This window comes from Halomonas sp. IOP_14 (assembly GCF_021021315.1).
Classification (GTDB): Bacteria; Pseudomonadota; Gammaproteobacteria; order Pseudomonadales; family Halomonadaceae; genus Vreelandella; species Vreelandella titanicae.
In genome coordinates, this window is record NZ_JAINWD010000007.1 from 172843 (window position 1) to 230513 (window position 57671).

Annotated in this window: 57 protein-coding genes (2 of these 57 only partly in view); 19 read left to right on the forward strand and 38 right to left on the reverse strand. The window is 52.5% G+C overall.

Going from position 1 to position 57671, the window contains the following annotated elements:
- The 16 genes from atpG to argC all read right to left on the reverse strand — a co-directional run.
- Positions 1–415, reverse strand: the start of a protein-coding gene (atpG, locus tag K7H09_RS07855; RefSeq protein ID WP_141440222.1) for a F0F1 ATP synthase subunit gamma. 473 nt of this gene lie to the left of the window's left edge; 415 of the gene's 888 nt are visible here — the first part of the coding sequence; the start codon lies at positions 413–415; its stop codon lies off the left edge, out of view.
- Between the two features lie 65 nt (positions 416–480).
- The gene (gene atpA, locus K7H09_RS07860; protein WP_041157451.1) at positions 481–2025 is read right to left on the reverse strand and encodes a F0F1 ATP synthase subunit alpha; all 1545 of its coding nucleotides are present in this window, start codon (positions 2023–2025) and stop codon (positions 481–483) included.
- 16 nt (positions 2026–2041) lie between these two features.
- Positions 2042–2578: a F0F1 ATP synthase subunit delta gene (locus K7H09_RS07865; protein ID WP_022521053.1), complete on the reverse strand. Its 537-nt coding sequence runs from the start codon at positions 2576–2578 to the stop codon at positions 2042–2044.
- Positions 2579–2589: 11 nt separating this feature from the next.
- Positions 2590–3060 (reverse strand): F0F1 ATP synthase subunit B, encoded by a 471-nt coding sequence (locus K7H09_RS07870; protein WP_022521052.1) that lies wholly within the window; start codon positions 3058–3060, stop codon positions 2590–2592.
- Between the two features lie 76 nt (positions 3061–3136).
- Positions 3137–3364, reverse strand: coding sequence for a F0F1 ATP synthase subunit C (gene atpE, locus K7H09_RS07875; protein ID WP_022521051.1), 228 nt, complete (start codon positions 3362–3364; stop codon positions 3137–3139).
- Positions 3365–3440: 76 nt separating this feature from the next.
- On the reverse strand, positions 3441–4268 hold the full coding sequence (gene atpB, locus K7H09_RS07880; protein ID WP_009286341.1) for a F0F1 ATP synthase subunit A: 828 nt from the start codon (positions 4266–4268) through the stop codon (positions 3441–3443).
- A gap of 32 nt (positions 4269–4300) precedes the next feature.
- On the reverse strand, positions 4301–4693 hold the full coding sequence (locus K7H09_RS07885; RefSeq protein WP_022521050.1) for an ATP synthase subunit I: 393 nt from the start codon (positions 4691–4693) through the stop codon (positions 4301–4303).
- Between the two features lie 205 nt (positions 4694–4898).
- Positions 4899–5828 carry a ParB/RepB/Spo0J family partition protein gene (locus K7H09_RS07890; RefSeq protein ID WP_141440221.1) on the reverse strand — a complete coding sequence of 310 codons (930 nt, stop codon included), beginning with the start codon at positions 5826–5828 and terminating at the stop codon, positions 4899–4901.
- Between the two features lie 15 nt (positions 5829–5843).
- On the reverse strand, positions 5844–6611 hold the full coding sequence (locus K7H09_RS07895) for a ParA family protein (RefSeq protein WP_009286343.1): 768 nt from the start codon (positions 6609–6611) through the stop codon (positions 5844–5846).
- A gap of 41 nt (positions 6612–6652) precedes the next feature.
- On the reverse strand, positions 6653–7318 hold the full coding sequence (gene rsmG, locus K7H09_RS07900; protein WP_141440220.1) for a 16S rRNA (guanine(527)-N(7))-methyltransferase RsmG: 666 nt from the start codon (positions 7316–7318) through the stop codon (positions 6653–6655).
- Positions 7315–9219, reverse strand: a complete 1905-nt coding sequence (mnmG, locus tag K7H09_RS07905) for a tRNA uridine-5-carboxymethylaminomethyl(34) synthesis enzyme MnmG (RefSeq protein WP_230804355.1) — start codon at positions 9217–9219, stop codon at positions 7315–7317. Before mnmG ends, rsmG begins: the two co-directional genes overlap by 4 nt.
- Before the next feature lie 617 nt (positions 9220–9836).
- Positions 9837–10607 (reverse strand): amino acid ABC transporter ATP-binding protein, encoded by a 771-nt coding sequence (locus K7H09_RS07910; protein WP_022521047.1) that lies wholly within the window; start codon positions 10605–10607, stop codon positions 9837–9839.
- Between the two features lie 11 nt (positions 10608–10618).
- Positions 10619–11290: an amino acid ABC transporter permease gene (locus K7H09_RS07915; RefSeq protein WP_009286346.1), complete on the reverse strand. Its 672-nt coding sequence runs from the start codon at positions 11288–11290 to the stop codon at positions 10619–10621.
- 118 nt (positions 11291–11408) lie between these two features.
- A complete protein-coding gene (locus K7H09_RS07920; RefSeq protein ID WP_009286347.1) occupies positions 11409–12185 on the reverse strand; it encodes a transporter substrate-binding domain-containing protein in 777 nt (258 codons plus the stop codon).
- A gap of 161 nt (positions 12186–12346) precedes the next feature.
- The gene (gene erpA, locus K7H09_RS07925) at positions 12347–12700 is read right to left on the reverse strand and encodes an iron-sulfur cluster insertion protein ErpA (RefSeq protein WP_007112206.1); all 354 of its coding nucleotides are present in this window, start codon (positions 12698–12700) and stop codon (positions 12347–12349) included.
- A gap of 103 nt (positions 12701–12803) precedes the next feature.
- Complete coding sequence (gene argC / locus K7H09_RS07930; protein WP_141440218.1) at positions 12804–13838, reverse strand: N-acetyl-gamma-glutamyl-phosphate reductase; 1035 nt, start codon at positions 13836–13838, stop codon at positions 12804–12806.
- A gap of 134 nt (positions 13839–13972) precedes the next feature.
- On the opposite strand from argC, the gene K7H09_RS07935 reads away from it, so the two are divergent.
- The 5 genes from K7H09_RS07935 to K7H09_RS07955 all read left to right on the forward strand — a co-directional run bounded on the left by K7H09_RS07935 (position 13973) and on the right by K7H09_RS07955 (position 18818).
- Positions 13973–15808, forward strand: coding sequence for a chloride channel protein (locus tag K7H09_RS07935; protein ID WP_141440217.1), 1836 nt, complete (start codon positions 13973–13975; stop codon positions 15806–15808).
- Between the two features lie 9 nt (positions 15809–15817).
- Positions 15818–16249: a protoporphyrinogen oxidase HemJ gene (gene hemJ, locus K7H09_RS07940; RefSeq protein ID WP_022521043.1), complete on the forward strand. Its 432-nt coding sequence runs from the start codon at positions 15818–15820 to the stop codon at positions 16247–16249.
- On the forward strand, positions 16249–17058 hold the full coding sequence (thiD, locus tag K7H09_RS07945) for a bifunctional hydroxymethylpyrimidine kinase/phosphomethylpyrimidine kinase (protein WP_022521042.1): 810 nt from the start codon (positions 16249–16251) through the stop codon (positions 17056–17058). Before hemJ ends, thiD begins: the two co-directional genes overlap by 1 nt.
- A gap of 36 nt (positions 17059–17094) precedes the next feature.
- Positions 17095–18375 carry a glutamate-1-semialdehyde 2,1-aminomutase gene (gene hemL / locus K7H09_RS07950; RefSeq protein WP_009286351.1) on the forward strand — a complete coding sequence of 427 codons (1281 nt, stop codon included), beginning with the start codon at positions 17095–17097 and terminating at the stop codon, positions 18373–18375.
- Between the two features lie 80 nt (positions 18376–18455).
- Positions 18456–18818 carry a hypothetical protein gene (locus K7H09_RS07955; protein ID WP_223828047.1) on the forward strand — a complete coding sequence of 121 codons (363 nt, stop codon included), beginning with the start codon at positions 18456–18458 and terminating at the stop codon, positions 18816–18818.
- A gap of 68 nt (positions 18819–18886) precedes the next feature.
- Here K7H09_RS07955 and K7H09_RS07960 read toward each other — a convergent pair whose 3' ends face one another.
- The 6 genes from K7H09_RS07960 to K7H09_RS07985 form a co-directional block, all read right to left on the reverse strand.
- Positions 18887–19693: a hypothetical protein gene (locus tag K7H09_RS07960; protein ID WP_041157456.1), complete on the reverse strand. Its 807-nt coding sequence runs from the start codon at positions 19691–19693 to the stop codon at positions 18887–18889.
- A gap of 60 nt (positions 19694–19753) precedes the next feature.
- Positions 19754–20293 (reverse strand): hypothetical protein, encoded by a 540-nt coding sequence (locus K7H09_RS07965; protein ID WP_052475483.1) that lies wholly within the window; start codon positions 20291–20293, stop codon positions 19754–19756.
- A gap of 239 nt (positions 20294–20532) precedes the next feature.
- Positions 20533–21363, reverse strand: a complete 831-nt coding sequence (locus K7H09_RS07970) for a CsgG/HfaB family protein (protein WP_041157457.1) — start codon at positions 21361–21363, stop codon at positions 20533–20535.
- 49 nt (positions 21364–21412) lie between these two features.
- Positions 21413–21829: a curli assembly protein CsgF gene (locus K7H09_RS07975; RefSeq protein WP_022521037.1), complete on the reverse strand. Its 417-nt coding sequence runs from the start codon at positions 21827–21829 to the stop codon at positions 21413–21415.
- Positions 21829–22350 (reverse strand): CsgE family curli-type amyloid fiber assembly protein, encoded by a 522-nt coding sequence (locus K7H09_RS07980; RefSeq protein WP_141440216.1) that lies wholly within the window; start codon positions 22348–22350, stop codon positions 21829–21831. Before K7H09_RS07980 ends, K7H09_RS07975 begins: the two co-directional genes overlap by 1 nt.
- Positions 22351–22374: 24 nt before the next feature.
- Complete coding sequence (locus tag K7H09_RS07985) at positions 22375–23067, reverse strand: response regulator transcription factor (protein ID WP_027958498.1); 693 nt, start codon at positions 23065–23067, stop codon at positions 22375–22377.
- 281 nt (positions 23068–23348) lie between these two features.
- Between K7H09_RS07985 and rdgB the strand changes: the two genes are divergently transcribed.
- The 4 genes from rdgB to K7H09_RS08005 all read left to right on the forward strand — a co-directional run bounded on the left by rdgB (position 23349) and on the right by K7H09_RS08005 (position 26814).
- Entirely contained in the window at positions 23349–23957 is a 609-nt protein-coding gene (gene rdgB / locus K7H09_RS07990) for an RdgB/HAM1 family non-canonical purine NTP pyrophosphatase (protein ID WP_141440215.1), read from the forward strand.
- Positions 23950–25134, forward strand: a complete 1185-nt coding sequence (gene hemW / locus K7H09_RS07995; protein WP_141440214.1) for a radical SAM family heme chaperone HemW — start codon at positions 23950–23952, stop codon at positions 25132–25134. Before rdgB ends, hemW begins: the two co-directional genes overlap by 8 nt.
- Positions 25135–25210: 76 nt before the next feature.
- The gene (locus tag K7H09_RS08000) at positions 25211–25885 is read left to right on the forward strand and encodes an OmpA family protein (RefSeq protein ID WP_141440213.1); all 675 of its coding nucleotides are present in this window, start codon (positions 25211–25213) and stop codon (positions 25883–25885) included.
- 83 nt (positions 25886–25968) lie between these two features.
- Complete coding sequence (locus K7H09_RS08005; RefSeq protein WP_009286356.1) at positions 25969–26814, forward strand: 23S rRNA (adenine(2030)-N(6))-methyltransferase RlmJ; 846 nt, start codon at positions 25969–25971, stop codon at positions 26812–26814.
- 18 nt (positions 26815–26832) lie between these two features.
- Here K7H09_RS08005 and mnmE read toward each other — a convergent pair whose 3' ends face one another.
- From mnmE to rpmH, 4 genes are all read right to left on the reverse strand, one after another.
- Positions 26833–28203: a tRNA uridine-5-carboxymethylaminomethyl(34) synthesis GTPase MnmE gene (gene mnmE / locus K7H09_RS08010; RefSeq protein ID WP_230804357.1), complete on the reverse strand. Its 1371-nt coding sequence runs from the start codon at positions 28201–28203 to the stop codon at positions 26833–26835.
- 135 nt (positions 28204–28338) lie between these two features.
- On the reverse strand, positions 28339–30027 hold the full coding sequence (yidC, locus tag K7H09_RS08015) for a membrane protein insertase YidC (protein ID WP_009286358.1): 1689 nt from the start codon (positions 30025–30027) through the stop codon (positions 28339–28341).
- 121 nt (positions 30028–30148) lie between these two features.
- Complete coding sequence (gene rnpA, locus K7H09_RS08020) at positions 30149–30547, reverse strand: ribonuclease P protein component (RefSeq protein WP_027958493.1); 399 nt, start codon at positions 30545–30547, stop codon at positions 30149–30151.
- A 7-nt stretch (positions 30548–30554) separates the two neighbouring features.
- Complete coding sequence (rpmH, locus tag K7H09_RS08025; protein WP_008959105.1) at positions 30555–30689, reverse strand: 50S ribosomal protein L34; 135 nt, start codon at positions 30687–30689, stop codon at positions 30555–30557.
- Between the two features lie 533 nt (positions 30690–31222).
- On the opposite strand from rpmH, the gene dnaA reads away from it, so the two are divergent.
- The 4 genes from dnaA (at position 31223) to gyrB (ending at position 37560) form a co-directional block, all read left to right on the forward strand.
- Complete coding sequence (gene dnaA, locus K7H09_RS08030; RefSeq protein ID WP_022521029.1) at positions 31223–32689, forward strand: chromosomal replication initiator protein DnaA; 1467 nt, start codon at positions 31223–31225, stop codon at positions 32687–32689.
- Positions 32690–32749: 60 nt separating this feature from the next.
- Positions 32750–33853: a DNA polymerase III subunit beta gene (gene dnaN / locus K7H09_RS08035; protein WP_022521028.1), complete on the forward strand. Its 1104-nt coding sequence runs from the start codon at positions 32750–32752 to the stop codon at positions 33851–33853.
- Between the two features lie 125 nt (positions 33854–33978).
- Positions 33979–35082, forward strand: coding sequence for a DNA replication/repair protein RecF (recF, locus tag K7H09_RS08040; RefSeq protein ID WP_022521027.1), 1104 nt, complete (start codon positions 33979–33981; stop codon positions 35080–35082).
- 57 nt (positions 35083–35139) lie between these two features.
- Positions 35140–37560, forward strand: coding sequence for a DNA topoisomerase (ATP-hydrolyzing) subunit B (gene gyrB / locus K7H09_RS08045; protein ID WP_009286362.1), 2421 nt, complete (start codon positions 35140–35142; stop codon positions 37558–37560).
- A 241-nt stretch (positions 37561–37801) separates the two neighbouring features.
- On the opposite strand, the gene gmhB is transcribed toward gyrB, so the two are convergent.
- The 3 genes from gmhB to glyQ all read right to left on the reverse strand — a co-directional run bounded on the left by gmhB (position 37802) and on the right by glyQ (position 41554).
- Positions 37802–38350, reverse strand: coding sequence for a D-glycero-beta-D-manno-heptose 1,7-bisphosphate 7-phosphatase (gene gmhB, locus K7H09_RS08050; protein ID WP_022521026.1), 549 nt, complete (start codon positions 38348–38350; stop codon positions 37802–37804).
- A gap of 166 nt (positions 38351–38516) precedes the next feature.
- On the reverse strand, positions 38517–40583 hold the full coding sequence (glyS, locus tag K7H09_RS08055; RefSeq protein ID WP_230804359.1) for a glycine--tRNA ligase subunit beta: 2067 nt from the start codon (positions 40581–40583) through the stop codon (positions 38517–38519).
- Positions 40583–41554 (reverse strand): glycine--tRNA ligase subunit alpha, encoded by a 972-nt coding sequence (glyQ, locus tag K7H09_RS08060; RefSeq protein ID WP_041157463.1) that lies wholly within the window; start codon positions 41552–41554, stop codon positions 40583–40585. Before glyQ ends, glyS begins: the two co-directional genes overlap by 1 nt.
- Before the next feature lie 109 nt (positions 41555–41663).
- Here glyQ and rfaD point away from each other — a divergent pair, with 109 nt between their 5' ends.
- Entirely contained in the window at positions 41664–42620 is a 957-nt protein-coding gene (rfaD, locus tag K7H09_RS08065) for an ADP-glyceromanno-heptose 6-epimerase (protein ID WP_039857862.1), read from the forward strand.
- Positions 42613–43656, forward strand: a complete 1044-nt coding sequence (gene waaF / locus K7H09_RS08070) for a lipopolysaccharide heptosyltransferase II (protein ID WP_009286366.1) — start codon at positions 42613–42615, stop codon at positions 43654–43656. The genes rfaD and waaF overlap by 8 nt, the downstream gene beginning before the upstream one ends.
- Here the strand turns inward: waaF and K7H09_RS08075 are convergent.
- The 8 genes from K7H09_RS08075 to K7H09_RS08110 all read right to left on the reverse strand — a co-directional run bounded on the left by K7H09_RS08075 (position 43646) and on the right by K7H09_RS08110 (position 52496).
- Entirely contained in the window at positions 43646–45226 is a 1581-nt protein-coding gene (locus tag K7H09_RS08075) for a sulfatase-like hydrolase/transferase (protein WP_101148389.1), read from the reverse strand. The two genes, waaF and K7H09_RS08075, sit on opposite strands and share 11 nt — an antisense overlap.
- A 170-nt stretch (positions 45227–45396) precedes the next feature.
- Positions 45397–46374 carry a glycosyl transferase family 90 gene (locus K7H09_RS08080; RefSeq protein ID WP_141440208.1) on the reverse strand — a complete coding sequence of 326 codons (978 nt, stop codon included), beginning with the start codon at positions 46372–46374 and terminating at the stop codon, positions 45397–45399.
- Complete coding sequence (locus tag K7H09_RS08085; protein ID WP_167522507.1) at positions 46374–47426, reverse strand: glycosyltransferase family 4 protein; 1053 nt, start codon at positions 47424–47426, stop codon at positions 46374–46376. The genes K7H09_RS08080 and K7H09_RS08085 overlap by 1 nt, the downstream gene beginning before the upstream one ends.
- A gap of 3 nt (positions 47427–47429) precedes the next feature.
- Complete coding sequence (locus K7H09_RS08090; protein WP_141440206.1) at positions 47430–48212, reverse strand: glycosyltransferase family 2 protein; 783 nt, start codon at positions 48210–48212, stop codon at positions 47430–47432.
- The gene (locus K7H09_RS08095) at positions 48209–49363 is read right to left on the reverse strand and encodes a glycosyltransferase (protein ID WP_159177860.1); all 1155 of its coding nucleotides are present in this window, start codon (positions 49361–49363) and stop codon (positions 48209–48211) included. The genes K7H09_RS08090 and K7H09_RS08095 overlap by 4 nt, the downstream gene beginning before the upstream one ends.
- Entirely contained in the window at positions 49360–50304 is a 945-nt protein-coding gene (locus tag K7H09_RS08100; protein WP_141440204.1) for a glycosyltransferase family 8 protein, read from the reverse strand. The genes K7H09_RS08095 and K7H09_RS08100 overlap by 4 nt, the downstream gene beginning before the upstream one ends.
- A complete protein-coding gene (locus K7H09_RS08105; RefSeq protein ID WP_141440203.1) occupies positions 50301–51674 on the reverse strand; it encodes an O-antigen ligase family protein in 1374 nt (457 codons plus the stop codon). The genes K7H09_RS08100 and K7H09_RS08105 overlap by 4 nt, the downstream gene beginning before the upstream one ends.
- Positions 51675–51776: 102 nt before the next feature.
- Complete coding sequence (locus K7H09_RS08110) at positions 51777–52496, reverse strand: 3-deoxy-D-manno-octulosonic acid kinase (RefSeq protein WP_039857866.1); 720 nt, start codon at positions 52494–52496, stop codon at positions 51777–51779.
- Here K7H09_RS08110 and K7H09_RS08115 point away from each other — a divergent pair.
- From K7H09_RS08115 to waaA, 3 genes are read left to right on the forward strand one after another with little or no spacing between them, the layout of a single operon-like run.
- On the forward strand, positions 52495–53592 hold the full coding sequence (locus K7H09_RS08115) for a glycosyltransferase family 9 protein (protein ID WP_141440202.1): 1098 nt from the start codon (positions 52495–52497) through the stop codon (positions 53590–53592). The genes K7H09_RS08110 and K7H09_RS08115 overlap by 2 nt on opposite strands.
- Entirely contained in the window at positions 53582–55012 is a 1431-nt protein-coding gene (gene hldE / locus K7H09_RS08120) for a bifunctional D-glycero-beta-D-manno-heptose-7-phosphate kinase/D-glycero-beta-D-manno-heptose 1-phosphate adenylyltransferase HldE (protein ID WP_141440201.1), read from the forward strand. The genes K7H09_RS08115 and hldE overlap by 11 nt, the downstream gene beginning before the upstream one ends.
- A gap of 10 nt (positions 55013–55022) precedes the next feature.
- Positions 55023–56315: a lipid IV(A) 3-deoxy-D-manno-octulosonic acid transferase gene (waaA, locus tag K7H09_RS08125; protein ID WP_141440200.1), complete on the forward strand. Its 1293-nt coding sequence runs from the start codon at positions 55023–55025 to the stop codon at positions 56313–56315.
- 126 nt (positions 56316–56441) lie between these two features.
- On the opposite strand, the gene rpiA is transcribed toward waaA, so the two are convergent.
- Positions 56442–57116 (reverse strand): ribose-5-phosphate isomerase RpiA, encoded by a 675-nt coding sequence (gene rpiA, locus K7H09_RS08130; protein ID WP_133733108.1) that lies wholly within the window; start codon positions 57114–57116, stop codon positions 56442–56444.
- Positions 57117–57291: 175 nt separating this feature from the next.
- On the opposite strand from rpiA, the gene ilvA reads away from it, so the two are divergent.
- Positions 57292–57671: the 5' end (the start) of a threonine ammonia-lyase, biosynthetic gene (gene ilvA / locus K7H09_RS08135; protein WP_190374194.1), read on the forward strand. Its footprint extends 1135 nt past the window's final position; the window shows 380 of its 1515 coding nt (coding positions 1–380); its start codon is at positions 57292–57294; its stop codon lies off the right edge, out of view.

The window sequence follows — 57671 nt, forward strand, 5'->3', positions numbered from 1 at the left end:
TCTTCGCCGCCACCAAATTGCCACCGTAGTTGCGGAAAAAGGTGCTGGCCTTAGCGCCCAAAGCGCAAAAATCCTGCTCTGCGCCCTGCTTTTTCCACTCGCTGGCCTGTTTGAGCAAGGCTTTGAAGAGGTTGTGGTTCAAGCCACCGCACAGACCACGGTCTGTAGAGACCACAATGTAACCAACGCGCTTAACCTCGCTACGCTCGACCATATAGTCGTGCCTGTACTCGGGGTTCGCGTCGGCAATGTGGCCGACCACATTGCGGATCTGCTTAGCGTAAGGCTGACTAGCTCTCATCAGATCTTGCGCTTTACGCATTTTAGATGCAGCCACCATTTCCATGGCGCTGGTGATCTTCTGCGTATTTTTAATGCTCCCGATCTGGGTGCGTATCTCTTTTGCAGCTGCCATAGCGATCTACCCTTCGTTCGTGGCTCTCAGAAAGCATGCAAACCCGCCCGCAGGCGGGCCAGACATTACCAGCTCTGAGTCGCCTTGAACTTCTCGAGACCCGACTTCAAGCTGTCTTGAATCTCACCATTGTAGTCGCCGCTCTGGTTGATCTTGTCGAGTAGATCAGCGTGCTCAGACTTCATGTAGTCGTGCAAGGCACGCTCGAAGTCCAGCACCTTGTTCACTTCGACATCATCCAGGAAGCCTTCGTTGGCGGCATACAGCGACAGCGCCATTTCAGCGATCGACATCGGCGAGTACTGGTTCTGCTTCATCAGCTCGGTGACACGTTGGCCGTGCTCAAGCTGCTTACGCGTGGCTTCGTCAAGATCAGAGGCAAACTGCGAGAACGCCGCCAGTTCACGGTACTGAGCCAGCGCCAGACGGACACTGCCGCCGAGCTTCTTGATGATTTTGGTCTGCGCCGAACCACCCACACGAGAAACCGACAGACCTGCGTTAATCGCCGGACGAATACCGGAGTTAAACAGGTTGGTTTCCAGGAAGATCTGACCGTCAGTGATCGAGATCACGTTGGTCGGAACGAACGCAGAAACGTCGCCACCCTGGGTTTCGATGATCGGCAGCGCGGTTAAGGAACCGGTTTTGCCTTTCACTTCACCGTTGGTGAACTTCTCAACATAGTCGACGTTAACCCGCGCAGCACGCTCAAGTAGACGCGAGTGGAGATAGAAAACGTCACCGGGGTAAGCTTCACGGCCGGGCGGACGACGCAGCAGCAGCGATACCTGACGGTAGGCAACAGCCTGCTTGGAAAGATCGTCATACACAATCAGCGAATTCTCGCCGCGGTCGCGGAAGTATTCGCCCATGGTGCAGCCGGAGTAGGCGGCCAGGAACTGCATTGGCGCCGGATCCGCAGCGCCAGCAGCGACAACGATGGTGTGCTCCATGGCGCCATGCTCTTCGAGCTTGCGCACCACGTTGGCAATGGTCGACTGCTTCTGACCGATCGCCACGTAGACACAGGTCACACCTTTGCCTTTCTGGTTGATGATCGCATCAATGGCAATGGCGGACTTACCGATCTGGCGGTCACCGATGATCAGCTCACGCTGACCACGACCGATCGGCACCATGGCATCGATCGATTTCAGACCGGTTTGAATCGGCTCATCGACGGACTGACGGGTAATAACGCCCGGCGCCACTTTCTCAACGGCGTCGGTCATGGTGGTGTTAATGTCGCCTTTACCATCAATGGGGTTACCCAGCGCATCGACCACACGACCAATCAGCTCAGGGCCTACCGGCACTTCGAGAATACGACCGGTACACTTGGCGGTCATGCCCTCTTCGAGCTGCAGGTAGTCACCCAGCACAACGGCACCCACGGAGTCACGCTCCAGGTTGAGTACCATGCCAAAGATGCTGTTGGGGAATTCGATCATTTCACCAAACATCGCGTCTTCGAGGCCGTGAATTTTCACGATACCGTCGGAAACGGTCACGATGGTGCCCTGATTATGGGCTTCGGATGCGACGTCAAGCTTTTCAATTCGCTGCTTGATGATGTCGCTGATCTCGGAAGGATTCAGTTGCTGCATGCCATGTCCCTCAGACTCAAGCGGTTAGCGCTTCGGAAAGGCGGTTCAATCGACCACGTACGGAGCCGTCAATAACGGTATCGCCAGCACGCAGGATGACACCGCCAATCAGCGACTTGTCCACCTGAGTAGTAATAGAGATTTCGCGATTCAGACGTTTCTTAAGCGCGTTCGCTAGTTTGGTCTTCTGCTTACTATCTAACTTGTAAGCAGAGGTGACGTTCACTTCAACCCGCTGCTCGTGTTCAGCACGCAGGTGCTCGAACTGATCAGCAATGGAGGCCAACGCCATCAGGCGGCCCTGGTCAGCCAAAACAGTCAAAAATCGCTGTAAAGCCTCATCCTGTTGCTCAGGAATAAGCTCGACAAGCAGCGACACTTTTTGCTCGCTGTCTAATTTGGGACTGCTTAGCCGATGGCGCACGACGTCATCTGCTACCGCAACACTTAAAAAACTCAGCGCTTGTGACCAACTATCAAGCGCCTCATGATCACGCGCGTATTCAAACGCTGCCTTAGCGTAAGGACGAGCGACGGTAAGTAATTCCGCCATGGTTCACCTCCTTACAGTTCAGCAGCAAGCTCATCGAGTAACTTGCGATGGGCTTGTTCGTCGACCGACGCTTCAAGAACACGCTCGGCACCCATAACGGCGAGATAAGAGACCTGGGCACGAAGTTCATCCTTAGCGCGATTCACTTCTTGCTCAATCTCGGAACGTGCACTCGCTACTAGGCGTTCGCCTTCGGCGCGGGCCTGTTCGCGGGCTTCTTCAACTATCTGGGCAGAGCGTTTGTTGGCCTGCTCAAGAATCTGAGAAGCTTGCTCCTTGCTTTCGCGCAGCGTCTGCTCCGCCCGCTCTTGAGCAAGCTCAAGATCACGGTTAGCACGGCTGGCTGCATCCAAGCCATCAGCAATTTTTTTCTGACGCTCATGAAGCGCGTTGCTGATCGGAGGCCACACATACTTTAAGCAAAACCAGACAAAGATCGCGAAGGCGATCGTCTGCCCGATTAGCGTCATGTTGATATTCACAGGAATGTACCTCTGACAAGTTCGTGGCGACCGGAGTGAAACAAAACCGAGCGCTTAACGCTCGGCTGAGCTGTCATTAACCGGCAACAACGAAGATCAGGTACATTGCGATACCAACACCGATCATCGGAACGGCATCCAACAGACCTGCCATTAGGAAGGTTTTGGTTTGCAGCTGGTCGCCCAGTTCAGGCTGACGCGCTGTAGATTCCAGCAGCTTACCACCCAAAATAGCGAAGCCAATGCCGGTACCTAGAGCGCCGAGACCGATCATGATGGAAGCGGCAATGTAGATAAGTTCCATGGTAATGCTCCTAGTTTTTCAAGTTAAAGGTCGAGGGTTGAGGTTAAGGGTTAATGTGTTTCAAGCATTGCTCGGATTAGTGATGCTCGTGTGCAGCGCTTAGATACACCACGGACAGCACTGTAAAGATGAAAGCTTGTAGTACGACGATCAAAATATGGAAAATGGCCCACGGCACATCCAGCACCCAGATAGCCCAGAACGGCAGCATGGCGATCAAAATAAAGATCACTTCCCCGGCAAACATGTTGCCGAACAGACGCATTGCCAAACTAAACGGTTTAACCAGCAGCGCGACAATTTCCAGCAGGAGGTTAAAGGGAATCAGCGCCCAGTGGTTAAACGGGGTCAATGACAGCTCTTTGGCGAAACCACCCACGCCTTTAACCTTAAAGCTGTAGTAAAGGATCAGTCCGAATACCCCTAATGCCAAACCCAGCGTGGCGTTCACATCGGTGGTGGGGACAATTTTCATGTAGTCCACGCCCAGCTTGCTGAACAGCACGGGGAAGTAGTCGACCGGAATAATTTTGAGCGTGTTCATGAACAGAATCCACACGAACAACGTCAACGCGAGGGGAGCGATGATCGGGTTATGCCCTTTAAATGTCCCCTTGATCATGTCCTCGACAAACTCTACGACCATCTCAACGGCATTTTGCAGACCACTGGGTACTCCCGTGGTGGCCATTTTGCCCGCTTTGCGGAAAATCCAGATAAACAGCAACCCCATGGCAATCGACCAGCCCATGGTATCCAGGTGAATGGCCCAAAAGCCCATTTCACTTGCTTCTTCTGCTGAATGCGCCAGCGACCAGCCGTTCTCAGGATGGTTGCCAAAGGTCAAATTCTGCAAGTGGTGCTGGATATAGTAAGTCGTTGAGACTTCGTTTCCTGCGGCCATGGATGTGTCACCTCAATCAGTTGTGCAATTTTCTAGGCATTAGCGTTTTTTGGCATTAACCAAGGCGTAAGCCAATGCGTTAGAACAACTGCAACATAAGCATAAAAAAAGAAAGTAGGGTTTGAGGGGGGCGCTGCCACGAACACTGCAACAAACAGTGCCACCGTCAAACCAAACTTGCCTGCCTCGGCGCGAAACAGGCGCATCGCTGCCTTTGAAGGGCTACTCGCGCGTAAAACCCCCATTCGTTTGATAAAAAAGGCGTGCGGTAATAAGGCTACCAGCGCCCCTTTAAAAACCGATGACACGCCTTCTAAATCGGCGACTAGATAGGCGGCCAACATACCAACGAAGGTGATCATCAGTTGCGCGATCGTTAGCCGAACGATGTAGGCTTTTCGACGCTGGGTTTCGTATCGCTGCATACCGGCCCAGCCTCACTGATAAAAACCAATACCTCGACCAGCTAATAGCTAGACAAACCAAGGCAACCTGCACAAATCTTGCGCGATTATAGGGAAGCGCTATCACACCTTCAACCGAAGTCGCACCGATTTTGCCCGCTTAAGGGCTGATTTGCGACCAAAGGGGGAAAACGTGTGCGCTTCTTACGTGATATTGAATAGCCTGCTATTTAATATGATTCAAGATGCCATCCAATTCTTCGAGGCTGGTATAACGTATCGTTAACTTACCTTTGCCTTTTTGACCATGATCAATGGAGACAGGCGCACCGAGCAGTTCGCCAAGATGTGTCTCAAGCTTGGCCACATCGGGCTGCTTGCTTTGACGGTTAGGCGTTTTGGTTGGTGTTTGGCTGGTTTGGACTTTTTTCACCAGCGCTTCGGTGGCCCGCACCGTCATATCGTTATTAACCACCTCATGAGCCACCTGCCGCTGCTGGGTGCTGTTCAGCGTCAGCAAAGCTCTTGCGTGGCCCATATCCAGGTCACCCCGTTCGAGCAGGGTTTGCACTTCCGGATCTAGCGCCAGCAGGCGCAACAGGTTGGCTACCTGGGTGCGCGATTTACCCACTGCATCGGCAATCTGCTGCTGGGTAAGCTCAAACTCTTCGCCCAGGCGCTTGAGCGCCATGGCTTCTTCGATGGCGTTGAGGTTTTCACGCTGAATGTTTTCGATCAGCGCCAGCGCCAGGGCAACTTCATCGCTGACTTCCCGGATCACCGCCGGGATAACGTCCAGCTCAGCAAGTTGGGCTGCCCGCCAGCGACGCTCACCGGCAATAATTTCGTAGCGATCCACGCCAATTGGACGCACGACAATAGGCTGCATCACGCCCTGGGCGCGAATGGAGTCCGCCAGCTCTTCTAACGCTTCGGGCTGAATATCGCGGCGCGGCTGATATTTACCCCGCGTTAATTGCCCTAACGGCAGGCGTTCAAGGCGATCTTCGCTAACGTCGTCGGCCGCAGCGCTACGTGCGGCGTCAGAAAGCCCCAACGGGGTGCCACTACCGGCAAGTTCTAAGCTGTCACGACGACGGGCACCGGCACCAATCAGGGCATCCAGGCCACGTCCCAGCGCGGGTTTACGCGTCATTCGCTTTTCCTCATTTTATAACGCTAGGCGACGAATCATCTCTTTCGCCAACACACGATAGGCCTGGCTACCACGGGAGAACCGGGCATATTGCGTAACGGGTAATCCGTGGCTCGGCGCTTCGGCAACTTTGACGTTACGCGGGATGGTCGTTTTCAATAGCATATCGCCAAAATAGTCACGCAACTGCTTATCCACTTCCCGCGTTAGGCTGGTGCGCTTGTCGTACATGGTGCGCAAAATGCCCGCAATGGCAAGATCAGGATTCACATTTTGCTTAATCTGCTCAACGGTATCGAGCAGGGCCGACAGCCCCTCCAGGGCGTAAAACTCGCACTGAAGAGGGATCAGCACGCTATCGGAAGCCGTTAATGCATTTACGGTCAGCATGTTCAATGAGGGCGGGCAGTCGATCAGCACTACGTCATACGCATCCGAGACCGAAGCCAGTGCGTTGGTTAAGCAGCTCTCGCTTTTATCGCGATCCAGCAGCTCGACTTCGGCGGCGGTGAGATCACCGTTACCCGGCAGTACGTCGTACTTGACCGCCAGCTTTTTGACAATCGTATCAGCGGCCGTGGCTTCGCCCAGTAGAACATCAAGCACGCTTTTATCGAGCTCGTATTTATCGATGCCGCTGCCCATGCTGGCATGGCCTTGGGGGTCAAGATCCACCAGCAGTACGCGACGGTCGAGCGCAGCGAGACTGGCCGCCAGGTTAACGGCCGAGGTGGTCTTGCCCACGCCGCCTTTTTGGTTGGTCAGGGCAATGATCTGGCTCACTTACTCAACTCCTTCTGGGGGTCAGAATCAACGTTCAGCTCTCAACATTCAGCTTTCACATTTAAAACCAGCAGCTGCCGCTGGGCTGCTTCAAAGGGTACTTCCAACAAATGACGCTGGTGTAAACATATACCGGCAGGCAGATCGCGCAGCTCATCATCTGCCCCAGGGCCTTTCATGGCTAACCACTGGCCATCGGCGCTGGGTAACTGGCGGGTCAAGGTGACAAAATCGACCAAGTTGGCAAAAGCCCGGGAAATCACCTGATCGAAAGCGGCGGCTTCAAACTGTTCCACCCGCGCCTGTACGGGAGTGACGTTTTCAAGCCCTAACTCCATTACCGCCTGACGCTGAAAGCGCACCTTTTTGCCATTACTATCCAGCAGTGTTACATCAAGCTGGGGGGCTAATATCGCTAATACGATACCAGGAAGCCCAGGACCCGCACCTACATCCAGTAGCCGCGGCCCCTGCACATAGGGCAACACAGCGGCGCTATCCAACACATGACGCGACACCATGTCGTCCACATCGCGCACCGCTGTGAGGTTATAAGCCCGATTCCACTTGTGCAACAGTGCCAATAAGCCTAGCAGCTGTTGGCGTTGATGTTCGTCAACGGCGATGCCTAATTGGGTAAGGCCTTGATCGAGCCGTGGTGCAACGCTTGTAGGTAGCGTCTTCAACAGTGGGTTCAACGAACTCATCCGTTAACTACCTCAGCTGCGGCTACCAACCGGCGCTTTTTCAGATGCACCAGCAAAATAGAGACGGCCGCCGGTGTAACGCCTGAAATCCGCGCCGCATGAGCAAGCGTTTCCGGCCGCGCTTCAGCCAGCTTTTGGCGAATTTCGTTAGACAAACCTTCGACTTTTAAATAATCCAGCTCCGGAGGCAGTGGCGTGGCTTCGTGGCGTTTGAGTTTATCGATCTCATGCTGCTGACGATCGATATAGCCTTGATACTTAGCCTGAATCTGCACCTGCTCGGCGACTGCTGGGTCAGTGACCAGGGTGCCCTCAATGCCGGGCAGATTGGCCAAATCGCTGTAATTCAATTCAGGGCGTTTAAGCAGATCACTCAAGCAATACTCGCGAGTGAGCGGTGCCCCGGTTTTTTCGGCCACTTGCTCAGCCGCTGGGCTTCCCGGTTGTATCCACAGGGTGCTTAGCCGCGCGCTCTCTTGTTCGATAGCCTCGCGTTTTTGGCTAAACGCTGCCCAGCGCGTGTCGTCGACAAGACCCAATTCCCGGCCCGCTTCGGTTAAGCGTAAATCCGCGTTGTCTTCCCGCAACAGCAGGCGGTACTCCGCACGGGAAGTAAACATCCGGTAGGGCTCTTTGGTACCCATAGTGATCAGATCATCAACCAGTACACCAAGATAGGCTTCATCGCGGCGGGGATACCAGGCGTCCAGCTCCTGAGCGCGGCGGGCGGCATTCAGGCCTGCGAGCAAACCTTGAGCACCGGCTTCTTCGTAGCCGGTAGTGCCGTTGATTTGACCGGCAAAAAACAGGTTGTGGATAAATTTAGTTTCCAGCGAGTGTTTTAAGTCTCGTGGGTCAAAAAAGTCGTACTCAATAGCGTATCCAGGCCGGGTGATATGGGCGTTTTCCAAGCCTTTGATGGAACGCACCACCTGAATCTGCACGTCAAAGGGCAGCGAAGTCGAGATGCCGTTGGGGTAGAGCTCATGGGTATCCAAGCCTTCGGGTTCGATAAACACCTGGTGGCTGGATTTATCGGCAAAGCGATGAACCTTGTCTTCTATCGATGGGCAGTAACGTGGCCCAATCCCTTCGATGACGCCGGAATACATCGGCGAGCGATCAAGGTTGGCCAGAATCAGATCGTGGGTGTGCTGATTGGTGTGAGCAATGTGGCAACTCACCTGCTGAGGGTGCATCTCCCGCGATCCCAGGTAGGACATAACCGGCGTTGGGCTATCACCGGGCTGCTCTTCCAACTGGGAAAAATCCACGCTTTTGGCATCGATGCGCGGCGGCGTACCGGTTTTTAGGCGGTCAACCCGAAACGGGAGGGCGCGCAGACGTTCAGCCAGCGCGTTGGAAGGCGGGTCGCCCGCTCGGCCGCCTTTGCTTTGATCCAAACCAATATGAATCACGCCACCCAAAAATGTCCCGGTACACAGCACGACGCTGTCGGCATGAAAGCGAATGCCGGTTTCCGTGACGACGCCTCGTACGGTTTCGTTATCCACAATCAGATCACCAGCGGCTTGCTGGAAAATCGTTAAGTTGGGCTGGTTTTCCAGCATTCCGCGGATCGCTGACTTGTAACGGATGCGGTCAGCCTGGGCACGGGTGGCCCGAACGGCGGGCCCTTTGCTGGCATTGAGCACACGAAACTGGATACCACCCAAGTCCGTGGCAAGCCCCATGGCGCCGCCCAGTGCATCAATTTCCTTGACCAAGTGACTTTTGCCGATGCCGCCAATCGCGGGATTACACGACATTTGGCCCAGAGTTTCGATGTTATGGGTGAGCAACAGGGTCTGACAGCCCATGCGAGCAGAGGCCAGTGCGGCTTCAGTTCCCGCATGGCCACCGCCGATGACAATCACGTCAAAGCGGTCGGGGTAATTCAAGAGACACCTCGTCTTGTGCCTGTCGGCACGGATGATGTGGCCAATGCAGTCGATTCTAGACGCAGCCACCTTAGATCAATGAGTCGGCAAGTATAAACCCCCTGTGGGTAACCGTCAGGTTTTTCCACACCCCAAATCGCTAAACCGCCTCTATTAATAACAACATAAATATAAAATAAGAGAAGTTCTGTAAATGTTGTAACTACTAGTGTGGACAATTTCTGTGCATAAGCGATTAATTATTAATTATTTCATCAACTTATATTGTTGACTTCTACATGTTTGAAGGCGGGAGTGCCTGGGTAGAAAGGGTGCTAAGCCTGTGGATGAAATAGCGCCTTATCCACAGATGCAATTGGCCACGGCTTATCCACCGGCCAGTACCTGGGTTGTTACCGCAGCTGTGAACAAGCAACGTTGGGTGTGGAGCTAACGCTGAGAGACGCCCATGGTAGGCCTTGCGGAGATAAAAACGATTAATGTAAAAAAAGTTTATCCACAGGCAAAAAAATGGCCTGTCGTGTCGACAGGCCGGTAAAAAAGCGTCATTTCGCATTAGCGAACGCGTTATTTAGGTGCCAAGCGCAGGTCTACGCGAGGGCATTGAGTGTTCACATCTAGTGTTTAAGCACCCGCGCAAGGAAGGATTGAGTACGTTCATGTTGCGGTGAATCGAACAGTTTTTCCGGGTGTCCCTGCTCGGTAATCTCGCCTTTATGGATAAAAATCACCCGGTCGGCAACCTCACGGGCAAAGCCCATTTCATGGGTAACAATCACCATGGTCATGCCCTCTTTGGCCAGTTCACGCATGGCATCGAGCACTTCACCGATCATTTCCGGGTCAAGCGCCGATGTGGGCTCGTCAAATAGCATCAGCCGGGGTTCCATGGCCAAGGCACGAGCGAGCGCCACACGCTGCTGCTGGCCGCCTGAGAGCTGGCTGGGGTACTTATCGGCCTGGTCGGCGATACCCACCCGGTCAAGCAAACGTTTGGCATTGCTGACCGCGTCGTCACGGCTTAAACCGCGCACTTTCATCGGCGCCAGGGTGACATTATCGATGACGCTGAGATGGGGAAACAGGTTGAATTGCTGAAAAACCATGCCCACTTCGGTGCGGATGGTTTGTAGTGCTTGGGTGCTCTTTCCATAGGGCAGCAGTTCGTTGTCATCGACCACCAGACTGCCTGATTGGAACTCTTCCAGGCCGTTAATACAGCGAATCAGCGTCGATTTACCTGAGCCACTGGCGCCGATGATCACGACAACTTCACCGGGCACAATCGTAAGGTCAATATCGTTGAGTACGTGCAGGCTGCCAAAGTGCTTGTTGAGCTGCTGCATACGCACAATTGGTTGCGTTGTGTTGTTCAATGTCTCGCTCATTGCGCGTGTCCTTATTGTCCGGCCAGGCCTCTGCGCTCAAGTTGGCGCAGGATGATGGAGAGCGTCCAGGTGATCGCGAGATACATCAGGGCGACCATAAAGTAGACCTCAAGGGCCGTGAAGGTGGTGGCGATATAGATCTGCCCTTGGCGCACCAGCTCACTGACGCCAATCACTGAAAACAGGGAGGTGTCTTTGATGCTGATGATGCCCTGGTTACCAAGAGGCGGGATCATGCGCCGAAACGCCTGGGGCCAGATAACGTAGCGAAACGCCTGAGTGCGGGAAAGGCCCAGAGAGAGCGAAGCTTCCCCTTGACCGCGCTCAATTGACTGCACACCGCCACGCACGATTTCAGAGATGTAAGCGCCGGAATTAACGGCGATCGCGGCAATACCGGCGACCAGGGCGTTAATTGGCCCACCCAGCAGTTGTGGTAAGCCGTAAAAAATAAACAGCACTTGAACCAGAATCGGCGTGCCGCGGAACACTTCGACATAAATGATGGCCGGCCAGCGTAGCCAGCGCAGGGGGCTAATGCGTAACAGGCCAAAGAATATGCCGATAAAAAAACCAATGGCCAGGCCGCCAAATGAGATAAGTAGCGTCCAGGGAATACCCGGCAGCAGGTAAGGGATAGACCCAAACGCCGCCGACCAATCAAACTGAAAATTGACGTCCACGCGTAGACTCCTGAAACAAAAAAGCAGTTGGCAAAAAACACATGATCAACGCAGCAGGGCCGGGGGTTTTGGCCACCCGGCCCTGTAATGGCGTTACGCTATTGTAGAGGTTTTACACTCACTCTTCGCTGGGGGCTTCACCAAACCATTTGGTGTAGATCTCATCGTAAGTGCCGTCTTCTTTCATCGCGGCGAGCGCTTCGTTGGTGGGTTCCACCCACTCGCTGCCTTTGTGGAAGACGATGCCGTACTGCTGACCTTCATATAGCGGGCCAACAACCTTGGTACGGCCTTCGCCACGGGTTTGCGAGAAGTAGGCGACGTTAGGGGCGTCATAGAGCACCGCGTCAACGTTGCGGCCTAGCAGCGCCATGTACATGTCGGCAGTACCCGGGAAGGGGGTGATGTCAGCATCTTCGCCAAGCTCTTGCTGCAGGTAGTCGTAACTGGTGGAACCAATTTTGGTACCAACGGCGAGATCCTGAAGGTCTTCTAGTGTTTCGACGCTGTCATTGTCGGCACGCACAATAATGCGAAGACCGGAATCGTAGTAGGGGTCGGAGAAGTCGACAACTTCGGCACGCTCTTCCGTAATGGTGGTACCGGCAATGGCGATTTCCTGGCTGCCGGTTTGCACGGCGGGAATGATGCCGGAGAACTCCATGGTCGTGAGATTGACTTCAAAACCTGCGCGTTCGGCGACTTCGTTGATGATATCCATATCGAAGCCGACCATTTCGCCGGTCTCTTGATCCATCATTTCAAACGGCACAAAGCTTGGGTCAGTGGCCACGTTCACCGATGGCGTTTGGGCCATGGCGGCAGTGGCGCTGCCCAATCCCAGTGCAAGCGCCAGCGTTGTTTTGGTTAGGCTGAGTGGTAGTGCTATTTTCATAAGTTTCCCCGTGCTTTATATGGCTGATGGCGGGTTACAAAGCGGTTTTTTACCGTTTGATGCTCTTTATAAACCGTTATTTAAGCCGTTGTTGACCTATTAACCTTGGCGAGAAACCGTCAGGGCGTCAAGTCACGGGGAGCGCTGCGGGCCAACGCTGTTTAGACCATAAAGGAGGCGCCGCAGCCGCAGGTGGTGGTGGCATTAGGATTTTGAACGCGAAAACGTGCGCCCGCCAGGCCCTCTTCGTAGTCGACGGTGGAGCCTACCAAGTATTGGTAGGAGAGGGGGTCAACCACTAGGGCTGCGTTACCGAACTCTATTACGGTGTCATCGTCGGCGACGTTTTCTGCAAAGTCGAAACCGTACTGAAAACCTGAACAGCCGCCACCGGTTACATAGACCCGCAGTTTAAGGGATGGGTTATTTTCTTCTGCAATCAGCGCATTAATACGTTTTCGTGCGCTATCAGAGAGCAGTAGTGGAGTAGGAACAAAGGCTTCTGCACCGCTCATGGGTACCTCCCGCGAGCTTTAAGAACGAATAAATCGGCATTGGGGGGTGATTATGGGTAATTCCCAGCAAATTGGTCAACTATTCCTGGGAATTACTAAAACATTAAGGCATCAAGGCCGGGGCTGAGAGACCGGTGTTCTCGTCAAAACCGAACATCAGGTTGAGGTTTTGAATCGCCTGACCCGAAGCACCTTTGACCAGGTTATCGATCACCGATAGCACGACGACGGTATTGCCATTGCCCGGGCGGTGGACTGCCAAGCGGCAGGTGTTGATGCCTTTGACACTGCGCGTTTCAGGGTGGCTCCCCGCGGGCATCACATCGACAAAGGGTTCGTCGGCGTAGCGCTGCTCAAAGAGTGTCTGCAGGTCGCCCGGCTCAGCGGTTAGCTGGCCGTAGAGTGTGGAGTGAATGCCGCGAATCATCGGCGTTAGGTGGGGCACAAAGGTTAAACCCACCGTGGATTGCTGGATATCCCTAAGTCCTTGGCTAATTTCCGGCAGGTGGCGGTGGCCCGAGGCGCCGTAGGCCTTCATCGACTCGCTGGCTTCGGCAAGCAGTGAACCCACTTTAGCGCCGCGGCCTGCGCCGGTAACGCCGGATTTGCAGTCAGCAATGAGTTGGCCTGGGTCGATCAAACCCGCTTCCAGAAGCGGCAGGTAGCCCAGCTGAACGCTGGTGGGGTAGCAACCGGGAACCGCAATTAAACGTGCGTTTTTGATTTTCTCCCGGTGCATTTCCGGCAGCCCGTATACTGCCTCTTGCAACAATTCCGGGGCACCGTGGGCCTGGCCGTACCAGCGGCTCCACTCTTCAGCATCGCGCAGCCGGAAATCGGCCGATAGATCAATCACCCGAGTGCCGTTTTCGAGTAGCTCACCGGCTAGGGCGTGGGCAACGCCATGGGGGGTGGCAAAAAATACCGCATCCATGTCGCCCAGTTGTTTGGCGTCCGGCTCGCTAAACGCCAAGGTGTCGTAATGGCCGCGCAGGTTGGGGTACATATCGCACACCTTGACGCCGGTTTCCGAGCGCGAGGTAATCATGGCTACGTTGACTTGCGGGTGCTGGGCGAGTAGCCGCAGTAGTTCAACGCCGGTGTAACCTGTACCGCCAACAATGCCGACCTTAATCACAATTCACTCCTTACGGATGCCGCTGAGTAGAAAACTAAATTCGCTATTAGCTTAAGCATAGGACACCAAGCTGTTTAAGCGTATCCAGCTATGATACACAAGAGTGTAAAGATACAAGAGTAAGGAAGGTCGCTGTGGCGCGTTTTTCCCGATCGGATTTTACCTTAGAGAGTTTTCGTCGCCAGTTGGCCAACGTCGACGCCCTTCCGCAACTCTGTTTGCTGGGCCTTGTCTCGGGGGTTATTACCGGCGCTGTGATGGTGGCGTTTCGGCTGCTATTGGAAGCGGGCGCCGCGCTCTACATGACCGATGGCGACCCAGAAGCGTTTGAAAGCATGGCGCCCTGGCTGCGTGCGCTGCTACCTATGTTGGCGGTTACCCTTGTGGGTGTGCTGCTGTACCGGCAAAAACCGGCAGCGCGCAAGCTGGGCGTTGGCCATGTAATTGAGCGGCTTACCTATCATCAGGGCCGTTTTCCGTTACGCAATTGGTTAAATCAGTGGTGGGTAGGTGTTGTGGTGGTATTGGGCGGGCTCTCTGCTGGGCGCGAGGGTCCGGCGATTCATTTGGGTGCGGCGGCGGCCAGTGGACTAGGCCAACAGATGCGTTTGCCCAATAATAGTCTCAGGGTACTGGTGGCGTGCGGTACCGCAGCAGCTATTTCCGCTTCTTTTAACACGCCTATCGCGGGTGTCATCTTTGCCATGGAAGTGGTGATGATGGAGTACACCTTGGTGAGCTTTATGCCCGTGATTTTGGCCTCTACCATGGGTGCGCTGGTAGCACAGTTGGCTTATGGCAATGAACCCGCTTTTCGTATCCCCGAGATAGCACTAGGTTCACTGATCAACTTGCCGTGGATTGTGGTTACCGGGCTGGTGATTGGTCTGTTAGCGGGGCTGTTTATTCATATTTCACGCAACCAGCGGATTATGCTGTGGCCGCTCTGGATGCGCCTTGGCTTGGTGGGTGTGGCAACTGGCGCGGTGGCTTGGTGGTTCCCTCAGGTTCAGGGCATCGGTTATGACAGCGTGGCGGCGGCGCTCAATAACCAGCTGGAAATTAAAGTGCTGCTGGCGCTGATGATCGTCAAACTACTGCTTACAGCGCTAACTGTCGCTGGCGGTGTACCCATCGGTATTATCGGCCCGGTGTTGGTCATAGGTGCTGCCACAGGTGCACTGTTTGGTTTACTGGGAGGCTGGCTTTGGTCTGATAAAGCCGCGGATCCTGGTATTTACGCGATGCTGGGCATGGCCGCAATGATGGGGGCGGTGTTACAAGCGCCTCTTGCTGCCCTAATGGCGCTTTTGGAGTTAACCCATACGCCGAGTATCATGCTTCCCGGCATGCTGGCGGTGGTGGTGGCGTGCTTAACCTCGCGTCAATTGACCGGCTGTGAAGGTTTCTTTATTAGCACGGTGCGCTACGGGCTGCACCCGCTTCAGCAGCCATTGATGCAGGCACTCTCACGGGTTTCGGTGCCTGCGGTGATGGAGCGTCAACTGGTGCGCACCGAGCGAATGATCACCCCTGATCAAGCGCGGCTTTTATTAGAGAAGAACCCAGTGTGGTTAGTGATTGAGCGGTCAACAGAGGAAAAACCAGTGCTGGCGCTAAAAGCTGCTGAATTGGCGCGTTGGTTGCTCGAACACGATGAGGCGTTGCAGGGGGAAGAGCCGCCTACGGATGAACTGATCGACTTACTGGAAATCCCAGGACAGCGCCTGGAGCTGGCGCCGATTGGTTTACAGGCGACGCTTTCCGAAGCGTTTCTAAAACTGCAGGATAACGCTCTGGGGGCGCTCTACGTCGTTCATGGCTATCGCCCAAAGCAGCGGCGTATTTCAGGTATTATCACCCGTGGCGCCATCGAACGTTATTATCACTACACTGACCCCCGTGGCGCCGACCTTCGTGACAATGAAGTACGAGAGAATGATGCCCGTAAGAAGGATTCATCACTTTAAGGAGCGACAATGTACCTATGGGTAAAGGCCATTCACTTAATGGCCGTAGTGACGTGGTTCGCTGCGCTGTTCTATTTACCCCGCCTGTATGTGTATCACGCCACTGCGCGGGATAACGGCGACGAACAGGCCATTAGCTATTTCAAAACCATGGAGCGTAAGCTCTACCGTGGCATCATGACCCCATCGATGATTGCGGTACTCATTTTTGGTGGCTGGATGCTCTATCTGGTGCCCGAATGGTTTAGCCAGGGCTGGATGCATGCCAAGCTGGCGCTAGTGGTTCTGCTTATCGCCTATCATCACGTTTGTTTGATCTATTTGAAGCAGTTTGCCCAGGATCGTTGTACCAAAGGCCATGTGTTTTTCCGCTGGTTTAATGAAGCGCCGGTGATTGCGCTCGTGGCGATTATTCTGCTTGCCGTTGTGAAGCCCTTTTGATGCGCCAACCGCTCCCCCCCGTGGTGTTGGTACTCGCCGGGCATGATCCGACTGGTGGCGCTGGGTTGATCGCTGACAGTGAAGCCATTGCGGCCTGTGGTGGTTGGGCGGTAACGATCCCCACTGCGCTGACGGTACAGAATTGTCATAATGTGACCCGCGTGATCCCTGCTGAGCCGACCGCGATGCGCCAAATGGCCGAGGCAATTAGTGAGATGCAGGTCGCGGCGATTAAGATTGGCCTACTTGCTGACGAAGACACCCTGCGCGCAGCGGAGCAAATTATTCGTCGTTTTCCAGGCATTCCCGTGGTGGCCGATCCGGTCTTCAAAGCCGGTGGCGGAACTGAGTTATCCACACCTGCTTTGCGTCAATTGTTTATTGATCGCTTGTTACCGCTTGTGGATATCTTAACCCCGAATCGCGCTGAGCTGGCCCAGCTTACGCCCGATATCATCACTCCTTTCGATGATACGGCCCGTGCGGTGGCACTGATGTCACAGGGGTGCCAAGCCATTCTGGTCACTGCCACGGATGAGCCGCTGCCCGGTAACGATCAACAGGTGGTGCACACCCTGCACTCGCCTGATACTACTCGCCAGTGGCAGTGGCCACGTTTGCCTGAATTGTTCCATGGTTCTGGCTGCACGCTGGCATCGTCTCTAGCTGCTCGTCTCGCTGTTGGTGAGCGCTTACCAACAGCTTGTGAGCAGGCTCAGCACTTTACTTGGCAAAGTTTGTCTCAAGGCTTTCAACCGCCCAGCGGCCAGTGTTTGCCACATCGTTTTTCACGGGCTGCCCGTTTTTGATCCTATCTTCTGTACGCCATTGACCGAGAGGATGCCATGACTACATCAGCTGAACTGTTCGATCTTGCCAGTCGCCATATACCGGGCGGAGTAAACTCACCCGTCCGGGCGTTTAAAGGGTTGCACCGCCCGCCGGTCTTTATGGAGCGTGCTCAAGGTGCCTTTCTGTTTGACGTCGAAGGCAATCGCTACGTGGATTATGTCGGCTCCTGGGGGCCCATGATCACTGGGCATGCCGACCAAGACGTATTGGCAGCCGTACGGGCGCGATTAGACAACGGCCTGTCCTTTGGTACCCCTACCGCAGTCGAAACCACCATGGCGGATTTGATCTGCGAGATGATCCCCTCCATGGATATGGTGCGTATGACCAGCTCGGGCACCGAAGCCACCATGTCGGCGATTCGCCTGGCGCGAGGTACCACCGGCCGCGATAAGATCGTTAAGTTCGAGGGTAACTACCACGGCCACTCTGATTCACTGCTGGTTAAGGCGGGCTCTGGCGCGCTTACCCACGGCGAACCCAGCTCACCGGGCGTGCCCACGTCGCTGGCTGAACACACTATTACCCTGTCGTTTAACGACCCTGAAGGGGTTGAAGCGTGTTTTAGTGAAATTGGCGATCAGATTGCCTGCATTATTGTTGAACCCGTTGCCGGCAATATGAATTGTATTCCGCCTCAACCGGGCTTTTTGGAAACGCTGCGCCGAGTATGTAACGAGTATGGTAGCGTGCTGATTTTTGATGAAGTGATGACCGGTTTTCGAGTGGCATTGGGCGGTGCCCAAGCCCACTACGGTATAGTGCCTGATCTAACCTGCTTGGGAAAAATTGTCGGTGGCGGCATGCCGGTGGGCGCCTTTGGTGGCAAGCGCGAGATAATGCAAAACATCTCCCCCCTGGGGCCGGTTTACCAAGCGGGCACATTGTCGGGTAACCCGTTGGCGATGGCTGCAGGTGTGGCACTGCTAACCAAACTACAGGTACCGGGCTTCCACGATGCGCTTACCCAGCGGGTTAACACCCTTTGTGCGGGCCTTCAGGAGCGTGCCAATGCCGCACGGGTGCCGATGATGACGCAGTCGGCGGGCGGTATGTTTGGACTTTTCTTCACCTCTCAAAGCCGTGTGGATAACTTTGCCCAAGCCACCGCCTGTAACCCGGATGCCTTCCGCCGCTTCTTTGGCGCGATGCTCGATCATGGCGTTTACTTGGCGCCTTCTGCTTACGAAGCAGGCTTTATGTCCAGTGCTCATACCCCGGAAGACATTCAGTTCACGCTGGATGCAGCAGAAAAAGCCTTTGCGGTAATGTAACGGCACGTAACCTAAAGCCAGCTATACTGTCAAGAGCCGCTCAACTTGAGCGGCTCTTGGCTTATATGAGAGTTACACTCATGGCACGACCAACGGCTTGGCGATACATGATCTGCGCAGCGGGGCTGCTGGTTTGCTTCCCGCTGGCTGCTCAGTCGCCTCAGGAGCAGGACATGACCCAGATCCATATCACCATGAGCGGTTCGCCGGGTGCAGAGTTTTACGCCCACTGGCGAATTACCCATGAAGGCGAAACCACCGAACACGTTGAGGAGAGCGGTACAGTGCCTGCGGAGTACACCTTTACTGGTACAGAGCTTGAAGGCACCGTTAAATTGTTAAGCGATGACGAACGGTTAGAAGTAGATATTCAAAAAGGCAGCAATCGGTCGCGTTCGTCGACTCAGGGGGCCGGGGGTACATTAACGCTGATGATTCGTTAACTTTTGCATTCTTAAAGTAATAAAAAACCGCCCCAGAAGGGGCGGTTGGCAATCACTAATTTAACAGTTTACCACTGTAAGCTGCTGGCATAGTTATTAGATCCATTTACTTGAGTATGCGTAGCGACAGCGGCGCCACCCATATTGGTATTTTGGCGAATCATAGATAGGCTGTTAGATTCGTCACGTTGAACGACAGTTGCTGTATGTGCTTCGGTACCATTTTGGAAGATATACGAAGCTGAGTTATTAGCACGAATCTGCGTTACATCTGCATAATTACCGTCACCGGTTTGAGAAATATGACTCCAAGTGGTGTCAGAATTATCAAGCTGCGAGACATATGCATCATTATCATAACCATCTTGGAAGATAACTGAATCGCTTGAATCAGTGTTATTTAACTGTTCAACGTCTGCAGTGTTATCTCCAGTTCCTGTTTGACGAATATAAGAGTCGTTAAGGTTGCCGGTTTGTGTAACCCTTGCCAGGTTATTTTCACCACCAATTTGGAGCACTTCAGATTCATTTTGCTCGTTGCCGCCATTTAGGCCTTGATTGACAAACGCTTGGTTCCCAATGCCATCACTGATTTGACGAATACGGGAATACTGCTCCGTACCTTTTTGCGTGGCGTTGGCAACGTTATCACTGCCGCCATTTTGTAGTATGATTGAGTCCCGAGTATTTGGGTTAGTTGTCGTAGCATAACCATTTAAACCATTGCGAATTCCTGCTTGGGCGTCAAAAACACCCTTGCCACCATTGAAAGTATTACCATCATGGTCGTAATTAGGATCACGAGGGTCAGCAGATACGCCCATGCTTAATGCAACAGCAATAGCAGCAGCGATAGTAGTAATTTGAGTTTTCATGGTGTTTCCCCTGTTTCACGATTTACTTGCTTTGGTTATAACTGAGAAGCTGGCTGCGACTCAGTTGGTATCGATAGTGACCGGTCGTGCATAGCCCGAATAATTTTGTTGTTCGACACTTATGCTGCGAAGGCCACTGCCCGATTGAGAAAGAGCTATATCACTGTTCCGTCCAAACTGGGTTACTTGTGCTTTAATTTCAAATTGGCCACCAGTTTGACTGATATTTGCGGTATGATTTGAACCTACCTGTTTTATTAAACCAATGTTAGCGCCATTATTTTGAGAAATACTGGCTTGATTGTTATATCCATCTTGATAGATGTAGGCGATGTTACCCATTTGATAACTCGCTGAGCGAGACTGTATAACGCTAGCTTGGTTATCATTACCGTTTTGACTAATGATGCTAACGTTACTTTTTAAAAGGCTATTATGATATGTGCCTGCTGCATACTGAGTTATTCTGGCATCTTCTTCCGATGAATGTGGAAAGTCATTACCTGCGGCTAATGAGGTGGAAGCGTTGGTTAAAGAAATTGCGGCCACTAACGCAGTAAAATAGATTCGCATGTGCTGGCAGTAACTGAACGGTTTCATATTTTGCCTTTAGAAACTTTGCGTATCATTTTGTATCAATGTGTTTAGTTTGGCGTATTTTTAGAAATTAACCATAATGATTTTTTTTGAGATATCGATTGTTTTTTTAAATATGATAGAAATAATACTTATTATTAAAATTACTATAAAAGAATTAGGTTTGTAGTCATTTTAGGTATTATTTACGTATGTAACGGCCACTCGAAATGTGGCCGTTGTTACTTTTTATATAAGAAATATTAAAGCATGGGCGTTGGGGAGTTTAGGTAGTCATTAAGTATGGTATCTTGAATATTCGTCCCTGGTGCCAAGTTCCACAGGCGGTTTTCAACTCCTCTAGCAATAAGGTGAATAACTGCTGATTCAATCGCTGACATGACTGCAAGTTGAACGGGTTCATTTGTGGTAAGGCCTACTTCGGCCTCTAGCAAACGACGAAAATCGATAAAACGATAAACACCCGCTCGCATCTCTTTCGAGTAGATAGTTTTCGTAGTGGTTACGTTAGCCAGAACTTCACCGGTGGATATTTCAACCGCGCGTAAATTGACCGTTACCTGATCAACTTGGTATTGCCCTGAGGCGCCAATACCAAAATACTCAGCGCCAGCACCACCGGTACGAACATTGGATTCATAAGCGATAATGCCGCCTTCCAACATTACCGAGGCCGCACGAAGTGATGGTAGCGTATCGGGTTGACCAAAGCGTTCGAACTCTGCGCGGATAATACGTCGCTCGGTAAGCAGGTTTTGTAGTCCCACACGCTCAAGCGGTATAAACCAGCCAGAATCCGCCAGCGCACCGGTCAGCATTGCTGCTGCCCCCTGGGTAACGGCGGTGGAAAAAGTACTGGCAGGCGCTGGTCGATATTGACCTGTTTGGTCGCGAAAGTCATAGACAGACACAAATATCTGCCCAGCGGTGGGAGGCAACGATATTAAGTCCTGGTAGGTTGCTCCGCGTGGGGTCAGCGTTGCGTCTGCACCTTCTAAATTTTCCGATGTGGCGACCATGCCAGCACAACCACTCAGTAAACTGGCGACAATAAGTGATGCGATAATTTTCATGGTGTTCCCCTGAGATGACGGATAATTTTTAGTGAGCTATTTTGTTGTTTTAAGGATTGAATAGCCCACCCACGCTTATTTCAGTCACATCTCCAGTTAACTTATCGACTACTCTAACTACTAATTGACCACCATTGTCGCTAACCACTACGCCAAACTCATCACTATCAAAGCTACCTTCGCTAACATCGCCCGAACTGACATCCGCTATTAATTGAGAAATGAGTCGGCTCTCTAAACTTTGTAGTAATCTTTCTGTCGCGGAAGTGGGAGTTGATCGGCTAGCGCTGGAGTCTTTATTGGTATCTTGAGCCTGCGCTTTTCCTAGTAAATAACTACCCACAAAGGGATCACCTCCAAAAGAAGGATTAAGTGGCTTATAGATTAATTCCCCAGCTTGTGCTGTTGTGGATAGCACCAAGGCCATTCCCATAACGACTAAGCAAGTTCTTTTTATTGGGTTCATTAGAAAATCTCCTCTTTTCCCAAGTCTTTGTCGGAAGATAGCGAAGCGGATATTTGCCGTTCAATCAGGGCTCTTTCGACGGTCTGCACGGCTTCCTCAGCGGTACGATCGGCTTCATTGATCCTGGGGGAGAGCTGTGTACGGAAATACATACGGTTGCCCTCCATCACCCATACTTGGCTGCCCCAGCGTGCATCGGGGCGCTCTTTAATGGTGATGGTGGCATTGCCGATAATCAGGTTATCCATCGCCCGCTGGCTGAAGGCTCGGTAGAAGGTCTTACCGGCCATGGTGATTGTTCTATCTACCATCACGCCAGTTAGCTCACTTCCTCCATTAGTGCTTCCTTGCACTCCAGGCCCATCAGGACTGGAGAGCTGATTAATAGCGTCGATCGCTTCTTGTTCGTTGGCAGGCAATGCATCGGTTGGGGCTGTTGGTTCGTTAGCTAATGCTAAAGATGACCCGATCCATACCGCCATGAAGAAAAAGATGATGGATAAACGGTGCATTGATGGCATGACAGTTACCCTTGCGCATTAGCGCTAACGATGTCGTTGAAGACTGCGTGCGGTCTCAATATTGGGCAGAATCGGGCCCAGGTTCTGATGAATCCAGTTGAGCGCTTGAATGCGGTTGTGAACGTTAATTTTGCGAAAAATGTTGTATAGGTGTGACTTAACGGTGTGTTCGCTAACAAACAGCTTTTCGGCAATTTGTTGATTAGAAGAGCCAGCACTAAGTAGGGAAATAATTTCCATTTCCCGGTTAGTGAGTCCGCAGGCTGGGCGGAAAGCATTACTTTGGTATTTGCGATAAAACAGAATTAAACGCGCCATTAAATCTCGTGACATCCACAGCTCCCCTTCAAGCAGCGAGTGGATGCCTTTACAAATTACCTCAAGGCTTTCATTGCGATAAAAAACGCCTTTTAACTGAGCGCACGAAAGTGCTTCAAGGGCGTGATCCATATCATGAATATTGAAGGCCGCTAGGGGAGTTTTAGTTAACGTGTCGGGTAACTTATCTTGCCACTCTGGCAGTGCATCAATGCCAATATGATCGCTGTCAATGAGAATCAGCAAGTTGCCCGATGCGGAAATAGGTAATGCTGTATGAGGAGAATGGATACTAATTTGACAGCCGGTGTGTTTGTTCAAGTACTCAGCGAACAACTGAACCTGGGGACTTTTTTCGGTAACGACATACACCGTTCCGGTAGACTTTTCCTGCGACATTGGGTGGCCCTCGTGGAAAGAAAGAGTGAGCAGGTAACCACTGAAGTGTTGACCATAAGATACGTTTCGTAAAGTTTTGTTATTAAATATATGGTAAAAATATTTTTCATCTCTTCAATATTTTCATTAATATGTAAAATATTGTTATTTAACAAATGTTTATTAGTAATTAAGCAATAAATTAATTACCTAATCATTAGATACGTTATGTAACATTTTGATGGCTTTTGATACCAGCAGTGAGCGCGTAAACTGCAGTTCTACTGTTAGGAGTACATACCATGGCCGCCGTCAATACCCTTGTACTTGCCAGTGGCAATACAGGAAAATTAAGAGAATTCAACCAGTTACTTTCACCTTTGGGATTCGATGTTCGCCCCCAGGCGGATTTTGGTGTCACGGATGTGGAAGAGACGGGGCTAACCTTCGTCGAAAATGCACTGTTAAAAGCGCGTGAAGCGAGCCTCATCAGTGGATTACCTGCATTAGCTGACGATTCTGGGCTTGAAGTAGACGCACTCAATGGTGCGCCCGGTATCTATTCCGCTCGGTATGGCGGTGAGCCGAGAAGCGACGAGAAAAATAACCAAACGTTGTTAGCCGCATTAAGTGACTGTGCGGAAGGGCAGAGAAGTGGACGTTACTGGTGTGTGCTGGTTTATTTGCGCCATCCGAAGGATCCGGTGCCGGTCATTGTGCAACGGAGTTGGGAAGGCGAAATTCTTGCTCATCCCCGAGGGAAGGAGGGATTTGGCTATGATCCGCTTTTCTGGTTACCTGATCAGGGTATGAGCGTCGCCGAGCTGCCCAGTGAAAGTAAAAATCGCCTTAGCCATCGTGGTCGCGCATTGCAGGGGTTAGTGGAGTTACTGAAGGTGGCGCATGGCTGATACGTTGCCGCCACTCTCTCTCTATATCCACACGCCCTGGTGTGTCCGTAAATGTCCGTACTGTGATTTCAATTCTCATGAGCCGGACACACACGGTTTTACTCCGCGGGATTTACCTGAAGCCGCCTATCTAGATGCGCTGTTACAAGACCTGGATAGTGATCTTGACCTGGCGGCTGGACGAGAAATTAAAACCATCTTTATTGGCGGTGGGACTCCAAGCCTGCTGTCGCCCGCGTTTTATGAACGATTACTGAAAGAGATCCAGATCCGTTTACCCTTCTCTAAAGAGATAGAAATTACCTTAGAGGCTAATCCAGGTACCACGGAGCAAGAGCGTTTCATTGGTTACCGGAAAGCAGGCATTAACCGTCTTTCGCTGGGTATTCAAAGTTTTCAGCCTGATCAACTGCATGCGCTGGGGCGAATTCATAGCGGTGACGAGGCGATTACTGCGGTAGCGCAGGCGCGCCAGGCAGGCTTTACCAACATTAATATTGACCTTATGCACGGTTTGCCTGATCAAACGCCTCAATTGGCGATGGATGATATTACCCAAGCGCTGGCATTGGCACCTGAACATCTCTCTTGGTATCAGTTGACCCTTGAGCCGAATACCGCCTTTCACTCCCACCCCCCGGTATTGCCAGAGGAAGAGGCGCTTTGGGATATTCAGGATAAAGGGCATCAGCTCCTGGAGCTGGCGGGCTTCAAGCGCTACGAGATTTCGGCTTACGCTAGTGCCGGTCACCAGAGTCGCCATAACCTTAATTACTGGCAGTTTGGTGACTATCTTGGGATTGGCGCTGGTGCCCATGGCAAGCTTAGCCGTATTGACCCAAATGGGGAGTGGCTCATTGAACGGCGCTGGAAAACTCGCCAGCCAGATGCCTATCTAAAGCGCGTAGATGACCTGCGTGGCTTTATAGCCGGTAAACAGCTGATAAAAACGGATGAGCTACCGTTGGAGTTTGCCATGAACGCTTTACGGCTCACCGACGGAGTGTCACTTGAGACATGGAGAACTAATACCGGGCAGCCAAATGCTATGTTACTGGAGCGTTTACAATCCGCCGAGAAAAAAGGACTTTTGATGCAAATGCCCGAAAAACTGCGTGCATCGCCTCAAGGTCTATTATTCTTGAATGAGTTGCTAACCTTGATCAGTGATGATTGAACAGCAATCTACAGAAATTTTTTTCTGAAATAACAGACTTGAACCATCAAGCTTGACGACTTACAAGGAGTGAGTGATGCGTATTTCTCGACTACTGACACCGTTGGCGGCTGCTATTCTACTGGCCGGTTGTGCTACATCGGATCCTTACGGTGGCCAAACGCAGCGCTCTAGCACCGCTATGGGCACCGGGATTGGTGCCGCCGTGGGGGCCGCTGCAGGTGCTCTTTCTGGTGATGGCAGCACCAGCCGCCGTGACCGTGCACTAATTGGTGCTGCCGTAGGCGCAGCAGCGGGCGCTGGTATTGGTGTCTATATGGATCGCCAAGAGCAGCAGCTACGTGACAACCTACAGGGGTCACGCATTGAAATCGATCGCCGTGGCGACGATATCGTGCTCAATATGCCCAGCGGCGTTACCTTTGGCTTTGACTCTGCTGAGTTGACTAGTGAAGCGCGTGGCTCACTCAATGAAGTTGCTAACGTACTTTCTCAGTACCAGGATACCCGCGTTAGTATCGCTGGCCACACCGATAGTACCGGTGACGCGAGCTATAACCAGCGTCTATCTGAGCGCCGTGCCCAAGCCGTCTCCAGCTACTTGTCTCAGAACGGCGTTTCATCCATGCGCCTGAATACTTCTGGTTACGGTGCTACTCAGCCAGTCGCCAGCAACGACAATGAGCAGGGCCGTGCTCAAAACCGTCGGGTAGAAATTACCTTGACGCCTACCGGTAACGGCCAGGGCTAAGCCTCTTAAAGCTGCACATTGCCGTTCAAAGCCCGCTATGCTCCTATAGCGGGCTTTTTTCGTTCACCTGTTTACGAGCTACCATGCTGTCCTACCAACACGCCTACCACGCCGGTAATTTTGCCGATGTACACAAACATCTGACGCTTTACGCCGTCACTGATTACCTATTACGTAAAAAAACACCTATTACATATATAGACACACATGCCGGTAGAGGGCTTTATCCATTAGCCACCAAAGAGACCCAGCGACTCCAAGAGTACCGTGAGGGCATCTGGCCACTGTGGCAGAAGCGTGAACAGCTAACCGACGCGCTGCTGGGAAGCTGGTTAAACGCTATTGTTGGGGCGCAGCCAGATCATAATGAATTGACCCTCTACCCAGGCTCGCCCTGGTGGCTGAGCCAGCCGCTGCGCGAGCACGATCGTCTGTGCCTGTTTGAGCTGCACCCGGGCGAACACCAGCACTTGAATGGCCAGGCGCTCCCTGCGCAGGTCAAGCGCGTGTATGGCGACGGGCTGGCAGGGCTTAGAGCGATGCTGCCGGTAGCAACACCCAGGGTATGCGTGCTGATTGACCCAAGCTTTGAGCGCAAGGTGGAGTACCAGGAGGTCGCTGACACTGCTATCCAGGCCCTGGAAAAGGCTCGCCATGCGGTGATGATGATCTGGTACCCGCTGCTGCCTGCCGGGCATCACCAAATGCTGTTGGACGTGCTGCAGGCCAGTGGAATACGCAAGATATGGCGCAGCGAGCTGCTGCTGCGCGAACCTGGCGAGCAGGCTCACGGCATGTTCGGTAGCGGTATGCTGGTGATCAATCCGCCCTGGGGGTTGGATAAACGCCTGGCAGCAGCGATGGCAGAAATTACCCCGCTGCTCGGCGCTGATAGCCGCTATCAGGCGGATTGGTGGGTGGGAGAGTAGTTGTCGAAAAAAGTAACTCTATTTGCCGATGCAAAAACTGCCAAAAATTTCGCCCAATAAATCATCGGCGCTGAATTCGCCAGTGATCTCGCCTAAGGCTTGTTGGGCGTCGCGCAAATCTTCCGCCAGCAGTTCCCCTGCGCCATATCCATCCAACTGAGCACGGCCGGTATCAAGGGCTGCCATGGCGCGATCTAGGGCGTCCAGGTGCCTTCGGCGGGCGGAGAAGCGACCCTCGGTGGTGGCGGCAAAACCCATCACATCCTTCAGATGCGCTTTCAAGTTATCCACACCCGTACCGGTTTTCGCCGATAGGCGCACAATGGGTATGGTTGTGAATAAATCAATACCCGCCGGCTCGGCACTGGTATCGATTTTATTACGCACCAGGGTTAAGCGGCTCTGGTCGGGCAGGCGAGCGACAAACTCCGGCCAGATGGCCATGGGGTCGGTTGAAGTAGTGGTGCTGGCATCAACGAGTAGCAGCACTCGGTCGGCTTTCTCTATTTCGGCCCAGGCACGTGCGACACCAATTTTCTCCACTGCATCAGGCGTATCGCGCAATCCAGCGGTGTCGATGATATGTAGGGGCATACCATCAATATGAATGTGCTCACGGAGCACGTCCCGGGTCGTGCCCGCGATATCCGTCACAATGGCGGTATCTTGTTCGGTCAGCGCATTTAGCAGGCTCGACTTCCCCGCATTGGGTCGCCCGGCAATGACCACGCTCATTCCTTCTCGCAGCAGTGCACCTTGGCCTGCCGCCTGGCGTACGTCGCTCAGCGCTTGCTGGACGCTGCTTAAGTGCTGGGCAACGTGACCGTCGGCAAGAAAGTCGATCTCCTCTTCGGGGAAGTCGATCGCCGCTTCAACGTAAACGCGCAGTTCGATCAAGCGCTCCACCAGCGCAGAAACGCGCTTCGAGAACTCACCCTGGAGCGAGCGTACAGCGTTTTCTGCCGCCGAGCGTGAGGTGGCATCGATGAGATCGGCAATCGCTTCCGCCTGAGCCAGATCGAGCTTATCGTTCAAAAATGCCCGTTCGGAAAACTCTCCCGGCCGCGCCAGGCGGGCACCCAAGACCACACAGCGCTCCAGCAGCATATCCATAATAATCGGGCCGCCGTGTCCCTGGAGTTCCAGTACGTCTTCACCGGTAAACGAATGGGGGCCGTTGAAGAACAGGGCGATGCCTTCATCAATGCTCCCTTCTGCGCCTTGGAATGGGCCGTAGTGAGCGTATCGCGGGGCAGGGCAATGCCCAACCATGGCTTGAGCGATTTCGCGGCAGGCGGGCCCGGAGACGCGGATAATACCCACGCCGCCGCGTCCTGGGGGAGTTGCCAGCGCCGCAATGGTGTCAGGCGTATAGAGGCGTTCGGCCATGGTGAATCTCTTAGTCAATTGGCAGAAGTAGCATTTGATCGGTCTAGCATCGATCTACATAGTTTGGATTTGTCGACCTTAAAACGCCAGACCCCCGCTCGGGGCGGGGGTCTGAAGGGCGATGACAAAGGCAGTCTATTTGGTTTTCATGCCTTTGCCGATACTCGGATCATTTTCGATTTTGCGCGTGATGTAGTACTGCTGCGCCACCGAAATGATGTTGTTGACCACCCAGTAAATAACCAGACCGGCCGGGAACCACAGGAAGAAGAAAGTAAAGATGATGGGTAGCATCTTCATGATCTTCGCCTGCATAGGATCCGGAGGTGTCGGGTTCAACATTTGCTGAACGAACATCGAAATGCCCATCAGAATCGGCAGAATGAAGTACGGATCCTTCACCGATAGATCCTGAATCCAGAAGATAAACGGCGCATGCCGCAGTTCAACCGACTCCAGCAACATCCAGTAGAGAGCGATGAAGACAGGCATCTGAATCACAATAGGTAGACAGCCCCCCAGCGGATTAATCTTCTCCTTCTGGTAGAACTTCATCATCTCTTGCGACATTTTCTGCCGGTCGTCGCCATACATCTCTTTCAGGCGCTGCATTTCCGGGCCGAGTTTACGCATCCTACCCATGGATTTGTAAGCTTTGGCTGAAAGCGGGAACAGCACTGTCTTAACCAGTATGGTCAACAGGACAATCGACCAACCCCAGTTGCCGACTACCTCGTGGATATGATCCAGCAGCCAGAAGAGGGGGTTAGCAATAAACCATAACCAGCCATAATCTACGGTTAATTGCAGGTTGGGAGCGACTTGTTCCAGGTAGTCCTGCACTTTTGGCCCGACGTACAGAGTGGCGCCTAGAGTGGTTTCACTATCGGCGGCCACAGTGCTGGTGGGGCCAGCAAAGGCTACGACGTTACGATTACTGGAGTCGGTGGTGACGTAGAAAAGGTTTTGCTGATCCTGCTGAGGCGCCCATGCCGACACAAAGTAGTGCTGAATAATGGCTATCCAGCCGCCCTGTGCTTCACGGTTTTCAAAGTTATGGCTTTGAATATCCTCAAAGTCGATCTTCTCGTAGCGTGCATCCGGCGTTGAGTAAGCGGCCCCTAAGTAGGATTTCATACCCATGGAGACACCGCTTGATGGGTCAGGGCTATTGTCGCGTGCCAACTGACCAATAAAGCGCGCACTAACCGGTGCGTCGGTGTTATTGGCCAGGTAGTAGTTGACGTTGACCGCATAGCTGCCGCGCTCAAAGGTAAGCCGCTTAATGACCTCAACGCCGTTAACATCAGCGGTTAGATCAACGCTTAGCTCGTCATCGTTATCGCCTAAACGATACTCCGAGTTTTCAGGCGTGAACGCGATACGGCTGGCTTGGCCATCGAGCTGCAGGCCTGAGCGAGCCACGTAACTACGGCTGCTGTTATCGGATAACAGCACATAGTTACGGTCTGAATCCAGGGAGAGTTTGTGCTGCGGTAACGCGGCATAAACAATATCGCCACCGTGTGGATCAATACGCACATCCAGAACATCGGTGGTCACGGCAATGAAGTCGCGGCTTGATGTCTCGCTTTCGGTATCAGGAATACCTTCACCTACCGCACTTTGCTGTGAAGACGTGCTCGGCACCGCTAAGCCGCTTTCTCCATCTTCAGCATTGCTAGGAGACGTGGAATTGCTGCGTTGCGTCGTTTCAGGCACTGAATCGTAATTCGGCTGCCCGTAATCCTGATTCCACTGGACGACTAGCAAGTAAGCGAGTACGGCTAGTGGAATCAGTAATAAAAGTCGTTTTACGTCCATGAGGGTTCTGCCCGCTGGGTGGTGAACATGCTAATGGCGCAGTGTCATTTACTCGACTCTTGACACACGAAAGCCTGCCAGTTGGCAGGCCGAGGTCGAGCGGCGAGGGGTGCACCAAAGGTCACGTGTCACGCTTAGGCGTTGGTGCTGCGATCACCGCCTGTGCGTCACGCTGTAGTCGTTTCCACATGCCGTGTAACTGGCGATGCAAGGTGTCGTTATCGAGATCCTGAACGCCACGTCGCGCAAGTACCACTATATCCACAGAGGGTAGGTGATCTTGACGAAGGCGAACGGATTCTCGAACCAGACGCTTGAAACGGTTGCGATCTACGGCGCGTTTAACATTTTTTTTGCTGACCACCAGTCCAAGGCGGGGGTGTCCCCGAGTACTAAAGCGAACTAACGCCATCATACCTTTGCCATGCACTTTCAGGTCGGCTTGTTCAAACACGTGACTAAAGTCCCCAGCATTTAGTAACCGTAATTGCCGGGGAAAGCCTTGCTGCGGTACACGCAATCTGAGATCAGGCGCTCAGACGCTTGCGGCCCTTGGCACGGCGACGTGCGAGGACGGCGCGACCGTTTTTGGTTGCCATACGAGCACGGAAGCCATGCGCGCGCTTGCGCTTGAGAACGCTAGGTTGAAAAGTGCGTTTCATAACTCGTTATTCCCACGTGGTTTAGGACGGAAAGTGAATTCCAAAAAGCCCGGTCCAGTGAGGAACTAGCCGGGGAGATTCAATTCAAGACCGGAAATTGTAGAGACTTCCTCTGCTGGGTGCAATTTTTCCTTGCATAAAAGCGTTATCACACCTCAGCCAGCGTGCTTGATACGTTAAGAGTAGCCATTAATAAAGTCACTATTATTACTAATAGGTAGTTCTAAACCTGTTGTTATTAATAGTGGGGATACTATTTGTGGATAAGTGGTTTTAAACGATATTTTTCAATTGCCTATAACAATAAAAAATCTGTGTGTAAGTCCCGTATAAGCCGTCTACAAGGTGTTGGCGAGATGTGATTAACCCGTGTGTAAGGCACGTATTTAAGGATTATCCCCGTCCCTCCACAAGGTTTTCCCATGGGCTCATCGTTAGTTGTCCACAGGCCAATATTGAAGGCCAAACCCGTGTGGATAACCGAGGCTTTGGGCGCTACAATGGTCGGCCGTTTTCAACCGATGGTGAGATGAGTGTCACTGACGCTTTGGCAACAGTGCCTGGACAACCTGCAGGATGAGCTGAATTCACAGCAGTTCAATACCTGGATACGCCCGCTGCAGGCAGAAGAAGGAGAGTCCAACGAGCTGCGCTTATTGGCGCCGAATCGTTTTGTGCGCGATTGGGTGAGCGATAAGTATGCCAAGCGGATTAGTGAGCTGATGCGTGAACTCGCACCAGCCAAGCCGCCAAAGGTCAGCCTGACGGTGGGTAGTCGCCGTTTGGCAGCCCAGGCCCCTCAGCATCGTGATTTAGGTAATCCTGTATCGGCTTCGCCGTCGCGGCCAGCATCGCCAGCGGTACATACGCCGCCACGCGGCGATATTGCCGATGAGCGCGAAATCGATAGGCTGCGCGATGAAGCGCCGAGTCGGCGTAATAATGAACGTCAGGTACAGGTAGAAGGCAGTCTGAAACATGGCAGCGGGCTCAATCCGAATTTTACTTTCGATACGTTCGTGGAAGGTAAGTCTAACCAGTTGGCTCGTGCTGCCTCCCGCCAGGTGTCTGAAAACCCTGGTGGCGCTTATAACCCCTTGTTTTTATACGGCGGCGTAGGCTTGGGTAAAACCCACTTAATGCATGCAGTGGGGAACGCATTGGCAACCCGGCGTGAAAACGCCCGGGTGGTATACCTGCACTCAGAGCGGTTTGTCGCCGATATGGTTAAAGCGCTCCAGCTTAATGCGATTAATGATTTTAAGCGTTTTTATCGCAGTGTTGATGCGTTACTTATTGATGACATTCAGTTTTTTGCTGGAAAAGAGCGCTCTCAAGAAGAGTTTTTTCATACCTTCAATGCGTTATTAGAAGGTGGTCAGCAAATGATCCTGACCTCTGATCGCTATCCTAAAGAGATCAGTGGGGTAGAGGAGCGCCTTAAATCACGCTTTGGTTGGGGGCTTACGGTCGCGATAGAGCCGCCTGAGCTTGAAACCCGTGTGGCCATCTTGATGAAAAAGGCCGACCAGGCTAAGGTCGATTTGCCTCACGATGCGGCTTTCTTCATTGCGCAAAAAATTCGTTCCAACGTGCGCGAATTGGAAGGTGCGCTGAAAAAAGTCATTGCTGATTCGCACTTCATGGGTAAAACGATTACCCAAGACTTTATTCGTGAGTCTCTGAAAGATCTGTTAGCGCTTCAGGATAAGCAGGTAGGGGTAGATAATATTCAGCGTACGGTCGCCGAATATTACAAGATTAAGGTGGCGGATCTGCTTTCGAAGCGCCGTTCACGCTCAGTTGCCCGCCCTCGTCAGGTGGCGATGGCGCTTGCTAAAGAGCTCACCAATCACAGCTTACCTGAGATTGGCGATGCCTTTGGCGGGCGTGACCACACAACGGTGTTGCACGCTTGCCGAAAAGTGAAATCATTGCAGGAAGAGAGCGCGGATATTCGTGAGGATTACAAGAATTTACTGCGCCTGTTGACCAGTTAATCATTCCATGGGACGGGCCTGTTACACGCAGGTCTTTCAGGATATAGAACCGGAGTATTGATGAAATTTTCGATTTCCCGAGAGGCGCTGCTACGTCCGCTGACTCTGGTCGCTGGTGTTGTTGAGCGCCGTCAAACGCTGCCAGTACTGTCTAATGTGCTGATTCAGGTAGAGGGTGACCAGGTGTCGCTCACCGGTACTGACTTAGAAGTCGAGCTCGTGGGCCGCACGGTGGCAAGCCAGGTCGATCAGGCGGGCTCCGCGACAGTGCCAGCGCGTAAGCTGATGGATATCTGTAAATCATTGCCCGATCAGTCCGACATTCAGCTCGCCGTTGAAGAGGGCCGCGCGGTACTACGCAGTGGCCGTTCACGTTTTACGTTGTCGACGCTCCCGGTCGCTGAATTCCCCAATATCGAAGATGCGGACGGCAGCCAGGAGATTAGCGTACCCCGCGGTACCCTAAAGCACCTGATAGAAGCGACTTCGTTTGCCATGGCGCAGCAGGATGTGCGGTACTACCTCAACGGTATGCTGCTGGAAATTCAAAGCAATTTGCTTCGCACAGTCGCTACTGACGGGCACCGTTTGGCGATGTGCTCGCGGCCAATCGAGGTCTCTGTGAGCCAGTCTCAAAAGTTGATTGTGCCCCGGAAGGGGATTTTAGAGCTGTCGCGCTTGCTAGACGATAGCGATGAGCCTGTCAGCTTAACGCTTGGCTCCAGTCATGTGCGTGCTCATACAGGCGACTTTACCTTCACCTCCAAGTTAATCGACGGTAAATTTCCTGACTATGAGCGTGTCGTGCCGCGCAATGGCGATAAAGTATTGATTGCCGAGCGTGCGGAGCTTCGCCAAGTACTTTCACGTACTGCTATCCTCTCTAATGAGAAGTACCGTGGTGTGCGCCTTTATCTTGAAGAGAACAACCTTAAGGTAATGGCCAACAACCCCGAGCAGGAGGAAGCGGAGGAGAATATCGCCGTTGAGTATAACGGCGGGGCAATGGAAGTTGGTTTTAACGTCGGCTATTTAGTTGATGTACTAACAGTGCTAAATGAAGATCGCGTGCAGATTACCCTGGCTGATCCCAATAGTAGCGCGCTGCTGGAAGAGCCCGGCGGCGGTGATGCGCTTTATGTCGTTATGCCGATGCGCCTGTAAACGCTTTGGGCGGGTAACAGCAATACGTAAGCAAGCTACGTTAGCGGCGCTTCTGGTAGCAGAAGCGCCGCTAACGCGTTGGAATACTCCCTTTTTTCGAGGATATTTTAAGTGGTGATAATAGGATGAGCCTGACACTGCTTAATTTCCACGCTTTGCGCAATCTCAGGCCGGTTGAGATGACGCCCTCTTCGCATATCAATGTCATTAGCGGTGCTAATGGCAGCGGTAAAACCAGTCTGTTGGAGGGGGTACATATTCTTGGCATGGGCCGCTCTTTTCGTACTCGCCAGTTAAAAAACGCGATCCAAACGGATGAGCCGTATATGACGCTGTACGGACGTTTAAGTGGTGAGCCTGAGGTTACCCTTGGTGTGCGTCGTTTAAGAGCTCAGCGGGAGCTGGAGCTTCGTTTAAAGGGAGATAAAAACGCTCGGTTGGCGGAACTGGTAGAGGCTATGCCGCTTCAATTAATTAACCCTGATGCTTTTCGATTGCTTGAAGGTTCTCCAGCCGGACGTCGTGAGTTTCTCGACTGGGGCGTGTTTCACGTGAAACATGACTTTTTAGCAATCTGGAAGCGCACCCGGCGTGCGTTGAAACATCGGAATGCACTGCTCAGGCGTGGTAGAATACTACCTCAGGAAATGGCGGTGTGGGAGCATGAACTAGCCCTTTGGGGTGAACAGATGGACTCGTTACGCCGTGCTTGGTTTAGTGACTTTTTGCCTGTCTTTGAAGAGACACTTAAGGTATTGCTTCCCTTGCCGGGATTGTCGCTTCACTACGCCAGAGGTTGGGATAAAGATCGAACTCTTGCGACTGTGTTACATGATAGTCGGCCAACTGATCAGCAGATGGGGTTTACTCAGCAAGGTCCGCAGCGCGCTGACTTACGTATCAGGATAAACAAACAGCCTGCTGTAGAAGTGCTTTCCAGAGGCCAGCAAAAGTTAGTGGTGAGTGCATTAAAGCTTGCCCAAGGGCGGTTTCTGGAAAGAACAGCACAGCGGCACTGTATTTATCTTATCGATGATTTGCCCGCAGAACTTGACGAGCAAAATCGTTACCAGTTTTGTGGCTTACTCGAAGATATGCAGTGCCAAGCATTTATTACCAGTGTCGAACCTTCTGCATTGAAGAATGCCTGGCGAACTGATACCCCCGTAAATATGTTTCACGTGAAACATTGCAAGGAGGGGTTTAGTGGTTTAGAGAAAGTCAGCTAGCGCAGGAAGAAGGGTAGGACGATACAGGATGAGACAGACTTCACAACGGAGTGGTCAATGAGCGAGCAGGCTTACGATTCATCAAGCATCAAGGTGCTCAAGGGGCTGGACGCGGTGCGTAAGCGGCCAGGTATGTATATTGGTGACACCGACGACGGTACTGGGCTCCACCACATGGTCTTCGAATTGGTGGATAACTCCATCGACGAGGCGTTGGCTGGGCATTGCAGTGAAATTCGCGTTGTCATCCACCCGGATGAGTCGGTCACCGTGAGTGATAACGGCCGTGGCGTACCTACCGAGCTTCATGAAGGGGAAGGTGTTTCCGCTGCAGAAGTTATTATGACGGTTCTGCACGCAGGCGGTAAATTCGACGATAACTCCTACAAGGTTTCCGGTGGGTTGCACGGCGTCGGTGTTTCTGTTGTCAATGCGCTTTCCGCTGAGCTGCGCTTAACGATTTGGCGTCAGGGTGAAGTGTTCGAACAAATGTACCGTCACGGTGTTCCTCAAGCACCATTGGGCGTTGTGGGCAAAACCGAAAAAAGCGGTACCCGGGTTCACTTCCGCCCATCGCCAGAAACCTTTGGCAATATCGAGTTTCATTTTGATATTTTAGCCAAACGACTTCGCGAACTATCCTTCTTGAACTCTGGTGTGGCTATCCGTTTACTGGATGAGCGCAGCGGCAAAGAGGAGCTGTTTCACTACGAAGGTGGCTTGAGAGCCTTTGTTGATCACCTCAATACCAATAAGAGTGTGATTAATCCGGTATTCCACTTTAACGCTGTTCGTGATGACGGCGTTGAAGTAGAGGTAGCCATGCAGTGGAGCGAAGCCTTCACTGAAAATATTTTCTGCTACACCAATAATATTCCGCAGCGAGACGGCGGGGCGCACTTGGCGGGGTTCCGGGCAGGGCTTACCCGTACGCTCAATAACTATATTGAAGCTGAAAACCTGCTGAAAAAAGCCAAGGTGAATACCACGGGCGATGATGCTCGTGAGGGGCTAACAGCTATTATTTCAGTTAAAGTCCCGGATCCTAAGTTTTCGTCTCAAACAAAAGATAAGCTAGTCTCCAGCGAAGTGAAGACAGCGGTTGAGCAGGAAATGAGCCGTCTCTTTTCCGAGTATCTTGTTGAAAAGCCTAACGAAGCCAAGGCGATCGTCAATAAGATGCTGGATGCCGCGCGTGCACGTGAGGCGGCACGCAAAGCGCGGGATATGACCCGCCGCAAAGGCGCGCTGGATATTGCCGGTTTACCTGGCAAGTTGGCGGATTGCCAAGAAAAAGACCCCAGTCAGTCAGAGCTTTACTTGGTGGAGGGTGACTCGGCAGGTGGCAGTGCCAAACAGGGCCGTGACCGCCGTACACAGGCTATCTTGCCGCTCAAGGGTAAAATTCTGAACGTGGAAAAAGCACGTTTCGACAAAATGCTCTCCTCTGCAGAAGTGGGCACGCTTATCACTGCCCTGGGTTGCGGCATTGGCCGTGAAGAGTTTAACCCCGATAAGTTGCGTTACCACTCGGTTATTATCATGACCGATGCCGATGTCGATGGATCGCACATTCGTACGCTGCTGTTGACGTTCTTCTTCCGTCAGATGCCGGAGTTGATTGAGCGTGGTCATATCTTCATCGCTCAACCACCACTTTATAAAATTAAGCGCGGCAAGCAAGAGCTTTACCTGAAAGATGAACAGGCGATGGTGGATTATTTAACCACCACGGCCTTGGACGGGGCCGGCCTGCATGTTAACGCTAATGCACCGGGTATTTCCGGCTCACAGCTTGAAGCGTTAGTGAACCAGTACCGCAACGTGATGAAGCGAATTGATCGCTTGTCGCGGGTTTATCCTAATGAAGTACTTAAGCAAATCGTTCATGCTTCGGCACTGAAAGGTGAGGAGAGCCTGAAAGATCGTGTGACCATGCAGAACTGGATTGATGAACTCCAGAAGATCATGGATGACATGGTTGCCTATGAAGGCGGGCCCCGTTACCACTTCCATCTCCACGAAGATTCTGAGCGCGGGCTTTTCCTACCTACCGTCTCGCTGGTTGCTCACGGTGTGACGACTGAGTATAGGTGGGGCCTCGACTTCTTTGAAAGCGCCGACTATCGCGGTATCGCTGAGCTGGGCGAAACCCTGGATGGCTTCCTGGAAGAGGGCGCCTTTATTGCCCGTGGCGAGCGGCAGAAGCCGGTATCGCACTTCTCGGAAGTACTGGCGTGGCTAATGCAAGAGGGCCAGCGCGGGTTGTCTGTACAGCGCTATAAAGGCTTGGGTGAAATGAACCCGGATCAGCTCTGGGACACCACCATGGATCCCGATAGCCGCCGCATGCTGCGGGTGACGATCGAAGATGCCGTTGGTGCCGATATGATGTTCAACACCTTGATGGGTGACGATGTAGAACCGCGCCGTGACTTTATTGAGACCAACGCGTTGGTGGCAAATTTAGACGTGTAAGGTGGATTGCATTCGTTAAGATGTTTCACGTGAAACACTGCTTTAACGATCCTTAGCCTCAGTATGGTTTAATGCCACTATGATAGGCGTCGCTATGAATTTTATAGCGACGCTTTTTTTATTCATAGATAGATTGGCAGGATCAGGATACGTGTAGCAGAAGCAGAAGAGGGTAGTTAGTTTCAGCCAAATTTCTCATGCAACGCAGAGCGATCATGACTACCAGCTCGGTGTCGCTTAGTTATTTAATGAGCCATTCAACAAATTGCGCTAAATCATCGAAGATATTGCTCTTTTCAAGACCAGCGCCTGCTTGCTCCGTTTTACTTCCCTTTCCAGTTCTGACCAGCGCTGTTTCGCAACCTACGGCTTCGCCCGCCTGGAGATCGCGAAGGCTATCACCGACCATCCAGCTTCCCGTTAAACTTTCTAGTCCCAGGATCTGCTGGATCTGTATTAGCATTCCTGGCAATGGTTTACGGCATTGGCAATTATCATTTGGCCCATGGGGGCAGTAAGCAATATGAGCAATATGCCCGCCTTCCGCTTCTACTAACGAAATTAAGTGTTCATGCATCGTATGGAGGGTTGCTTCATCATAATAGCCTCGGGCAATCCCGGATTGATTCGTTGCGACGGCAACGGTGTATCCCGCGCGGGTGAGGCGGGCAATGGCAGTGATTGAAGAGGGGTAGGGTACCCACTCCTCGAGAGATTTGATGTAGTTATCAGAGTCATGGTTGATGACGCCGTCTCGATCCAGGATGACAAGGTTATCGGCACTTAGCATAGTGATCCTATTGGTACGGTTGTCGGCGATACTTTCTGCCCGCGAGATTTAAGACTATTTTACCCCGATCTAACAAAGATGTTTCACGTGAAACACGTACCCCCCAAACAATAAAAAAAGCCCAGCCGTTGGGCTGGGCTTGGATTTGCGATCCATTAGTCGACGACTACTGAGGGAGCAGCGAAATATCGGCGACTTCTAAAAACAGCGCTTGAAGGCTTGCAAGAAGCGCTAACCGATTACGCTGAATAGCCGGGTCATCCGCCATCACCATTACTTGGTCAAAGAAGGCATCCACTGGATCTCGCAGTGTGGCAAGTGCGTCGAGTGCACGCTGGTAGTCACCCGCAGCAAATAGGGGTGCCACCTGTGCTTGGCTACCTGTCACAGCGTCGAACAGTGCCCGCTCGGCATCTTCCTGCAGCAAGTGTTGATCGACCTGTGTGCTGCCGTCATGCTCCTGCTTGCTTAAAATATTCGAAACGCGCTTGTTAGCCGCCGCCAGCGCTGTGGCTTCGTCACGCTGGGCAAAGGCCTTCACAGCGCGCAGGCGGCGAGCGAAGTCGAGCGGGTTTGTGACTGGGCGCGCACGAACAGCAAGGTACATTTCTGCGCTGATGCCTTCATCCTGGCCCCAGGCGCGGAAGCGATCCAACATGTACGTCAGCACGTCCTCAACCAGCCCGTTAGCTTTGGGGAGGCCCTGGTGCTGCTCAGAGGCAACCGTAAGCAGCTCGCGCAGGTCAAGATCCAGCTCGCCTTTGACCAGAATGTTAAGCACGCCAATCGAAGCACGACGTAAAGCGAAAGGATCTTTCGCACCGGTTGGGCGTTGGCCTATCCCGAAGATGCCTACCAGGGTATCCAGTCGATCCGCCAGGGCTAATGCCTTGCCTGTAGCACTTTGGGGAATCGCATCAGTAGCAAAGCGGGGCAGGTACTGCTCTTCAAGGGCTTGGGCAACCTCCGCGGGTTCGCCATCTTGCTGCGCATAGTAGCGTCCCATAATGCCCTGAAGTTCAGGGAATTCGAGCACCATCTCCGTCACAAGGTCGCACTTGGCGAGTGCCACGGCGCGCTGAGCGTGAGCCACGTCGCCATTGATACGTTCGGCAATAAATGTCGCAATAACCGAACTGCGGCGAGCTTTATCCGCCAGGGTGCCTAGCTGCTGCTGGAATACCACGCTCTCTAACTGTGGGATGCGTGACGCTAATGTGTACTTGCGATCGGTGTCGTAGAAAAACGCTGCATCGGCTAAGCGCGGACGAATGACTTTCTCGTTACCGGCAATGACCTGGTCGGGGTCAGCGCTGTCGATATTGGCAATGGTGATAAATAGCGGTTTCAGCTTGCCAGCGTCGTCCAACAGGTGAAAATATTTCTGGTTAGCCTTCATCGAAGAGATCAAGCACTCGGCGGGCACTTCCAGAAAGCGCTCATCAAAGCTCCCGGTAAGGGCGACTGGCCATTCCACCAAGCCGCTCACTTCTACCAGAAGCTCTTCGTCGATAACCGCATTGGCCTCCTGCACTTCGGCCTCTGCTAATACCTGTTCGCGGATGCGCTCGCGGCGTTGCTCACGATCCACCAGTACATAGGCATTTTCCAGCGTAGCCACATACTCATCAGCGTGCGCCAACTGAATGGCATCAGGGGCGTGGAAGCGGTGACCGTAGGTCGTGCAGCTAGCCTCTAGGCCAAGTGCCTCGGCGGCCACTACGTCGCTACCGTAAATGGCTACCAGCCAATGAACGGGACGGGAAAACTCAACCCGTGAAGCGCCCCAGCGCATGTTTTTAGGCACAGGGAGGGTGCTGATTGATTTGCGGATAATCTCAGGCAGCAGCGCTTGAATAGATTCTCCCTGCTGCTGCTCACGAAAACCTAACCAAGTACCTTTATCGGTTTCTAAATGAATCAGCTCGTCGACGCTTACACCGCAAGAGCGGGCAAAGCCTTCCGCGGCTTTAGTGGCAACGCCATCCTTAAAGGCAGCCGCCAGCGCTGGGCCACGGCGCTCAACGTCACGATCAGGCTGTTTGTCGGCCAGTTCATGCACCTGTACCGCTAAACGCCGTGGTGTCGCAAAAGCGGTAACGTTGGTGAAGGGAACATCGGCTTCTTGCAGGCCTTTCTCGATGCTCGCGGCGAACGCATCGGAAAGAGCGTCCAGGGCCGTGGGCGGCAGCTCTTCCGCACCGAGTTCTAGTAAAAGCGTATTAACAGCCATTAGTCGTCTCCCTGATCGGCGAGTAGCTCTTGTAACAGTTCTCGGCGAAGATTTTCTGGCGCCATGGGGAAACCTTCGGCCTTACGCGACTCAAAGTAAGCAGTGGCGACATCCCGGGCCATAGTGCGAACGCGCAGGATAAAGCGCTGACGCTCGGTGACCGAGATAGCGTGACGGGCATCTAATAGGTTGAACGTGTGTGATGCCTTCAGGACTTGTTCGTAGGCTGGCAGCGGCAGGCTGGCAGCGAGCAGCTTGCTGCACTCTTTTTCCTGATGGTCAAAGTTAGCAAATAGCTGATCGACATCGGCATGTTCGAAATTGTAGGCGGACTGTTCGCGCTCGTTTTGCAGATAGACATCGCCATAAGTCACTTTGCTGCCATCGGGGGCAATGGCCCAGACGAGGTCATACACACTGTCGACGTCCTGCAGGTACATGGCGATGCGCTCAAGCCCATAGGTCAGTTCGCCGGTGACCGGATAGCATTCGATGCCACCGGCCTGCTGAAAGTAGGTAAACTGGGTCACTTCCATGCCGTTTAACCAGATTTCCCAGCCCAGGCCCCAGGCGCCCAAAGTAGGAGATTCCCAGTTATCTTCGACAAAGCGCACATCGTGAACCAGCGGATCAAGACCCAGGCGTTTGAGTGAGCCCAGGTAGAGATCCTGCAAGTTGCTTGGCGATGGCTTCATCACCACCTGGAATTGGTAGTAGTGCTGAAGGCGGTTAGGGTTCTCGCCATAGCGGCCGTCAGTAGGGCGGCGGGAAGGCTGTACATAGGCAGCATTCCAGGTTTCGGGACCAATCGCCCGCAGGAAGGTAGCGGGGTGGAAGGTGCCCGCGCCGACTTCCATATCGAGCGGCTGAAGGATGACACAACCCTGTTCTGCCCAGTACTGCTGCAGAGCAAGGATCAAGCCTTGAAAGGTCGACACATCGGGTGTCGATTGGTTTGTCGAGACACTCATCGCGGAAAGCACCGTTGGCCATGAATTCATAAGGCGTCAAGTATACAATCCTAGGCAGATGGGTTATAGGCACGTATGCCAACAAGCTGCTTTAGGTAAGGAGAACAGTATGATTGTGGTAACAGGCGGTGCCGGTTTTATCGGGGCCAACATAGTTAAAGCATTGAACGCTCGCGGTCGAAACGATGTGATGGTCGTTGACGATCTACGCGATGGTACCAAATTCGTCAATTTAGCCGACTGCACGCTGGCTGATTATCTCGATAAAGATGATTTCCTCGCCAGGGTAAAAGCTGCCCTGCGCGGTGAAAGCGTCGAGCTACCTAAAATCGATGCTATTTTCCATGAAGGCGCCTGCTCGGATACTACCGAATGGGATGGCCACTACATGATGGAGAATAACTTCGAGTACTCCAAAGTGCTGCTTAATTACTGCGAGCAGCAGAGTATTCCTTTTTTATACGCCTCGTCAGCCGCCACCTATGGCGGCAGCGAGGTATTTAAAGAGGTACCCGAATGCGAAAAGCCGCTTAACGTTTACGGCTATTCCAAGCTGCTGTTTGATCAGCACGTGCGTTCGCGCTGGAGCGAGTTAACCACTCAAGTAGTGGGCTTTCGTTACTTTAATGTCTATGGCCCCCGTGAACAGCACAAGGGCAAAATGGCCAGTGTGGCCTATCACAACCACTTGCAAATTCGTAATGGTGAAACGCTCAAGCTGTTTGGCGGCTATGACGGCTACGAGGCAGGCATGCAGAGTCGTGACTTTGTTTATGTGGGCGATGTAGTCGATGTGAATCTTTGGTTTTTGGATCATCCTGACAAGTCAGGAATCTTCAATCTTGGCACTGGTCGGGCTGAACCTTTTAAAGCCATTGGCGAGGCGGTTATCGACTTTTACGGTAAAGGTGAGATCGACTACATTGCCTTCCCCGAAGAACTCAAAGGACGCTATCAGAGCTATACCCGAGCTGACATTGGTCAGCTACGTGAGAGCGGCTGCGATGTTGAGTTTAAAACCGTTGCTCAAGGGGTGAAGGCCTACTTGGGGTGGTTAAATGGCTAATTCAGCTCAGCGCTTGCTGGTGATTGGCCCTTCGTGGGTCGGTGACATGGTCATGGCACAAAGCCTGTTTATGACCTTAAAAGCCCGCCAGCCAGGCGCGACGATAGGGGTGGTTGCACCAAAGTGGTCACAGCCTATTTTAGAGCGTATGCCCGAAGTGGATGAAGTGCTGCCGCTGGCAGTGGGGCACGGTGAATTTGGCTTGGCCAGCCGCCGTGAACTGGCCAACCGTTTGCGTGGCCGTTTTGACCGAGCCATTGTCTTGCCACGCTCTTGGAAGGCAGCGCTGGTGCCCTTTATGGCGCGCATTCCTGAACGCATAGGCTTTTTAGGCGAACACCGCTATGGGCTTCTCAAGGAGCGCCGCAAACTCGATAAACAGGTGCTGGATCAAACGGTAAAGCGCTTTGTATCGCTCGGCCTGCCTCTGGAAGAAGCGGCTAGCGGCGCCTTTGCGCTGCCCAAACCGAGACTGCAGATTGACCGTGATAACTTGGTCAATTTGCGGCTAACTCACTCGCTTTCTTCGCGCACGGCGATTGGTATGATGCCGGGCGCTGAATACGGTCCCGCCAAGCAGTGGCCGGTCAGCTACTTTCACAGCTTAGCCAAACGGCTGGTGGAAGAGGGTTTTGAAGTACGCGTACTCGGGGGGGCAAAGGATCACCCGGCGGGCGAGGAGATCACACAGGGGCTTTCCCATGCCCATAACCTGTGTGGTAAGACGCAGCTGGCTGATGCGGTCGATCTGTTGGCGGATTGCCGGCAGGTAGTCACCAACGACTCGGGGTTAATGCATGTGGCTGCAGCGGTAGGTGTTCGTGTCCATGCGCTGTATGGCTCCTCATCGCCCGCCTACACGCCGCCGCTGACTGATAACGCCGTCATTCACTACCTAGCGCTCTCTTGCTCTCCTTGCTTTCAGCGTACCTGCCCATTGGGGCATACCAATTGCTTGAATCTGCTCAGCGTTGAGCAAGTCTACCAACAGATTCACGCGGCTCATCAGTGGGAGAGCGTGATCGTTAATGGATGAGCTCGACTTCGTCTGCCGCGTCAGCAGGCGTCTCTAGGGTTTGCTCTTGAGTAACTTCTTGAGAAGGCTCGTCGGACTCACGCCGCTGAGGGGAAATGCCCTCCCAAAGGCGGTGCTGAAGCGCCGTCTCTTCCCGTAAACGCTCATTAAGCACTTCGATACCGTGGGCCTCTACCAGCGTACGATTATTACTGAAAAGCGAAGTGCCCAATCCAGCGCGGTCGCGCTCTAAACTAAAGCCCAGCGCATCGAGTATCGTGGGGAAAACATCCAGCATGGTAGCGTCTCGGCGAATACGCTGTGGCTCGATATCGTTGCCGAGCATTATCAGCGTGTTGTCGCGGTCTAGCGCGGTCAATTGATCCCACACAGAAACGCGCATCGTCAGATGGTCGCTCAGTATGACCACCAAGGTATTATCGAGAAGACCCTCAGAATCCAACCGTTCAACCAAATCTTGAGCCAGCCAAGTCGCGCATTCCACCGAATAAAGAATATCCTGGCCGTCAAACTCTCCTTGACGTTCCACGCACGACTGGGAGGGATAACCATTAGGCGCATGACCCGCCAGATTGAGGCTAATTACACCCCAGGGGCCGCTATTCTGGCTATCTAAATGCCGGATCTCATCGGCGGTGATGTCATACAGCGTGTCGTCATACAGGCCCCAGCTATTTACATACTCAGGATTCTCTAGCAGGGGCTCTAAATCTTCACGTCCTTTCACCGTATCGAATTGGTGGCCGCGATAGAATAGTCCTTTACCCGCGAATTGTGTGCTAGCACCGCCTAGATAGCTTAGTTGGTAGCCCTGTGCAGCAAGAATGTCGCCGAGACAATCGACCCCGGGAACAACCTTGGAAAGAGGCTCGAACTGGCTGTCGTGAAGGAGTCCAGCAGGCATCAATGGCACGCCGCACTGGCTGGCAATCATGCCCGCCATTGTCCAGCCCGTATTATCCATCTGGCGCACGCCCTCAAAAACGGCACCTCGTTCCCCTAGGGCGTTGAGACTGGCGTAGGCATCCCCAAATATGTCATTAGAGTAGGTACGCTCTATGCTTTCCAAATACAGAATGAGTAAGTTAGGGGCGTCCCTAAGTTCCTCGGCAGGGGGCGGCTTGTAGCGTCGATCCAGCCAGGCGCCGTCATCAGTGACAATGGCCGCGCTGCGTTGGCTTATGCCATAAAGTAGCGGGTTGCTAGCCAATAATATAATAGCGAAAAAGCGCTCGGCTAACCGCCAGCGCTGGTCGTGGCGTGATAGCCACGTCACGGCCGCCAGTACGCCAATCATTATTAACGTATAGAGCACCGCGGAAATCATTTTGCCTGCGCCACCATGCTTGGCTATGCCTGCCTGGAGGTGAAAAAACACCGCACCCAAATCGACAATGCCAAAGCTGTCCGCCAAGTAAACGTACACACCCCAAAGACTTAACGGTACAAGCGACCAGGGCCACATTTTACGATAGCGAGCATTGGCAGGCTGGCCCCAGCGCAGCTTAAGCCCCACACCAATCCATGCGGCCGCTACTAAAAATAGCGTCCACCAGGGCAGACGGGTCATTACCGTGACCGTGTAACCCAGGCTGAGGCCAATTAGTGTCAATGCAATGGTGGCTAGCCTAGCGGTATCCCATGCAATGAAAGAGCGATAACGTATGATGACATTTACCTAATATAAACAGTGAAAAAGGGGACACTACAGAAAATTGATAGCTCTGATGATAACGGCTACTACGGGAGAAGTTGATGGGTGCGCTCGAAATATTTCTGCATAACCAAAAGACCCATAAAGCGTTCTTTATCAGCATTCATAAATTGAGCGAAGTAGCGGTTAGCATTACCGATAATTTTTTTTGCCGCCGCGGGGTTTTCAAGGTAATAGGTGACTTTCTCCTCAAGGTCTGAGTAATCATCTTTGAGCTGCACATAGTGATAGTCAGGTAACAAAGTGCCTTCCATAAACCATGTTTCAAAGCGCGGTTGTCGCATAAAACAGAGTGAATTAGAGGCCATTATCCATTTGAGATTCGTTGCAACATCTTTGCCTTCGATACTGAGTACGAATTTATATTTCAGTTGCTCCAGTACCGACATAAATTGGCTATGCCAGGGCTGACCTTGCGCATTTTTGTGAATATCGCCCACATTACATAGCGGGTGATCATAAAAGTCTCGAATGAATTGTCGCCGATGTTCTTGATGACAAGAACCACGCCATACCACAAGGTCAAGCTTGTCATCATAGCGGTGAGGATCTTTCACCGTGTAGTAATGACGAACACGGTTTAACTTAAGTAAAACTGAGTTTTGATTGTGGTCATTAATGGGCCGGCTTTTCACTAAGGTAGGCGCGTCTGGCACGGTGGTTACATCACCAAAGCGATGGCAGAAGCGTAGTTCAGGCGGAAAATAGCGCAACACACTGAGCAAATCCAAGTAATAAGTGCCGCTTTTCTCGCGTTTGAAACTAGATAAACTTATGGCCTCCTTAGGCAGTTCAACGTTGTTTTCCAGTTGATTACAGTAGTTAACTCGGAGAAGTAGCTGCTGCTGCTCCTCTTTTGACAATTGCTTTAATGAGCGAAGTAAATTTAATCTTTGCCGTTGCAGAAACGTACTGGGAATTAGGCGGTGAACGGTATGTTGCGCATAAAAGCCTAGCTTATGAAGGTTTTTATGCGCTTTTGCAGAAGCCGCAAGCATAATCATTAACTCACTATTGTTTGATAGAGGTGCCAGTACGCTGCAGTCATTGACTGAGGGCTATAATGATCTAAACGTTCAGTGGCTCCTTGGGCCAATCGTTGCCGAAGAGCGGGATCCTGCCTTAATCGCATAATGTCGTTAGCCAGCGCATCGGCGTCGCCGGACGGTATCAGTAACCCCGTTTGTTCGTGCTTGACGATATCGGGTATGCCGCCAACCTTGGTAGCAATGACAGGAACGCCTAGCTGCATGACATCCAGCAGCACGGAGCCCAAGCCTTCATTGCGTGAAGGAAATGCAAACACATCCAGGCCAGCTAGATAGTCGGCAATATTGCTTTTAAATCCCAGCCAGGAAACATTGCTAAGTGACGAGGATTCTGCTTTTAGCGTTTCTGCATCTTCACCGTCACCTAGAAAAATAAACTGTATATCAGGCGCTTGATGCTCAAGCTTCTGCGCAGCCTGCAATAGCACTCGCTGACCTTTATGACGGTCAACCATGGCGCCTGCATGGCCGACCAAAAATTTATCGGCAAAATCATTGCGAAAACTTTTGGTCGCCTCAGGCGAGGGCGCTAAGCGCGCATAGGCACTGGGTATCAAGGTAACGTCGCCACACTGATTGTCTTCCAGAAGACGCTTTATGACGTGGGAAAGGGCAACCCTGGCGGATGCTTGGGAGTAACACTGCTGGTTAAACCACTTACGTTTGACGGGCGAATCGACACGGCGTGTAATTAAATAGGGCGTGCCTTTTAAACGGTAGTGTAAGTAAGCCCAATGAACGCCTTTTGCATCGTGGGCATGTACCAGCTGTGTCTTGCCGAGCGATGTCCCGCCGAGATCAAAATGCCCCGCTAACTGGTGATTGGCTGCTTGAAAGTTGAGTCGCGCTACACTCTGCAGGTGCTGGCGCATGGGCGAGTCTCGACGGCAAACCAGCGTTTGTGCAATATCGTTTGGTGCATGCTCTGCTAACGTTTTAATTAATAACTCAGTTTGACGCTCTCCACCGCGAAAACCACGCGCCAAATTTACATGAGTAATATGCATCAATCACCAAACCTTATTAAAATCTTCCGCTTCAAGCACTTTTGGATCACGCTGATATTCGAGTAGCTTGGCATACTTCAAGTAGCTATTGAGCCCTGCGCTGATCGCAACAGTCATGCCATCTACTCCGCCCATGAAGCCTCGCTGAAATATATATTTGCGTACGAAGGCATTCAGGCCATGTGTAAACGGTGAAAAAGCGTTTGCCCGCTTCCCCTTTTGAAACATGATCTTGGCCGCACGACCGCTGAAGTTTCGCCCTGGCTTGGCAAATAACTGACCTAAGTTAGCAAAGGAGTAATGTACTATATCTGCGTTAAGTCGCTTGGGGTTGGCAGCCCCTATGCTGGCATGCTGTTTTACATCAGCAAAGCGAGCATGGTGCCGGTTGTAGAGCCGAATACAGTAATCGGGATACCAGCCACAGACTCTAATCCAGCGTGAGCCAATCATATTGCGGCGACGAAAGGCAAAGGCGTCATGCTCGGTTGCAGCTAGGTCTAGTTGTCCAATCGCTTCGACCATCTCTGGCGTTAGGCGTTCATCGGCGTCTAAGCTGAGCACCCAGTCGTACTTTACGTGCGCTAGCGCGATATTTTTTTGAACGCCGTCACCTAAATAGGCTTGTTGAACCACCTTGGCACCTAACTCACGCGCGATAGCGGTGGTGCGGTCTTGGCTGCCTGAATCCACCACAACGATGTCTTCACATACTTGGCGAGCGGAAGCAATACAGTCCGCAATATTGGCTTCTTCGTTAAAGGTAATAATATTAGCCGATATCATGAAGCAGGCATCTCTTGCAAAAAGGCAGTCGTAATGTGCGCTGGAGAAAAACGTTCCAGCCAACGTTCATCAATAGCATAGCCGTCAGCATCAAGAATGGCATCGACACGGGCTGCTAACGCCTCCGGTGTCATTTCACACAGATAAGCTTCCAGCTCACCGGTCATAATATCACGTACCCCGCCTGGGCAATCGACCGAGACAATCGGCGTTTGGCAGGCCAGCGCTTCAAGTAATACGATGCCAAGACCTTCGTGGGCAGAGCTCAAGATGAATAGGCGTGCATGATGCATCCAAGGGTAAGGGTTTAGTTGGCGACCGGTAAAAGTAACCCGTGCCGCAATACCCAGCTCAACTGCTAGCGCTTCCAGTTCTTTGCGCAGTGGCCCCTCGCCGACAATCACCAGCGGAAGCGTTGTGCGCATCTTGGCATACGCCCGCAGTAGAAGGTGATGGTTTTTCTGCGGTACCAAGCGGGCTACATTGAGTAGATATGGAGAATTGGGCCGCTCTGGGAAGTCTTCGTACATAGCCTTTCGAATAGCCCCTAAAGGGCATGGATTGGTAATGGTTCTCAGCGAGGACGGTTTGACTTGTAGCGTCTGCATAGCAGTGGCGATTTGCTTTTCGACGCCGTGGGATACGGTTACTAAGTGTTTGTTATGAAACAGACAGCGTGCTTTTAGTCGCTCTAGCCAAGGGGCATGACTTCCGGTAGTTTTGACGATATTTTCCAGAACATAACAGGCGCGGGGGTCTTGGAAGGACCATACCGTTTCAAAGGTACCAATGCCGCGGAAAATAATCCGATCAAAAGCGCCATATTGGCGCTCAAGGCGACGTACTTCGCGACGAAAAAGTTTTCCACCCCACCAGCCTGATAATAAAAAATAGCTTTTCCTTAACACGCTATTGAGCAGGCGTGCTACCACCTCAATAATGCCACCCACACCCGATGTCCACATGGCACGAGACAGTGCGAAATGGTGAACTTTGACTCGCTCATTGCTTGGTTCTAACTGAGGGGGGCGCGGCTTAAAGTACATCAAATGGCTCTCATGGCCGTGTTCCGCAAAGGCGTCAGCAAGGTTTACCGCAACCCGTTCCATGCCACCTATTTTTAGCGTACGCACGACAATCAATACCTTCATGTGGGCGAGTCCTTTTGGTGGGGCGGAAGTTGCATCACAGGGTGGCAATGCAATCGCTGGCGGCGCCGCCGATTCTTAAACCACGCCAGCATTTGCTTCAGACGTCGTTGCAGGGAAGGATGAGTAGCTTGTACAGATGTCTGCCACGGTGTTAACGAAAGATAGTGCCGATACAAATAGGCAAGCGGGTGGCGGCTGTCGGCGTGCCATGGTTTACGTGCGCCAATAAAATGTATGATCGCGGGTTCACGGATAGCGTGTTCAAGTTCCTTCTGCCAATCAGCATAGTGAGCTGCTTTTTTTTCTACGGCCGGATAAGCGTATGGCTGCATATTCCAGCGCATGGGTAGTCGATACCAGTCTTGGAAAATGAGATTTAATGCGTCCTGATCGGGATAACTTAAGGTGTAATCGTGCTGTTTTAATATTTGCTCTACTTGGTCTAGCACATTGCGAGCTTTCCACCCTTCCAGATCCACCAGAAGGACGCCGGAATTAAAATAGTGTTGATAACCAAGGCCCATTCGACTCTGCTCAGTTCCTTGTAGATTAGCCACACTAGCTATGGGAGCGCCCTGGATGTCGAATGACAACAAATTGGCGATATCGTCTAGCACTACAAGGTCACAGTCTAAATAAATAACTTTCTGGCAGCTTGGTGGCAACCAATTGTGCATGCCTAGGCGCAGCATAGCGGCGGGCCCAAAACGGCCCAATGTTAACTCGGGCCAGCGACTATTCTCAGCTTCAATGATCGTTAGTTCAGCAGGCAGTGTCGTAAACCAGTTGTGCAGCTTTTGATGAGTGTTTGCAGATAATTTGTATCCTAATATATAGAAATGCAGAGTTTCAGGTGCCTCGCTGTGACAAACGGTTGACGCTATCACGGCAGCGGCTTTATCTACATAAGCCTCATCGGAGCACAGGATAATATTAATCATTTGCGATCCTTTCCTGATATAACAGAAGATGTTGAACTGTTAGTGCGCAATGTGGGTTTCCATATATGGACGAGGCCGCCCGCCATAACAACATTAAACAGAAATACACCTGTCCAAAATATCAAATATGATTCAAAAAGATTAATCACACTCCAAAAGCATAAAAAAGCATAGAAAAATAGCAGTACATCACCCGGCATGTCGCCACGCTTCCAAGCAAACCATGCGTTTGCTATAAACCACCCTAGTAGATAAAAGTAAGCAGCTAGACCTAACAAGCCATACTGTAGTGTGATTTCAAGATAGAGGTTATGTAGATGACCAAAATTTAAAGCTTGATAGTGTGCTTGATTATATTGGATGTTATCAAATAGATAATCAATGCCTTGCTCACCCCAGCCTAGCAAGGGGCGTTGGGCAATCATATCGATCGCGGCGCGCCAACTATATAGTCGCTCTCCTACACTAGAGCGTACTTCACTGGTTGATAGGGGAACAGAACTCCAGTCACCCCTCAGTAGTGCCTGAATGGTATCCAATTCTGCAGTAGCTCTTTCAATGACTAAAGAGCTATTGGTAATAATAAGAATCGCCAGACATGCTGATAATATAAAAAATATGAGTAGATGTTTTTTTGAAAAGCTTTTCCGATGCTCAATAAAGATTAAGAAAAGTGCCGTTAATAAGCCTGCTATCACACCTAGCCAAGTGGCGCGAGTTTGTGAAATGATAACGCCAGCTATAATGATAATAAAAGCGAGTACCCATAAACTTAGTTTGCCATAGTGTTGTAGAGGAGCCCTTAACAGCCGTGGTAAAAAAATAAGCAATCCAAGCAGTACTGTGCCGAAAAACATCGCTGAATGCTGAACGTTACGAATACCAAACCCAATGCGTTCGCCGAGAAAACCACGCTGAAAATCAGCGAGGCCATCGCCAGCGATCCATGGCGCCAATACGACAGCTGCGCTAGCAATACTCCAGAAAAGTAGCGTGTTCTGTGTGCTGCCAGCAAGCCACCATGCAAATATAATAAATACGAACAGTCGGGCAATGTGATCCAGTTTAGGGTAGTCACCTGCCAGATCAGGAAGTGCCAGTGTTAAAAAAAACCAATGACACACTGCTAACAGTAAGGCCCACCAAAACATATGAAAAACAGGGTGTTTCCATACTGGTACGGCATAAATTTTAATGCTAATTAAACCAGAGAGAGATAGTACTAATTTATTGAAGTCGCTAAAATCATCAAAGTGGGGCTTTGAAAAAACATAAAACAACGTAGTTAATACGCCTATCGCTATTAAGGGTAGGGGCGTTTTTCCAAAATAATGTGTTTCCCATAAGCTTGAAGGGATCTTTCTTAACATATACTCAGTTTCTCAGTTGTTTTCTGCATCTATGAAAAATTAATGTTCATTGGTGAACTGACCGGTATTTTAAAAGCTGTTTTAACGAGTCGCGATAAAAATTTAACTACAGTAGCCTTGTCGAATGCTGCCCATTAATTCTGAGCTGTGGGAGATGGCAGAAAACTTTCCTAGCGAGCGCTCTAAGCGAGCTAAATTCTTTTCCTGCCACTTTCCCGCCGCACGGAGGCGGCAGCGATCAAGGTCAATCAACCAAGGTGCGCCACTGGGGTCGATCAAAATATTGCGGGCGTTCAGGTCAACATGATCAAGCCCCGCTTGATGAAAGCGGTAAATCATAGCACCTACACGCTTTAACAACGCTTCATCCGCCAGATCGTCGGCGAGTAGCTCAGCGAATGCTTTGGCACCAGCAATGCGCACGGTAATCAACGCGGCTTCATACGTAAGCCCATAGCGAGTAACACAGCTTGCTACGGGGCGAGGTACCGGCAGCCCTTGCCCAAAAAGCGTGGCGGTTAAGCGCAGTTCACGAAATGCCCGGGTGCGCTCAGCGCCAGTCCATAGGTAGCGTTTCTCACTGAGTTTGGCCGCCATGCCCCCCCGGCAATAGGGCCTTAATACCCACTGCTCGGTCGGCGTTGCCTGTAAAAACAGACTGCTGCCCCGGCCTGGTGCTTCGCCCACAATTAATCCGCGCTCACGCCAGTAATCGCGCGTGAATAAGTCTGGATCAATTTGGTGTGTTCCCGGCCCGTCACATAAACTGTCTACATCATGTAAAATCAGCCAATTTCTCTGCCGGAGTGCCGCTAAGCGCATGAAGCCCTCTCTGCCTGTTCAGCCTAACCACATTGCCATTTTGCGCCTCTCCGCCCTAGGAGATGTGTGCAATCTCGTGCCCACGGTGCGGGCGTTGCAGCGCCAGTGGCCCGATGCGCGCATTACCTGGATTATCGGTAAGGGGGAGCACAGTCTACTGGCGGGGCTTTCCGGGGTCGAGTTCGTTGTTTACGACAAGTCGACCGGTATTGCCGGAATGCGCGCGTTATGGCGGCAGCTTGCCGATACGCGCTTCGATGTGTTGCTACATATGCAGCAGGCCATTCGGGCCAGCGTGCTGTCGTTTGGGCTGAAGGCCGACGTACGCGTGGGCTATGACAAGGCGCGTGCCAAAGATGCTCAGCACTGGTTCACCCAGCATCAGCTTGCGCCGCACCCCAATGCCCATGTGTTGGAGTCCTTTATGGACTTCGCCCGGGTGCTCGGGGTAGAGGATGACCGCTTAGCGTGGGATTTACCTGTGCCCGATACGGCACGTAATGAGGCTCAGGTGATCAGCGGTGAGACCTCTTACCTCGTCATTAACCCGTGTAGCAACGTTCGCCTGCGTAATTTTCGCAACTGGTCGGTAGAGGGCTACGCGAGCGTGATTGAACACGCTTGGGTGCAGCATGGTCTTAAAAGCGTATTGACCGGTGGCGGCAGTGCTCTGGAGCGTGAAATAGGCGAGCAAATTGAAGCACTCTGTCAGCCAGCCAGTGTCATTAACGCCATCGGCGGCACCTCATTGAAAGGGGTTTTAGCGCTGATCGATCAAGCCCAAGCGGTGATAGCGCCGGATACCGGCCCTATCCATATGGCCAATGCCATGGGAACGCCGGCATTGGGTCTTTATGCATCGACCAATCCCCAGCGCGCCGCGCCCTATCTGTGGCGCGATTTTGCTGTCAACGCATACCCTGACGCGGTACGTACTTATCTGCATAAGTCGGTAGACGAGGTGAGCTGGGGCCAGCGGGTGCGTCACCCAAGCGCCATGATGCTGATTAAAGCAGACGACGTTATCGCTAAACTGGATACACTGCTGGCGCATACCGCTTTGACTGCCAGCGCAGGGAGCACCGATGAAGATTGATTTAACCGCGTTAGAACATGCCCGTGTACTGGTGGTCGGCGATGTCATGCTTGACCGCTATTGGCATGGAGGTACCTCGCGGATTTCCCCCGAAGCGCCTGTGCCAGTAGTTCGGGTAGAAGATGTTGAAGACCGTCCAGGCGGAGCGGCTAATGTGGCGCTGAACATTACCTCCCTGGGCGGCCACGCGGTGCTGGCGGGTGTGATCGGAGACGATGACAACGCGCAGATTCTACAAGCTAGTTTGGTTGCTTCAGGTGTGAGTACTTACTTTCAACGTAGCGTTGAGATACCCACGACTACCAAGCTGCGTGTGATGAGTCGTAACCAGCAGTTGTTGCGCCTGGATTTCGAGCAGCGCTTGGACAGTGTCGATACCAGTGAGCTGGTGACTCAGGTAGAAAAGGTGCTCCCCGACTGCGACGTAGTGATCCTTTCCGACTACGGCAAAGGCACGCTGAACCAAGTGGAGAACCTGATAGCCAACGCAAGAGCTCAGGGCAAGCGCGTGCTAATCGATCCGAAAGGGCAGGATTTCAGCAAATACCGTGGGGCAAGTTTAATCACTCCCAATCTGACCGAATTTGAAGCCGTGGTGGGCCATTGTGCGTCCGATGCCGAGTTATCCCGACGGGGTGAAGCGCTACGTGCTGAGTTGGAGCTGGAAGCGTTGCTGATTACTCGCAGCGAAAAAGGCATGACGCTGATTCGTGAAGGGCATGCGCCGCTACACCTACCCACCCGCGCTCAGGAAGTTTTCGATGTAACAGGGGCAGGCGATACCGTTATTGGCTTAATGGGGCTAGCGCTAGCGGCAGGCCACGCCTTTCCCGAAGCAATGATGCTGGCTAATTTGGGGGCAGGGTTGGTAGTGGCCAAACCGGGCACGGCCACGCTCTCTATCGCCGAGCTCTACACTGCCTTACACGGCGATAAGCTGGCCGAGTTTGGGGTGATTGAACCGAATGTATTGATCGAGGCGGTGCGTGCTGCCCAGCTACGCGGTGAGCGGGTGGTCATGACCAACGGCTGCTTTGATATTTTGCATGCGGGCCACGTCGCCTACCTGGAGCAGGCTAAACGTCTGGGTGACCGTTTAATCGTCGCGGTTAACGACGACGCCTCTATTGGTCGCCTGAAAGGGCCCAAACGTCCGATTAATCCGCTTAACCGGCGGATGCAGGTGTTGGCGGGGTTAGGGGCTGTCGATTGGGTTGTGCCGTTCAGTGACGACACCCCTCAGGCGCTGATCGAAGCGGTGCTACCCGATATCTTGGTCAAAGGTGGCGATTATCGTCCAGAAGATATCGCCGGGGGCGCGGCCGTTATCGCTAATGGTGGTGAGGTTAAAGTACTGGGCTTTGAAGATGGCGTTTCGACCTCGGCGATGATTAGTTCGATTCTAGATCGTGAACGCTAAGAAACCTCTGATGTCTTCACCTGCCTGGCCTCGGCTTGCCTACTCAGCGGCACTGTATGCGCTCTCACCGCTGATTGGCTGGCGCATATGGCGTGAGCAAGTACCCACTTACTCACGCCTTCAGCGGCTGGGTTTACGCCTCGAACCGCTGCCTTCCGCGCCACGTATTTGGCTGCACTGTGCCTCGGTGGGAGAAGTACGCGCCGCTCGACCGTTGATTGAGGGGCTACTAGCGCGTTATTCAACGCATAGCCTGCTGCTCACTACCATGACTGCGACAGGTGCTCAGCAGTCTCAAGCGCTTATTAGCGAGCAAACCCCAAGCGATCAAGCAAGGCTTACCCATCGCTTCCTACCGTTGGATTTTCCCGGTGCTGCCAGACGCTTTGTACGCAGCGTTCAGCCCGAACTTGCGATCCTGTTTGAAACCGAGCTGTGGCCCAACCTGATCCACGCCTGTCGCCAGCAGGGTGTGCCGGTGGCAGTGGTGAATGGTCGCCTATCGCCCCGCGCCTTTAAGCGCTACCAACGCCTGCGCCCGCTAATGGCCAGCACGCTCGCCAATATTAGCTGGCTAGCCGCAAAATCACCGGCAGATGCCGAACGCTTTAATGCCCTTGGCTGCGGCACGGATATTACACGCATCGTTGGTTCGCTGAAATTTGAAATAGCTTGCCAAGATAAGGTGTCTGAAGAGAGTGAGCGCTTACTTCAAGAGTGGGGAGAGCGTCCGGTTTGGGTAGCGGGCTCCACCCGAGACGGCGAAGAAGCACTTGTGCTTCAAGCCCATCGTCAGCTACTTAGGCGCTATCCGAACGCGTTGCTGGTGCTGGTGCCTCGTCACCCCCAGCGCTTTGATGAGGTGGCTAAACTTTGCCAAACAGAAAGCTGGACACTAAGCCGCCGCAGCCTACAGCAGCCTGCCACAAAGCAAACTCAGGTTTACCTGGGGGATACGCTCGGTGAACTGGCCGCTCTTTATGCAGCAGGTCGTGTGGCCTTTGTGGGGGGCAGCCTAGTGCCGTTGGGCGGGCACAATGTGCTTGAACCCGCGGCGCTCGGCAGGCCGGTGCTTAGCGGCTCCTCAATTGAAAACTTCGCTGATGTGGCTGAGCCGCTTCTAGCGGCAGGTGCGCTAACCTTAGTCGATAGCCCGGAGGCCCTGGCAGACACTGTGGCAGGCTATTTTGCCAACCCCGAGCGCGCCCAACAGGCTGGACGCGCCGGCCGCGCGGTGATTGAGGCACAAAAAGGTGCGCTGGCTCGCACCCTGACAGGATTGGAAGCCCTGCTGCCCCGGTAACCAGTGCAGGTATTTATATGCCGTTATCTTGTTATCCGCTTAAATGGTCGCGAGCTAAAGCTACCTCCCACCCGTGCAGAAATCACTCTGGCAGAGATAATTCCTCAACGAGTGACAATAGTCTTTTTATGAACGCGCGATGCGCTCTACGCCATCTTCCTTGCCCAGCAGCAGAACATCGGCGCCGCGGGCGGCAAACAGGCCATTGGTCACCACTCCGACGATAGCGTTGATACGCGCCTCCATGGCTACCGGGTCTTCGATCAAAAATTCAAAGCAGTCGATGATTTGGTTGCCATTGTCGGTGACTACCCCCTGGCGATAAACCGGCTCGGCACCAAGCGCTACCAGCTCGCGGGCGACATAAGAGCGAGCCATGGGGATGACTTCAACCGGTAGCGGAAAATGACCTAACTGAGGCACGTACTTTGAGCCATCGGCAATGCAGATAAAGCGTTCGGCACAGGCAGCCACGATTTTCTCGCGGGTAAGCGCAGCACCGCCGCCTTTAATCATATGTAAGTTAGCATTTACTTCGTCCGCACCGTCGATGTAAAAAGGAACTGTGCCAACGCTATTGAGCTCAAAAACTTCAATGCCCAGTTTCTCAAGGCGCTCGGCACTTGCCTTAGAGCTCGCCACCGCGCCTTTAAAATGATGGCGCAGGGGCCCCAGGCGATCAATAAACAGGTTAGCCGTGGAGCCGGTGCCAATGCCTAAGATGGTATCCTTTTCCAACTGAGATTTAATTTCTGCAATGGCGGCGTCCGCCACGGCGGCCTTTAATTCATCCTGGTTCATAGCTTGGTTCATAAATAGCCTTGTGAGTCAGAGGAGAGTTAGAGAAAAGAGGTAGTGGCGTTAGTATAACGGCCTAAACGTTGCCTGCCGATGGAAACGCGGCTAGACGCCGCTATACGTAATCTGCTACCAATAAAAGCTTTGTCCGTTCACGTTCTTCCCTTGGGATACCCGCATGCTCGAAGCAACCGTCAAAAAGATCCTCCAAGCCCGCGTTTATGAAGCCGCTTGTGAGACCCCGATTTCCCCTGCACCCTTTTTGTCGCGTCGTTTCAACAACCAGATTTTGATTAAGCGCGAAGATCTACAGCCGGTGTTTTCGTTCAAAATCCGTGGCGCTTATAACAAAATGGCGCAGCTCACCCAGGATCAAAAAGATAAAGGCGTGATTGCCGCTTCCGCCGGTAACCATGCTCAAGGGCTGGCCATGGCCGCGAAGCTGATGGGTGTCAAAGCCGTCATTGTGATGCCGCGTATTACCCCCGATATCAAAGTGCAGGCGGTGCGCGCCCGGGGCGCCAAGGTCATCCTCAAAGGGGATGCCTTCGCTGCTGC

Excerpts from the sequence above, each read along its gene's own strand:
- atpA (WP_041157451.1), bottom strand. The coding sequence starts at position 2,025 with ATGCAGCAACTGAATCCTTCCGAGATCAGCGACATCATCAAGCAGCGA.
- K7H09_RS07865 (WP_022521053.1), bottom strand. The coding sequence starts at position 2,578 with ATGGCGGAATTACTTACCGTCGCTCGTCCTTACGCTAAGGCAGCGTTT.
- atpE (WP_022521051.1), bottom strand. The coding sequence starts at position 3,364 with ATGGAACTTATCTACATTGCCGCTTCCATCATGATCGGTCTCGGCGCT.
- atpB (WP_009286341.1), bottom strand. The coding sequence starts at position 4,268 with ATGGCCGCAGGAAACGAAGTCTCAACGACTTACTATATCCAGCACCAC.
- K7H09_RS07885 (WP_022521050.1), bottom strand. The coding sequence starts at position 4,693 with ATGCAGCGATACGAAACCCAGCGTCGAAAAGCCTACATCGTTCGGCTA.
- K7H09_RS07890 (WP_141440221.1), bottom strand. The coding sequence starts at position 5,828 with ATGACGCGTAAACCCGCGCTGGGACGTGGCCTGGATGCCCTGATTGGT.
- rsmG (WP_141440220.1), bottom strand. The coding sequence starts at position 7,318 with ATGAGTTCGTTGAACCCACTGTTGAAGACGCTACCTACAAGCGTTGCA.
- K7H09_RS07910 (WP_022521047.1), bottom strand. The coding sequence starts at position 10,607 with ATGAGCGAGACATTGAACAACACAACGCAACCAATTGTGCGTATGCAG.
- K7H09_RS07920 (WP_009286347.1), bottom strand. The coding sequence starts at position 12,185 with ATGAAAATAGCACTACCACTCAGCCTAACCAAAACAACGCTGGCGCTT.
- erpA (WP_007112206.1), bottom strand. The coding sequence starts at position 12,700 with ATGAGCGGTGCAGAAGCCTTTGTTCCTACTCCACTACTGCTCTCTGAT.
- hemJ (WP_022521043.1), top strand. The coding sequence starts at position 15,818 with ATGTACCTATGGGTAAAGGCCATTCACTTAATGGCCGTAGTGACGTGG.
- thiD (WP_022521042.1), top strand. The coding sequence starts at position 16,249 with ATGCGCCAACCGCTCCCCCCCGTGGTGTTGGTACTCGCCGGGCATGAT.
- hemL (WP_009286351.1), top strand. The coding sequence starts at position 17,095 with ATGACTACATCAGCTGAACTGTTCGATCTTGCCAGTCGCCATATACCG.
- K7H09_RS07955 (WP_223828047.1), top strand. The coding sequence starts at position 18,456 with ATGGCACGACCAACGGCTTGGCGATACATGATCTGCGCAGCGGGGCTG.
- K7H09_RS07960 (WP_041157456.1), bottom strand. The coding sequence starts at position 19,693 with ATGAAAACTCAAATTACTACTATCGCTGCTGCTATTGCTGTTGCATTA.
- K7H09_RS07965 (WP_052475483.1), bottom strand. The coding sequence starts at position 20,293 with ATGAAACCGTTCAGTTACTGCCAGCACATGCGAATCTATTTTACTGCG.
- K7H09_RS07970 (WP_041157457.1), bottom strand. The coding sequence starts at position 21,363 with ATGAAAATTATCGCATCACTTATTGTCGCCAGTTTACTGAGTGGTTGT.
- K7H09_RS07975 (WP_022521037.1), bottom strand. The coding sequence starts at position 21,829 with ATGAACCCAATAAAAAGAACTTGCTTAGTCGTTATGGGAATGGCCTTG.
- K7H09_RS07980 (WP_141440216.1), bottom strand. The coding sequence starts at position 22,350 with ATGCCATCAATGCACCGTTTATCCATCATCTTTTTCTTCATGGCGGTA.
- K7H09_RS07985 (WP_027958498.1), bottom strand. The coding sequence starts at position 23,067 with ATGTCGCAGGAAAAGTCTACCGGAACGGTGTATGTCGTTACCGAAAAA.
- rdgB (WP_141440215.1), top strand. The coding sequence starts at position 23,349 with ATGGCCGCCGTCAATACCCTTGTACTTGCCAGTGGCAATACAGGAAAA.
- hemW (WP_141440214.1), top strand. The coding sequence starts at position 23,950 with ATGGCTGATACGTTGCCGCCACTCTCTCTCTATATCCACACGCCCTGG.
- K7H09_RS08000 (WP_141440213.1), top strand. The coding sequence starts at position 25,211 with ATGCGTATTTCTCGACTACTGACACCGTTGGCGGCTGCTATTCTACTG.
- K7H09_RS08005 (WP_009286356.1), top strand. The coding sequence starts at position 25,969 with ATGCTGTCCTACCAACACGCCTACCACGCCGGTAATTTTGCCGATGTA.
- mnmE (WP_230804357.1), bottom strand. The coding sequence starts at position 28,203 with ATGGCCGAACGCCTCTATACGCCTGACACCATTGCGGCGCTGGCAACT.
- yidC (WP_009286358.1), bottom strand. The coding sequence starts at position 30,027 with ATGGACGTAAAACGACTTTTATTACTGATTCCACTAGCCGTACTCGCT.
- rpmH (WP_008959105.1), bottom strand. The coding sequence starts at position 30,689 with ATGAAACGCACTTTTCAACCTAGCGTTCTCAAGCGCAAGCGCGCGCAT.
- dnaN (WP_022521028.1), top strand. The coding sequence starts at position 32,750 with ATGAAATTTTCGATTTCCCGAGAGGCGCTGCTACGTCCGCTGACTCTG.
- recF (WP_022521027.1), top strand. The coding sequence starts at position 33,979 with ATGAGCCTGACACTGCTTAATTTCCACGCTTTGCGCAATCTCAGGCCG.
- gyrB (WP_009286362.1), top strand. The coding sequence starts at position 35,140 with ATGAGCGAGCAGGCTTACGATTCATCAAGCATCAAGGTGCTCAAGGGG.
- gmhB (WP_022521026.1), bottom strand. The coding sequence starts at position 38,350 with ATGCTAAGTGCCGATAACCTTGTCATCCTGGATCGAGACGGCGTCATC.
- glyS (WP_230804359.1), bottom strand. The coding sequence starts at position 40,583 with ATGGCTGTTAATACGCTTTTACTAGAACTCGGTGCGGAAGAGCTGCCG.
- glyQ (WP_041157463.1), bottom strand. The coding sequence starts at position 41,554 with ATGAGTGTCTCGACAAACCAATCGACACCCGATGTGTCGACCTTTCAA.
- rfaD (WP_039857862.1), top strand. The coding sequence starts at position 41,664 with ATGATTGTGGTAACAGGCGGTGCCGGTTTTATCGGGGCCAACATAGTT.
- waaF (WP_009286366.1), top strand. The coding sequence starts at position 42,613 with ATGGCTAATTCAGCTCAGCGCTTGCTGGTGATTGGCCCTTCGTGGGTC.
- K7H09_RS08075 (WP_101148389.1), bottom strand. The coding sequence starts at position 45,226 with ATGACCCGTCTGCCCTGGTGGACGCTATTTTTAGTAGCGGCCGCATGG.
- K7H09_RS08080 (WP_141440208.1), bottom strand. The coding sequence starts at position 46,374 with ATGATTATGCTTGCGGCTTCTGCAAAAGCGCATAAAAACCTTCATAAG.
- K7H09_RS08085 (WP_167522507.1), bottom strand. The coding sequence starts at position 47,426 with ATGCATATTACTCATGTAAATTTGGCGCGTGGTTTTCGCGGTGGAGAG.
- K7H09_RS08090 (WP_141440206.1), bottom strand. The coding sequence starts at position 48,212 with ATGATATCGGCTAATATTATTACCTTTAACGAAGAAGCCAATATTGCG.
- K7H09_RS08095 (WP_159177860.1), bottom strand. The coding sequence starts at position 49,363 with ATGAAGGTATTGATTGTCGTGCGTACGCTAAAAATAGGTGGCATGGAA.
- K7H09_RS08100 (WP_141440204.1), bottom strand. The coding sequence starts at position 50,304 with ATGATTAATATTATCCTGTGCTCCGATGAGGCTTATGTAGATAAAGCC.
- K7H09_RS08105 (WP_141440203.1), bottom strand. The coding sequence starts at position 51,674 with ATGTTAAGAAAGATCCCTTCAAGCTTATGGGAAACACATTATTTTGGA.
- K7H09_RS08115 (WP_141440202.1), top strand. The coding sequence starts at position 52,495 with ATGAAGCCCTCTCTGCCTGTTCAGCCTAACCACATTGCCATTTTGCGC.
- K7H09_RS08110 (WP_039857866.1), bottom strand. The coding sequence starts at position 52,496 with ATGCGCTTAGCGGCACTCCGGCAGAGAAATTGGCTGATTTTACATGAT.
- hldE (WP_141440201.1), top strand. The coding sequence starts at position 53,582 with ATGAAGATTGATTTAACCGCGTTAGAACATGCCCGTGTACTGGTGGTC.
- waaA (WP_141440200.1), top strand. The coding sequence starts at position 55,023 with ATGTCTTCACCTGCCTGGCCTCGGCTTGCCTACTCAGCGGCACTGTAT.
- rpiA (WP_133733108.1), bottom strand. The coding sequence starts at position 57,116 with ATGAACCAGGATGAATTAAAGGCCGCCGTGGCGGACGCCGCCATTGCA.